At 60.1% G+C, this 57,671-nt stretch carries 42 protein-coding genes and 2 pseudogenes (2 of these 44 only partly in view); 25 read left to right on the top strand and 19 right to left on the bottom strand.

Features of this window, described 5'->3' with window-relative positions; all coding sequences use genetic code 11:
* The 3 genes from rfaC to glnE all read right to left on the bottom strand — a co-directional run.
* Positions 1-208 carry the 5' end (the start) of a lipopolysaccharide heptosyltransferase RfaC gene (gene rfaC, locus PSH69_RS02240; RefSeq protein ID WP_305410916.1) on the bottom strand. 854 nt of this gene lie to the left of the window's left edge, so only the first 208 of its 1,062 coding nucleotides appear in the window; its start codon is at positions 206-208; its stop codon lies off the left edge, out of view.
* Position 209: 1 nt separating this feature from the next.
* On the bottom strand, positions 210-1,244 hold the full coding sequence (waaF, locus tag PSH69_RS02235; protein ID WP_305410915.1) for a lipopolysaccharide heptosyltransferase II: 1,035 nt from the start codon (positions 1,242-1,244) through the stop codon (positions 210-212).
* A 307-nt stretch (positions 1,245-1,551) separates the two neighbouring features.
* A complete protein-coding gene (gene glnE, locus PSH69_RS02230; protein ID WP_305410914.1) occupies positions 1,552-4,491 on the bottom strand; it encodes a bifunctional [glutamate--ammonia ligase]-adenylyl-L-tyrosine phosphorylase/[glutamate--ammonia-ligase] adenylyltransferase in 2,940 nt (979 codons plus the stop codon).
* A 383-nt stretch (positions 4,492-4,874) separates the two neighbouring features.
* Here glnE and aceE point away from each other — a divergent pair, with 383 nt between their 5' ends.
* The 5 genes from aceE to msrA all read left to right on the top strand — a co-directional run bounded on the left by aceE (position 4,875) and on the right by msrA (position 14,997).
* Positions 4,875-7,520 (top strand): pyruvate dehydrogenase (acetyl-transferring), homodimeric type, encoded by a 2,646-nt coding sequence (gene aceE, locus PSH69_RS02225; RefSeq protein ID WP_305410913.1) that lies wholly within the window; start codon positions 4,875-4,877, stop codon positions 7,518-7,520.
* An 11-nt stretch (positions 7,521-7,531) separates the two neighbouring features.
* A complete protein-coding gene (aceF, locus tag PSH69_RS02220; RefSeq protein ID WP_305410912.1) occupies positions 7,532-9,496 on the top strand; it encodes a dihydrolipoyllysine-residue acetyltransferase in 1,965 nt (654 codons plus the stop codon).
* Between the two features lie 460 nt (positions 9,497-9,956).
* Positions 9,957-11,351 (top strand): alkaline phosphatase D family protein, encoded by a 1,395-nt coding sequence (locus tag PSH69_RS02215; RefSeq protein WP_305410911.1) that lies wholly within the window; start codon positions 9,957-9,959, stop codon positions 11,349-11,351.
* 236 nt (positions 11,352-11,587) lie between these two features.
* Positions 11,588-14,281, top strand: coding sequence for a bifunctional diguanylate cyclase/phosphodiesterase (locus tag PSH69_RS02210; protein ID WP_305410910.1), 2,694 nt, complete (start codon positions 11,588-11,590; stop codon positions 14,279-14,281).
* A 68-nt stretch (positions 14,282-14,349) separates the two neighbouring features.
* Entirely contained in the window at positions 14,350-14,997 is a 648-nt protein-coding gene (msrA, locus tag PSH69_RS02205) for a peptide-methionine (S)-S-oxide reductase MsrA (RefSeq protein ID WP_018928566.1), read from the top strand.
* Between the two features lie 132 nt (positions 14,998-15,129).
* On the opposite strand, the gene PSH69_RS02200 is transcribed toward msrA, so the two are convergent.
* From PSH69_RS02200 to putP, 9 genes are all read right to left on the bottom strand, one after another.
* Positions 15,130-15,969 (bottom strand): 23S rRNA (adenine(2030)-N(6))-methyltransferase RlmJ, encoded by an 840-nt coding sequence (locus PSH69_RS02200; protein WP_018928567.1) that lies wholly within the window; start codon positions 15,967-15,969, stop codon positions 15,130-15,132.
* Between the two features lie 255 nt (positions 15,970-16,224).
* Positions 16,225-16,548 carry a hypothetical protein gene (locus PSH69_RS02195; protein WP_305410909.1) on the bottom strand — a complete coding sequence of 108 codons (324 nt, stop codon included), beginning with the start codon at positions 16,546-16,548 and terminating at the stop codon, positions 16,225-16,227.
* A 366-nt stretch (positions 16,549-16,914) separates the two neighbouring features.
* Positions 16,915-17,553 carry a hypothetical protein gene (locus PSH69_RS02190; protein ID WP_305410908.1) on the bottom strand — a complete coding sequence of 213 codons (639 nt, stop codon included), beginning with the start codon at positions 17,551-17,553 and terminating at the stop codon, positions 16,915-16,917.
* Positions 17,554-17,588: 35 nt separating this feature from the next.
* Positions 17,589-17,942 carry a hypothetical protein gene (locus tag PSH69_RS02185; RefSeq protein ID WP_305410907.1) on the bottom strand — a complete coding sequence of 118 codons (354 nt, stop codon included), beginning with the start codon at positions 17,940-17,942 and terminating at the stop codon, positions 17,589-17,591.
* A gap of 145 nt (positions 17,943-18,087) precedes the next feature.
* Positions 18,088-18,507: a hypothetical protein gene (locus PSH69_RS02180; protein WP_305410906.1), complete on the bottom strand. Its 420-nt coding sequence runs from the start codon at positions 18,505-18,507 to the stop codon at positions 18,088-18,090.
* Positions 18,504-23,303 carry an RHS repeat-associated core domain-containing protein gene (locus PSH69_RS02175; protein WP_305410904.1) on the bottom strand — a complete coding sequence of 1,600 codons (4,800 nt, stop codon included), beginning with the start codon at positions 23,301-23,303 and terminating at the stop codon, positions 18,504-18,506. The genes PSH69_RS02180 and PSH69_RS02175 overlap by 4 nt, the downstream gene beginning before the upstream one ends.
* Entirely contained in the window at positions 23,303-24,040 is a 738-nt protein-coding gene (locus PSH69_RS02170) for a DUF4123 domain-containing protein (RefSeq protein WP_305410903.1), read from the bottom strand. The genes PSH69_RS02175 and PSH69_RS02170 overlap by 1 nt, the downstream gene beginning before the upstream one ends.
* On the bottom strand, positions 24,030-26,048 hold the full coding sequence (locus PSH69_RS02165) for a type VI secretion system tip protein VgrG (protein WP_305410902.1): 2,019 nt from the start codon (positions 26,046-26,048) through the stop codon (positions 24,030-24,032). The genes PSH69_RS02170 and PSH69_RS02165 overlap by 11 nt, the downstream gene beginning before the upstream one ends.
* A 254-nt stretch (positions 26,049-26,302) precedes the next feature.
* Positions 26,303-27,787, bottom strand: coding sequence for a sodium/proline symporter PutP (gene putP, locus PSH69_RS02160; RefSeq protein ID WP_305410901.1), 1,485 nt, complete (start codon positions 27,785-27,787; stop codon positions 26,303-26,305).
* A 461-nt stretch (positions 27,788-28,248) separates the two neighbouring features.
* Between putP and putA the strand changes: the two genes are divergently transcribed.
* Both putA and PSH69_RS02150 read left to right on the top strand, forming a co-directional pair.
* Positions 28,249-32,202, top strand: a complete 3,954-nt coding sequence (putA, locus tag PSH69_RS02155) for a trifunctional transcriptional regulator/proline dehydrogenase/L-glutamate gamma-semialdehyde dehydrogenase (RefSeq protein WP_305410900.1) — start codon at positions 28,249-28,251, stop codon at positions 32,200-32,202.
* 146 nt (positions 32,203-32,348) lie between these two features.
* Positions 32,349-34,151, top strand: a complete 1,803-nt coding sequence (locus PSH69_RS02150; protein WP_305410899.1) for an acyl-CoA dehydrogenase — start codon at positions 32,349-32,351, stop codon at positions 34,149-34,151.
* A 119-nt stretch (positions 34,152-34,270) separates the two neighbouring features.
* Here the strand turns inward: PSH69_RS02150 and PSH69_RS30175 are convergent, their stop codons facing one another.
* From PSH69_RS30175 to PSH69_RS02135, 4 genes and pseudogenes are all read right to left on the bottom strand, one after another.
* On the bottom strand, positions 34,271-34,978 hold the full coding sequence (locus PSH69_RS30175; protein ID WP_370695249.1) for a methyl-accepting chemotaxis protein: 708 nt from the start codon (positions 34,976-34,978) through the stop codon (positions 34,271-34,273).
* A 204-nt stretch (positions 34,979-35,182) separates the two neighbouring features.
* Positions 35,183-36,046, bottom strand: a pseudogene (locus PSH69_RS30170) (cache domain-containing protein); the annotation flags it as partial.
* Positions 36,047-36,308: 262 nt separating this feature from the next.
* Positions 36,309-36,611, bottom strand: a complete 303-nt coding sequence (locus tag PSH69_RS02140) for a cell division protein ZapA (protein ID WP_007936757.1) — start codon at positions 36,609-36,611, stop codon at positions 36,309-36,311.
* Entirely contained in the window at positions 36,608-36,838 is a 231-nt protein-coding gene (locus tag PSH69_RS02135; protein ID WP_018928577.1) for a hypothetical protein, read from the bottom strand. The genes PSH69_RS02140 and PSH69_RS02135 overlap by 4 nt, the downstream gene beginning before the upstream one ends.
* Before the next feature lie 208 nt (positions 36,839-37,046).
* Here PSH69_RS02135 and PSH69_RS30165 point away from each other — a divergent pair.
* The 5 genes and pseudogenes from PSH69_RS30165 to selO all read left to right on the top strand — a co-directional run.
* Positions 37,047-37,835, top strand: a pseudogene (locus PSH69_RS30165) (MCP four helix bundle domain-containing protein); the annotation flags it as partial.
* Positions 37,836-37,865: 30 nt separating this feature from the next.
* Entirely contained in the window at positions 37,866-38,738 is an 873-nt protein-coding gene (locus PSH69_RS30160; protein WP_370695248.1) for a methyl-accepting chemotaxis protein, read from the top strand.
* A 242-nt stretch (positions 38,739-38,980) separates the two neighbouring features.
* Positions 38,981-40,723: a potassium/proton antiporter gene (locus PSH69_RS02125; protein WP_018928579.1), complete on the top strand. Its 1,743-nt coding sequence runs from the start codon at positions 38,981-38,983 to the stop codon at positions 40,721-40,723.
* 34 nt (positions 40,724-40,757) lie between these two features.
* On the top strand, positions 40,758-44,108 hold the full coding sequence (mscK, locus tag PSH69_RS02120; RefSeq protein ID WP_305410896.1) for a mechanosensitive channel MscK: 3,351 nt from the start codon (positions 40,758-40,760) through the stop codon (positions 44,106-44,108).
* 48 nt (positions 44,109-44,156) lie between these two features.
* On the top strand, positions 44,157-45,620 hold the full coding sequence (gene selO / locus PSH69_RS02115) for a protein adenylyltransferase SelO (protein ID WP_305410895.1): 1,464 nt from the start codon (positions 44,157-44,159) through the stop codon (positions 45,618-45,620).
* 6 nt (positions 45,621-45,626) lie between these two features.
* Here the strand turns inward: selO and PSH69_RS02110 are convergent, their stop codons facing one another.
* Together PSH69_RS02110 and PSH69_RS02105 are read right to left on the bottom strand one after the other, a co-directional pair.
* Positions 45,627-46,028, bottom strand: coding sequence for a type II toxin-antitoxin system HigA family antitoxin (locus PSH69_RS02110; protein ID WP_018928582.1), 402 nt, complete (start codon positions 46,026-46,028; stop codon positions 45,627-45,629).
* Positions 46,025-46,321: a type II toxin-antitoxin system HigB family toxin gene (locus PSH69_RS02105; protein ID WP_305410894.1), complete on the bottom strand. Its 297-nt coding sequence runs from the start codon at positions 46,319-46,321 to the stop codon at positions 46,025-46,027. Before PSH69_RS02105 ends, PSH69_RS02110 begins: the two co-directional genes overlap by 4 nt.
* 195 nt (positions 46,322-46,516) lie before the next feature.
* Here PSH69_RS02105 and trxC point away from each other — a divergent pair, with 195 nt between their 5' ends.
* Positions 46,517-46,951 (top strand): thioredoxin TrxC, encoded by a 435-nt coding sequence (gene trxC, locus PSH69_RS02100; RefSeq protein WP_305410893.1) that lies wholly within the window; start codon positions 46,517-46,519, stop codon positions 46,949-46,951.
* Between the two features lie 21 nt (positions 46,952-46,972).
* Here trxC and PSH69_RS02095 read toward each other — a convergent pair whose 3' ends face one another.
* Positions 46,973-47,743, bottom strand: coding sequence for a ParA family protein (locus tag PSH69_RS02095; RefSeq protein WP_305410892.1), 771 nt, complete (start codon positions 47,741-47,743; stop codon positions 46,973-46,975).
* A gap of 356 nt (positions 47,744-48,099) precedes the next feature.
* Between PSH69_RS02095 and PSH69_RS02090 the strand changes: the two genes are divergently transcribed.
* The 12 genes from PSH69_RS02090 to PSH69_RS02035 all read left to right on the top strand — a co-directional run.
* The gene (locus tag PSH69_RS02090; protein ID WP_305410891.1) at positions 48,100-48,825 is read left to right on the top strand and encodes a beta-ketoacyl synthase chain length factor; all 726 of its coding nucleotides are present in this window, start codon (positions 48,100-48,102) and stop codon (positions 48,823-48,825) included.
* Positions 48,801-49,613 carry a 1-acyl-sn-glycerol-3-phosphate acyltransferase gene (locus PSH69_RS02085; RefSeq protein WP_305410890.1) on the top strand — a complete coding sequence of 271 codons (813 nt, stop codon included), beginning with the start codon at positions 48,801-48,803 and terminating at the stop codon, positions 49,611-49,613. Before PSH69_RS02090 ends, PSH69_RS02085 begins: the two co-directional genes overlap by 25 nt.
* On the top strand, positions 49,591-49,866 hold the full coding sequence (locus tag PSH69_RS02080) for a phosphopantetheine-binding protein (protein ID WP_018928588.1): 276 nt from the start codon (positions 49,591-49,593) through the stop codon (positions 49,864-49,866). The genes PSH69_RS02085 and PSH69_RS02080 overlap by 23 nt, the downstream gene beginning before the upstream one ends.
* A 9-nt stretch (positions 49,867-49,875) precedes the next feature.
* On the top strand, positions 49,876-50,130 hold the full coding sequence (locus tag PSH69_RS02075; RefSeq protein ID WP_007936741.1) for an acyl carrier protein: 255 nt from the start codon (positions 49,876-49,878) through the stop codon (positions 50,128-50,130).
* Positions 50,127-50,672: a hypothetical protein gene (locus tag PSH69_RS02070; protein ID WP_258672115.1), complete on the top strand. Its 546-nt coding sequence runs from the start codon at positions 50,127-50,129 to the stop codon at positions 50,670-50,672. The genes PSH69_RS02075 and PSH69_RS02070 overlap by 4 nt, the downstream gene beginning before the upstream one ends.
* The gene (locus PSH69_RS02065) at positions 50,669-52,351 is read left to right on the top strand and encodes an acyl-CoA synthetase family protein (protein ID WP_305410889.1); all 1,683 of its coding nucleotides are present in this window, start codon (positions 50,669-50,671) and stop codon (positions 52,349-52,351) included. Before PSH69_RS02070 ends, PSH69_RS02065 begins: the two co-directional genes overlap by 4 nt.
* 152 nt (positions 52,352-52,503) lie before the next feature.
* Entirely contained in the window at positions 52,504-53,238 is a 735-nt protein-coding gene (locus PSH69_RS02060; RefSeq protein WP_305410888.1) for a glycosyltransferase family 2 protein, read from the top strand.
* On the top strand, positions 53,235-54,182 hold the full coding sequence (locus tag PSH69_RS02055) for a glycosyl transferase (protein WP_305410887.1): 948 nt from the start codon (positions 53,235-53,237) through the stop codon (positions 54,180-54,182). Before PSH69_RS02060 ends, PSH69_RS02055 begins: the two co-directional genes overlap by 4 nt.
* Complete coding sequence (gene hutH, locus PSH69_RS02050; RefSeq protein ID WP_018928593.1) at positions 54,163-55,707, top strand: histidine ammonia-lyase; 1,545 nt, start codon at positions 54,163-54,165, stop codon at positions 55,705-55,707. The genes PSH69_RS02055 and hutH overlap by 20 nt, the downstream gene beginning before the upstream one ends.
* Positions 55,700-56,125, top strand: coding sequence for a thioesterase family protein (locus PSH69_RS02045; RefSeq protein ID WP_018928594.1), 426 nt, complete (start codon positions 55,700-55,702; stop codon positions 56,123-56,125). The genes hutH and PSH69_RS02045 overlap by 8 nt, the downstream gene beginning before the upstream one ends.
* Positions 56,126-56,292: 167 nt before the next feature.
* Positions 56,293-56,859, top strand: coding sequence for an outer membrane lipoprotein carrier protein LolA (locus PSH69_RS02040; RefSeq protein ID WP_064615943.1), 567 nt, complete (start codon positions 56,293-56,295; stop codon positions 56,857-56,859).
* A protein-coding gene (locus PSH69_RS02035; protein ID WP_305410886.1) for an MMPL family transporter crosses the window boundary here: on the top strand, positions 56,843-57,671 show its beginning. Its footprint extends 1,511 nt past the window's final position; the window shows 829 of its 2,340 coding nt (coding positions 1-829); the start codon lies at positions 56,843-56,845; its stop codon lies off the right edge, out of view. Before PSH69_RS02040 ends, PSH69_RS02035 begins: the two co-directional genes overlap by 17 nt.

The following is a 57,671-nucleotide window of genomic DNA, read 5'->3' as shown; positions in this document are numbered from 1 at the left end:
TGGTCTGCCAGATGTTCTTGCGCCAGCGACGGATCGCCACCGGAATCACCTTGCCCACGGCCGGGTGCCAGGTTGGAATCTCGGCGAAACCTTCTTCCACCACCCAGTCGAACTTGATGCCGGGGATCGCCCTCGCCGCATCGGTCAACGCTGGCAACGCGTGAATCACGTCGCCCAGCGAAGAAGTCTTGATCAACAGTACCCGCAAACTATTTGACCTCGACCACAGTGCCCAGCAACCGCTGCAAGGCTTCGTTCACCGCTGTGGGCATGAGCTGGCGCAAGCAGTTGTAATGACCGAAACGGCAGGTGCGATCGAAGCACGGACTGCATTCAATGCCCAGGCGCACGATCTCGACATGCTCGGCCAGCGGTGGCGTGAAGCCCGGCGACGTCGAGCCGTACACCGCCACCAACGGGCGGTTCAGCGCGGCAGCCACGTGCATCAGGCCGGAGTCGTTGGAGACCACCGCGTCGGCGCAGGACAGCAGATCGATGGCCTCGGCCAGGGAAGTGCCGCCACTGAGGTTCACCGACTCTTCACGCAGCCCCGGAATCAACCGCCCACGAATGTCTTCGCCCACCGCGTGATCGTTTTTCGAGCCGAACAGCCAGACTTGCCAGCCTTCACGAATCTTCGCCTCGGCGACCTTGGCATAGTGCTCGGACGGCCAGCGCTTGGACTCGCCGAACTCGGCGCCGGGGCACAGCGCCAACACCGGACGGTCAAGGGCCAGGCCGAACTTGGCCAGCGCGCCGTCGCGAGTCACCGGGTCGATCCGCAGGCTCGGCCGTGGATACGGCTTCGGCAAATCAGCGCCGGGTTCATGGGCCAGGGCCATGAAGCGCTCGATCATCAACGGATAACGCTCTTTGTCGAGCGTGCGCACATCATTGAGCAGGCCGTAGCGGAATTCGCCACGCCAGCCGGTGCGTTTCGGGATGCCGGCAAAAAAGGGCACCAGGGCCGATTTCAGCGAATTGGGCAGCAGGATGGCCTGGTCGTACTGACCGGCCAGGGATTTACCGATGCGCCGACGCGTCGCCAGCTCCAGCACGCCGTGGCCGAGCGGGAAACTCAAGGCCTGGCGTACTTCGGGCATGCGCTCGAGGATCGGCCGGCTCCACTCGGGGGCCAGCACGTCGATTTCGCACTGCGGGTGGCGTTGTTTGAGACACTGAAAAAGTGTCTGCGCCATCACCATGTCACCGACCCAACTGGGCCCAACGATCAGAATTTTCATGTGGTTTCCAAAAACGAACCGGGGAGGCATACGCCTCCCCGCCTCGAGAATCCAGCACCTGCGGGGTGAGCCGCCAGGTCATTTGGACGAGCCGGTTGGGGCTCGTCGAATAAATTTAATACACATCCATGTTAGTTAGCATAACCCTCTGTGGCGAGGGCGCTTGCTCCCGCAGGGCTGCGAAGCAGCACCAAAACTGCCACTGCGTTTTCATCTGGCAGACCGCACAATCTGATATGGGGAGCGCTTCGCACTCCAGCGGGAGCAAGCTCCCTCGCCACAAAAGCCCGCCACACTCTTGTCAGCTTCAGCTTAACCCCAGCTCACGCCAGATCCGCATGACCTGCCGTCGCTCATCCACGAACTGATCGCCCGGTATTACCCCGGAGTCCTTCTGCAAGGCCTCCCGGTGAGCGGCGGAGCGGTAGGCTTTATAGGCCTCACGCAACAGGCTGGCGTCTTCGGCGGGTATCAACCCTTCCTCCTCCAGCCCTTCCAGAATGCGGATATTGTCGGTATAGCGCAGCAATGACGGATGTGTTTCAGACCACGCCAGAGCCGCGTATTGCACCATAAATTCAATATCGACGATACCTCCAGCGTCCTGCTTGAGATCGAACGGCGCCGTGGCTTCGAAGGCATTTGCCGCCGTGCCTGCCGCCGTGCTCTTGCTGCCGAGATTATCGCGCATCTTGGCGCGCATCTCGCTGACCTCCTGGCGCAAGGTCGACAGGTCCCGCGATTTGGCCAATACCGTCGCGCGAACCTTCTCGAACGCCTGGCCGACATCCTGACTGCCCACCAGCACCCGCGCCCGCACCAGTGCCTGGTGCTCCCAGGTCCAGGCCTCGTTTTCCTGATACCGGGCAAACGCGCCCAATGAACTCACCAGCAAACCGGAAGCACCGGATGGCCGCAGGCGCATGTCCACTTCATATAGCTGACCGGAGTTGGTCTGAGCCGTCAGCAAGTGAATGATCCGCTGCCCGAGCCGGGTAAAGAACTGTGCGCCGTCGATGGGTTTCGGGCCGTCGGTTTCCGCTTGCGGATCCGCGTCATGGATGAACACCAGATCCAGGTCCGAACTGTGCCCCAATTCCAGGCCGCCGACTTTCCCGTAACCGACAATGATGAATCCAGGGTCGCACACGCTGCCATCGGTGCGCAGCGGTGTCCCGTACTTGGCCACCGTCTGGCGCCAGGCCAGGGCCAGCACTTGTTCGAGGATCGCTTCGGCAAGCCAGGTCAGGTAATCGCTGACTTTCATCAACGGCAGGCTACCGGCAATTTCCGAAGCTGCGACACGCAAGCGGTGCGCCAGTTTGAAATGCCGCAGGGCTTCCATTTGTTGTTCGAGGTCGTCTTCGGGAATCCGGGTCAGACGCTCACGCAACTCGGCCGCCAGTTCCGGCGCCAGTGGTGGCTTGAATAGCCGGCCTTCGTTGAGCAATTCGTCGAGCAGCAACGGGAAACGCGTAATCTGTTCAGCAATCCACGGGCTCGCCGCGCACAGTGTCAGCAGACGGCGCAGCGCACCGGGGTTTTCGGTCAGCAGCACCAGATAGGCGGAACGCCGCGCCACCGCTTCAACCAGTGGCAGCACGCGCTCCAGCACCAGATCGGGATTGGCGTGTTCCACGGCCTGGGCCAGCAAGCGCGGTATAAAAGCATCGAGGCGTTCCCGCCCCAGGCGCTGCATGGCACGCAATTGCGGACTGCTGCGCAGACTGGCCAATGCTTTCAGCGCCTTGGCGGCATCGGCGAAACCGCCCTCTTCGAGCTGGCGGCACGCGGCTTCTTCGTCCTGGGCTTCTTCCCACAGCGGCAGCCATTCCCCGCCGACCACCACTTCGCTCTCGGTGCCCTGCTCTTCATCGGGATCGGCAATCACCTGACCAAAGTGCCAGGCCACCCGACCACGCCAGTACATCAGTTGTTCGTGGAATGCCGTCCAGTTGGCAAACCCGAGCATGAAGGCAATGCGCGCCTGATCCTGCGGGCCGTCCGGCAACATCTGGGTCTGGCGGTCGGCAATCGCCTGGATCGCGTGTTCGGTGTAACGCAGGAATTCATAACCTTGGCGCAGTTCGCTGACCACCGCTGGCGGCAGATAGCCCTGCCCTTCCAGGGTGCTCAGTACTTTTAATAGAGGACGCTGCTGCAGGCTCAGGTCGCGACCGCCATGAATCAGCTGGAAGGCCTGGGCGATAAACTCGACTTCACGGATGCCGCCGGAGCCAAGCTTGATGTTGTCGGCCATGCCCTTGCGCCGGACTTCCTGCTGAATCAACTGCTTCATGGTGCGCAGCGCTTCGATGGCCGAGAAGTCCAGGTAACGCCGGTAAACGAACGGCCGCAGCATCTCGAGCAACTGGGCGCCAGCCACTTGATCGCCAGCCACCACCCGCGCCTTGATCATCGCGTAGCGTTCCCAGTCGCGGCCCTGATCCTGGTAATACTGTTCCAGCGCATTGAAGCTCAGCACCAGAGCGCCGGACGAACCATAAGGCCGCAGGCGCATGTCGACGCGGAACACGAAACCGTCGACAGTCATCGGGTCCAGCGCCTTGATCAGACGCTGGCCGAGGCGAATGAAAAACTCCTGGTTATCCAGCGAACGTTTCACGCCGACGGTTTCGCCGCCCTCGGGGTAGGCAAAGATCAGATCGATGTCCGACGACAGGTTCAGCTCCACCGCGCCGAGCTTGCCCATGCCGAGGATGACCATCTGCTGCGGCTCGCCGCTGCGCCGCCCGGTGGGCACACCGAACTGCTGGCAATGCCGCGAGTACAACCACTGATAGGCCTGATCGATGCTGGCATCTGCCATGTCCGAGAGGTCGCGACAGGTCTGCACCAGATCGGCCTGGCGAGTCAGGTCGCGCCAGATGATCCGCACCTGGTGACGATTACGCTGGCGGCGCAGGGCACGGCCTAGCTGGTCGTCGGTTTCGGCGGCGCTCACCGCCGTGGCGATCTGTGCGCACAACTCGCCCGGCGCCAAGGCGCGGTCCAATTCGCCGGACTGCACCAGTTCCAGCAACATCAAAGGGTCACGCAGACTCTGTTCAATCACAAAGTCGCTGGCAGCGGCGACGCGGGCAAATTGCGCCCAGCGCTCAGGCGTCCAGGCAGACAAGCCATGGTCATCGGGAAGAACCCCGACCGTCGTACGAAACGACTGCTCGGCGCGGGTGACTAACGGCAGGAGCCCATCGGGCAGTTCGGCAAGCGAAGGGAGGCTCATGGTCTATCCTTGATCGGCGTGTGAAGGGCTGCATGTAGTGATTCGTGAAAACACGCTACGTGACTGACTGTCGAACAAAGGTTAGAAATAGCTGAAATTTCTTTATTTTTGGCAGCGGTCATCAAGCTTCCACCTTTTTCGATTGGCAAAAGACCAACCTTAACGATTATTCTCACAACGCAGCCGGAGGCCACAAGCCAATCATCTGTAGTTTTACTACTCGTCTATACATTCGAAAGGCTGAAATGCCCGAAGATTTGTAGTAAAACTACACGCCGCCGGAACAACCTATCGGCAATCCAAGAATTTATATCGTCTGCCCACAAGGCCAGTCGCAAACTCAGGCAACCGATTCTGGAAGCCTTTCCGCCCTGGAGCAAGCCATGCAAGACCTCGATCCCGTCGAAACCCAGGAATGGCTGGACGCCCTGGAATCGGTTCTCGACAAAGAAGGCGAAGACCGTGCTCACTATCTGATGACCCGTATGGGCGAACTCGCAACCCGTAGCGGTTCGCAATTGCCTTACGCCATCACCACGCCATACCGCAACACCATTCCCGTTACCCACGAAGCACGCATGCCTGGCGACCTGTTCATGGAACGCCGCATTCGCTCGCTGGTACGCTGGAACGCGATGGCCATGGTGATGCGCACGAACCTGAAAGATTCTGACCTGGGCGGTCACATCTCCAGCTTCGCCTCCAGCGCAACCCTGTACGACATCGGCTTCAACTATTTCTTCCAGGCCCCGACCGACGAACATGGCGGCGACCTGATCTACTTCCAGGGCCACACCTCGCCAGGCGTTTACGCCCGTGCGTTCATGGAAGGCCGCATCACCGAAGAACAAATGAACAACTTCCGCCAGGAAGTCGACGGTCAGGGCTTGTCGTCCTACCCGCACCCTTGGCTGATGCCTGACTTCTGGCAGTTCCCGACCGTATCCATGGGTCTGGGTCCGATCCAGGCGATCTACCAGGCACGCTTCATGAAGTACCTGGAACACCGTGGCTTCATCCAGCCAGGCAAACAGAAAGTCTGGTGCTTCCTGGGCGACGGCGAGTGCGACGAGCCGGAATCCCTGGGCGCGATCTCCCTGGCCGGCCGCGAAAAGCTGGACAACCTGATCTTCGTCATCAACTGCAACCTGCAGCGCCTCGACGGCCCGGTTCGCGGCAACGGCAAGATCATCCAGGAACTCGAAGGCGTGTTCCGCGGTGCTCAGTGGAACGTGACCAAAGTCATCTGGGGCCGCTTCTGGGACCCACTGCTGGCCAAGGACGTCGACGGCATCCTGCAACGCCGCATGGACGAAGTCATCGACGGCGAGTACCAGAACTACAAAGCCAAAGACGGCGCGTTCGTGCGTGAACACTTCTTCAACTCGCCAGAACTCAAGGCGATGGTTGCCGATCTGTCCGACGACGAGATCTGGAAGCTCAACCGTGGCGGTCACGACCCGTACAAGGTCTACGCGGCATACCACGAAGCGGTCAACCACAAGGAACAACCGACTGTCATCCTGGCCAAGACCATCAAAGGTTATGGCACCGGTGCTGGCGAAGCGAAAAACACTGCGCACAACACCAAGAAAGTCGATGTCGACAGCCTGAAGTTGTTCCGCGATCGTTTCGACATTCCGGTCAGGGACGAAGAGTTGGAGAACCTGCCATTCTTCAAACCGGAAGAAGGCAGCGCCGAAGCCCGTTACCTGGCCGAGCGCCGCACCGCACTGGGCGGTTTCGTGCCTCAGCGTCGCGCCAAGAGCTTCAACATCCCGACCCCTCCACTGGACACCCTCAAGGCGATCCTGGACGGCTCGGGCGACCGTGAAATTTCCACCACCATGGCCTTCGTGCGGATCCTCGCGCAACTGGTCAAGGACAAGGAAATCGGCCCGCGTATCGTACCGATCATCCCGGACGAAGCCCGTACCTTTGGTATGGAAGGCATGTTCCGTCAGTTGGGCATCTACTCCTCCGTCGGCCAGCTCTACGAGCCAGTCGATAAAGACCAGGTGATGTTCTACAAGGAAGACCAGAAGGGCCAGATCCTCGAGGAAGGCATCAACGAAGCGGGCGCCATGAGCTCCTTCATCGCTGCCGGTACTTCGTACTCCAGCCACAACCAGCCGATGCTGCCGTTCTACATCTTCTACTCGATGTTCGGCTTCCAGCGTATTGGCGACCTGGCCTGGGCCGCTGGCGACAGCCGTACCCGTGGCTTCCTGATCGGCGGCACCGCCGGCCGTACCACCCTGAACGGTGAAGGCCTGCAACACGAAGACGGTCACAGCCACCTGCTGGCTGCCACCATCCCGAACTGCCGCACCTACGATCCAACCTACGGCTACGAGCTGGCGGTGATCATTCAGGACGGCATGAAGAAGATGACCGAAGAGCAACAGGACGTCTTCTACTACATCACCGTAATGAACGAGTCCTACCAGCAGCCAGCCATGCCGGCCGGTGCCGAAGAAGGCATCAAGAAAGGCATGTACCTGCTCGAGGAAGACACCCGCGAAGCGGCGCACCACGTTCAGCTGATGGGCTCCGGCACCATCCTGCGTGAAGTCCGTGAAGCGGCGAAGATCCTGCGTGAAGAGTTCAACGTCGGCGCCGACGTATGGAGCGTTACCAGCTTCAACGAACTGCGTCGCGATGGCCTGGCCGTTGAACGCACTAACCGTCTGCACCCTGGCCAGAAGCCTAAGCTGAGCTACGTCGAAGAGTGCCTGAACGGTCGTAAAGGTCCGGTCATTGCCTCTACCGACTACATGAAGCTGTTCGCTGAACAAATTCGTCAGTGGGTCCCGTCCAAGGAATTCAAAGTCCTGGGCACCGATGGTTTCGGCCGCAGTGACAGCCGCAAGAAGCTGCGTCACTTCTTCGAAGTAGACCGTCATTTCGTGGTGTTGGCAGCCCTGGAAGCCTTGGCTGACCGTGGTGACATCGAACCTAAAGTGGTGGCTGAAGCCATCGCCAAGTTCGGCATCAACCCGGAAAAACGCAACCCACTGGACTGCTGAGGAGACACTCTGTGAGCGAACTCATTCGCGTACCTGACATCGGCAGCGGTGAAGGTGAAGTAATTGAACTGTTTGTGAAGGTCGGCGACCGTATCGAAGCCGATCAGAGCATCCTGACGCTGGAATCGGACAAGGCGAGCATGGAAGTGCCTGCGCCTAAGGCCGGCATTATCAAGAGCCTGAAAGTGAAGCTGGGCGATCGCCTGAAAGAAGGCGACGAACTGCTGGAACTGGAAGTCGAAGGTGCCGCTGCGCCAGCCCCTGCGGCTGCTGCGCCAGCTGCCAAAGCTGAAGCCAAACCGGCTGCCGCACCTGCGCCGGCGGCGCCTGCTGCCGCGCCGGCTGCTGCCAGCATCCAGCAAGTGCACGTGCCGGACATCGGTTCGTCGGGCAAGGCCCAGATCATCGAGATCCAGGTCAAGGTCGGCGACACCGTCGAGGCTGATCAGTCGCTGATCACCCTGGAATCCGACAAGGCCAGCATGGAAATCCCTTCGCCCGCCGCTGGCGTGGTCAAGGCCATCAGCGTCAAGCTCAACGACGAAGTCGGCACGGGCGATCTGATTCTGGATCTGGAAGTGGCGGGTGCTGCGGCCCCTGCTGCTGCCGCTCCTGCCCAGGCTGCTGCGCCTGCTGCCGCGGCTCCGGCGCCAGCCGCCGCGGCTCCGGCTGCACCGGTTGCCGACAGCGTTCAGGACATTCACGTCCCGGACATCGGTTCGGCGGGCAAGGCCAAGATCATCGAAGTACTGGTCAAGGCTGGCGACACTGTTGCCGCCGATCAGTCGCTGATCACCCTGGAATCCGACAAGGCCAGCATGGAAATCCCATCGCCTGCCGCTGGCGTGGTGGAAAGCATTTCCATCAAGCTGGATGACGAAGTCGGTACCGGCGACCTGATCCTGAAGCTGAAAGTCAAAGGCGCGGCACCTGCTGCAGCCCCGGCTCCGGCTCCGGCTGCCGCTGCCGCGCCGAGTGCTCCAGCGCCTGCCGCTGCCGCTCCGGCAGCCGCCGCTCCTGCTGCTGCCCCGGCTGCTGCTCCTGCCAAGCCTGGCGCGAAAGTTCACGCCGGCCCTGCCGTGCGTCAACTGGCTCGCGAGTTCGGCGTCGAGCTGAGCGCTGTCGGCGCCAGCGGTCCACACGGTCGCATCCTGAAGGAAGACGTTCAGGTTTACGTCAAGGCCATGATGCAGAAGGCCAAGGAAGCTCCGGCCGCTGCGGCTGGTGCAACCGGCGGCGCGGGCATCCCGCCGATTCCGGTTGTGGACTTCAGCCGCTTCGGCGAAATCGAAGAAGTGCCGATGACACGCCTGATGCAGGTCGGCGCTGCCAACCTGCACCGCAGCTGGCTGAACGTGCCGCACGTGACGCAATTCGACTCGGCGGATATCACCGAGCTGGAAGCGTTCCGTAACGCCCAGAAAGCCGTTGCAGAGAAGGCCGGCGTCAAGCTGACCATCCTGCCACTGCTGCTCAAGTCCTGCGCACACCTGCTCAAGGAACTGCCGGACTTCAACAGCTCGCTGGCTCCAAGCGGCAAAGCGATCATCCGCAAGAAATACGTGAACATCGGCTTCGCCGTCGACACCCCAGATGGCCTGCTGGTACCGGTCATCAAGAACGTCGACCAGAAGAGCCTTCTGCAACTGGCCGCCGAAGCTGCTTCCCTGGCTGAAAAAGCCCGGACCAAGAAGCTTTCGTCGGACGAAATGCAAGGCGCCTGCTTCACCATTTCCAGCCTCGGCCACATTGGCGGCACCGGCTTCACGCCGATCGTCAACGCGCCGGAAGTGGCGATCCTCGGTGTTTCCAAGGCAACCATCCAGCCAGTCTGGGATGGCAAAGCCTTCCAGCCGAAACTGATGCTGCCACTGTCGCTGTCCTACGATCACCGCGTGATCAACGGCGCCGCTGCTGCACGCTTCACCAAGCGTTTGAGCGACCTGCTGGCGGACATCCGCACCATCCTGCTGTAACACCGACTGGCCCTCCCCTGGCGGAGGGCCAATCGCGTTCCACGTTTTCCGAGCGCCACGCTCGTACCTCAACCCCGTCGATTTGGCGGGGCTTTTTTTGCCTGAAAAAAGCCCTCCGCGTTTCAGCATCCTATGTAGCAGCTGTCGAGCCCCAGCGAGGCTGCGTTCGGCTGCGTAGCAGTCGTGAATCCGGCTGACGCGGTGAGCCTGATGCACTGCAAGTTCTGGTTTGACGACTGCTACGCAGCCGAACGCAGCCTCGCTGGGGCTCGACAGCTGCTACGGGATTGCCCCTCTTCGTGCCTTATTCCTACATCTAAGGCTTACGCCACCTACAACCCCAGTCCACTTCTGCCCGATATTTTTCTCCAGCCAATAACTAGGCTTAGTTCGGAGACTTCTAATAGAAACCTCGATAACTTAATCTGCTTAGTTAGCATTACCTCGAATGGATTCGAACATGTTCAAACCAACTGTCGGCCCAATTATCGGCCACACCACAACTAACCATGCGCGTATTTTCTTGCGCGGTGAATTACAGAACGACGCCTTGGTATTTGCGGGCATCCGTTATCGACGCACAGGCGAGAAACTCTGGTCCAAAGGCGTATTCGCAAAACTGTCCGTCTTGCGCGACATGTCCGATGTCATTGCACTCAATGATCTGGCCACCGACACCGACTATGAATACCAGGCAGGCTGGTTCAGCCCCATGAACCCGGTGCATACCGTAGAGACGGTTCAGGAACTGCCGCTGCAATGGCCACGGGAGATTTACCGCTTTCGCACGCAGTCCAGCAAAACCAGCCAGCCACGGGCCTATATCGTCGGCTCGTGTCGTTACCTGCGAATGACCGCCGGCATTGCGTCGGCCCCACAGTTGGGCGACCGGATTTTTGCCTCGATCAACAGCCTGGCGGACAGCGCCGAACCGCCCATCAGCGCCATGCTGATGACTGGCGATCAGATTTACGTCGACGACTTGAACCTCGTGGCCCCCGACCGGGAATACAGGGACATTCTCAAAAAATACCGCACAGCCTTTTCCCAGCCTCATATTTCCAAGTTAATGTCGGGCATGCCGACTTACATGATCCTCGACGACCATGAAATAGAAGACAACTGGCCCGCCAACAAAAGTAACACCGATGATTACTTATACAAAAACGCCATTGCAGCATATGAGCTATATCAAGCCAGTCACAGCCCCACGTATGAACTGCTGACCAATGGGCAAGTAAGCAAAAGACTGGAACAGTATTGGTATCAGTTCTCCGAAGGCGATATCGAGTGGTTTATCACCGACAGTCGAACCCGACGCAATCTGTCGGCCAACGACCGGCGTATCCTTGACGAAGAACAGGAACAGGCGCTGCTCAAATGGCTGATCAATAGCCCGGCCCGGGTCAAATTCGTGGTCACCAGTGTCATGTTCTATCCCGACCGCAAACTTCACGGCGATGACACCTGGAAAGCCTTCCCGGAGCAACGCCTACGGCTGCTGGAGACGATTCGTACACGCGATATCAAGAACGTCTTGTTCATTTCCGGCGATGTCCACGGCTCCCTCACCAGTCGCCTGACCCACAGCGAGGACCCGGATTTTGAAATTCACACCATCGTGTCCTCACCGCTGTGCAACAGCAAACTGCTGCCGTACGCCAAGGCGTCGACCTTCATTCTCGATCAAGCCCTGGCCCGAACGCCCGAGGGAGATTATCGGCATGAACTGACCAGCGAGGTGATCAGCCAGGACAATTTTGCCCATCTGGTCGTCGAGGCCGAACAGGTTCGCGTCAATTATCACGATCGGGATGGCAAGCCATTGCAATCGATCAGCATCAAATTGCGTTGACCCTTGGAAAAGATCGCAGCCTTGCAGGAGCTGCCGAAGGCTGCGATCTCTTGATTCACAACATTACTTTTCGGCGCCTCGTTGAAGAATTCTCCACGTCTGCCGACATATTCTTATAGCACTTGGCCTTCATGTCTCTTGTCAGTCGGTGTCGCAATGATGCAACCTTGCCGCAGGCAACAGTAAAGAGGGCGAGAGCCCGGCGCGATCAGCATATTCGAAGCGAGTTTCCTTCAATGAAAAGCCAACCCGATGCCGCCAGCCGTATGGTGGCCGAGGTAGTGACGCAGTTGCCTGTGCCCTCGCGGCTCGGCATGCTGCGTTTCGAACGGCTGAATGAACCAAGCTGGGCGCTGCTGTTTCTCGATCCCAATTGCGAACGACAGTTCGGCCTGCCGGCGGTGGAGCTTTGTGCTCTGGTCGGCTCGCCCTACGCCAGCCTGATGGAGCCCGAAGCGCGCTATCAACTGCATGACACGATCCAGCAGCAACTCACCGAAAGCCCGCATTACCTGATCCGCTACACCTTGCACACTGCCGCCGGCGTTCTGAGCCTGCTGGAACTGGGCGAAGCCTACAAACAACACAATCGGCACCTGCTGCGCGGCTACTTGATGGTGGTGGACGGTCTGTTCGACGGCGAACCATTACTGCCGGCGCTGGATCTGGAAACCCAGAACTCACGCCTGCAAATCGCCCTGGAACTCAATCAACGTGCCCAGCAGGAACAACTGCAGCACCTGGACCGAGTGCGCGCCCAGCAAGACCTGATCCTGCTGCTGACCCGCCAGCGCTATAGCACCAACAATTCCCTGCAAGAAGCCGCCGAACTGATCACCCGCAGCGCCTGCGACATCTATGAAATCGACTGCGCCAGCCTGTGGAACCTCGATGGCTCGCTACTGACGCCGATCTCGGCCTATCACCGCACCACCCGGGGTCGCCAACTGCCGGAGCCGATCGACGCCAGTGGTTTTCCCGATTACCTCGAGGCCTTGCACACCGGCCGCGCCATCGACGCCCACAACGCCATGCGTGACCCTCGCACCCGGGAAATCGCTGAGCACCTGCGCCCGCGCGACGTCAACGCCATGCTCGACGCCAGCATCCGCGTCGATGGCCAGGTGGTCGGCGTGCTCTGCCTGGAACAGATCGGGGCGACCCGCGCCTGGCAGTCGGACGAAATCGCCTTTGCCGGCGAACTGGCGGATCAATTCGCCCAAGTCATCAATAACCACAACCGCCGCACCGCCACCAGCGCCCTGCACCTGTTCCAGCGTGCAGTGGAGCAAAGCGCCAACGCCTTTCTGCTGGTCAATTGCGACGGCGTGGTGGAGTACGTCAACCCAAGCTTCACCGCGATTACCCAGTACACCACCGAGGAAGTCCACGGCCAGCGGCTGTCGGAACTGCCGGCGCTGGAAAACCTCAGCGAACTGCTGTTCGACGCTCCGTCGGCGCTGGCCAAGAGCAACAGCTGGCAGGGCGAGTTCAAGAGCCGGCGTAAAAACCTCGAACCCTACTGGGGCCAGTTGTCGATTTCCAAGGTCTACGGCGACAACCGTGAGCTGACGCACTACATCGGCATCTACGAAGACATCACCCAGACCAAACTCGCCCAGCAACGCATCGAGCGCCTGGCCTATACCGACAACCTGACCAACCTCGGCAACCGTCCTGCGTTCATCCGCAACCTCGATGAACGCTTCGCCCGAGACAGCGATACACCCATCAGCCTGCTGCTGGTGGACATCGACAACTTCAAGCGGATCAACGACAGCCTCGGCCACCAGACCGGCGACAAACTGCTGATCAGCCTGGCCCGGCGCCTGCGCAACAGCCTGAGTTCGAGCGGCAGTCTGGCGCGCTTTGCCAGTAACGAATTCGCGGTGCTGCTGGACGACACTGACCTCTCGGCGGGCCAGCAGGTTGCCAACCAATTGCTGGCAACCCTCGACAAACCGATGTTCGTCGACAACCAGTTGATCAGCGTCACCGGCTCCGTGGGCCTGGCCTGCGCGCCGCTGCACGGTCGCGACCCGCAAACGCTGATGCGCAACGCCGGCCTGGCGCTGCACAAGGCCAAGGCCAACGGCAAACACCAGGTGCAAGTGTTCACCGAAGCGCTGAATGCCGAGGCCAGCTACAAACTGTTCGTCGAAAACAACCTGCGCCGCGCCCTGACCCAGAACGAACTGGACGTGTTCTACCAGCCCAAGCTGTGCCTGCGCAGCGGTCGCTTGCTGGGCATGGAAGCGCTGCTGCGCTGGAACCATCCGGAAAAGGGCATGATCCGCCCGGACCAATTCATCAGCGTGGCCGAAGAAACCGGGCTGATCATCCCGATCGGCAAATGGATCGCCCGGCAGGCCTGCCGCATGAGCAAAGACCTGACCGCCACTGGCCTGGGCAACCTGCAAGTGGCGATCAACCTGTCGCCCAAGCAGTTCTCCGACCCGGACCTGGTGGCGTCCATCGCCAACATCCTCAAGGAAGAAGCGCTGCCGGCGAACCTGCTGGAGTTGGAACTGACCGAAGGCCTGCTGCTGGAAGCCACCGAAGACACCCACTTGCAGCTCGATCAGCTCAAGCGTCTGGGCCTGACCCTCGCGATGGACGACTTCGGCACCGGTTACTCGTCGCTCAGTTACTTGAAAAAATTCCCGATCGACATCATCAAGATCGATCGAAGCTTCATCCACGAAATCCCGGACAACCAGGACGACATGGAAATCACTTCCGCCGTGATTGCCATGGCCCACAACCTGAAACTCAAGGTCGTGGCTGAAGGCATCGAGACTGCCGAGCAACTGGCCTTCCTGCGCCGCCACCGCTGCGACGTCGGCCAGGGCTACCTGTTCGACCGACCGATCCCGGGCTCCGAGCTGATCGAAAAGCTCAAACGCTACCCGCGCGGCCCAATCGCCTGACAGCGACGTAACACTCGGGCAAACTGGCAGTCTGTATTTACATCTCAACCTGACTGAGAGGACTGATCATGGTTCTGCGCTCGGAAATTCTGGTGAACAAAAACGTGCTCCCGACTAAAGAACAAGCTCTGCCTGGCCGCGAAACCCCGATCAAGGTTCCGGAGAAACACTTCGTCAACGGCAACCCGCTGCTAGGTCCGTTTCCGGGCAACGTAGAATTCGCAATCTTCGGCCTGGGTTGCTTCTGGGGCGCGGAACGCAAATTCTGGCAGCGCGAAGGCGTGTTCAGCACCTCGGTCGGTTATGCCGGCGGCTTCACGCCGAACCCGACCTACGAAGAAGTCTGCTCGGGCCTGACCGGGCACACCGAAGTGGTGCTCGTGGTGTATGAGCCGGAAAAAGTCAGCTATGAACAGCTGCTGAAAATGTTCTGGGAACTGCACAACCCGACCCAGGGCATGCGCCAGGGCAACGACATCGGCACCCAGTACCGCTCGGTGATCTACTGCACCAAACCGGAACAACTGGAAGCAGCGAAGAACAGCGCGAAAGTGTTCCAGGCGGAACTGACCAAGGCTGGCAAAGGCATCATTACCACTGAAATCGACGAAGCCCCGACGTTCTACTACGCCGAGGCGTATCACCAGCAGTACCTGGCCAAGAATCCTGAGGGGTATTGCGGGATTGGCGGTACTGGCGTGACCTGCCCGATCTAACACCCCACTGATCGTTCCCACGCTCTGCGTGGGAATGCCTAAATGGACGCTCTGCGTCCGCTTCGGCAGGGACGCGGAGCGTCCCGGGCTGCGTTCCCACGCGGAGCGTGGGAACGATCAACATGCAACTGATCAGCTCTCGGCGATCAACCAATCCATCTGCCAGCCACCCTGGGTCTGCCCCAACTTCTTGGACAGCCACGGCAGCAACTCACGCAATTCCTCTTCCAGTCCCCACGGCGGATTGGCAATCGCCAACCCCGAACCGTTCAGGCTGTTCGGCGTATCCAGCGGATGCACCAGCAACTCCACCCGCAACAACTTCGGCGCGCCCGTGCCGGCCAAGTCCTGATAGAAGCGCCGCAACGCCCGCTGATCCTTCACCGGATACCAGATCGCCGCCACCGTCTGGCGCATCCGGCCAATCGCCTCTTTCAGCGACGCCGCACAACGCTGCATCTCATCGAGTTGCTCAAATGGCGGATCGATCAACATCACCGCCCGCTTCTCCGGCACCGGCAGCAACGCACGCGGCACGTGCCAACCTTCGCCAAGGTGAACCTTCACCCGCCGATCACCCTTCATGTTGTCCTTGAGCAACACACCGTCTTCCGGGTGCTTCTCATTGAGCAACACGCGATCCTGCGGCCGGGTCAGGCGCCGCGCCAACTCCGGCGACCCCGGGTAATAGCGCAACTGGCCATCCGGGTTCATCTCGTGCAACACCTTCATGTAATCGGCGGTCAGCGCTGGCAAATCCGGCTGATCCCACAACCGCGCGATGCCTTCCAGGTACTCACCGGTACGACTGGCCTGATCGCCCTGCAGGTCATACAGACCGATGCCGGCGTGAGTGTCGAGATAGGCAAACGGCTGCTCCTTGCGCGACATCAAGGCGATGAGGCGGGTCAAAGTCAGGTGTTTGAACACATCGGCGTGATTGCCGGCATGGAAGGCGTGACGATAATTCATGATTGCTCCTGCGAAGGCCGGGAAGTTTACCCTGTACCGCGCAGAACGTCAGGGGTTCGCGGCTGAGCGGGCAAGTACAACCCCAATACCGCGCCAATGCATAAACCCTGTGGCGAGGGGGCTTGCCCCCGTTGGGCTGCAAAGCAGCCCCCAAAACCTACGCCACGGTTCAGCCAGACACACCGCAGAATTCGGTTTACGACTGCTGCGCAGCCGAACGGGAGCAAGCTCCCTCGCCACAAAAGCCACTCGACGTTATTCCGAAGGCCGAGCCCGCAACCGCCGCCCAACCACATCCAGCACATCACACCCGTCACGCAATGAAATGGCACAGAGCAAGGCAAAATCACTAAGAATGAAAGATTCGCACTCAACCGAGCCGCGCATGGACATGTTTTCCAGCACCTGAGTAACGGCGCGAATTCGATAGTTGGCAGCGTCGTATAAAACATCGAGCGGAGCGTGGGTATCGACGAACAGGGTGGGCATGTCGTTGCAATTGCCGGTGAGGGCCATGAAGCGGTTTTCGGGATGAGGGATTATTTTTTCGTAGGGTGGATCAGGGTGAAGACTTTTCATTTTTTATACTCGTGAGCAGTAAATATGAACTGCCAGCAGTCTTCCTACAGACTGGGGTGGCAGCCGTACGCGGGAGTAGGAAACCGAGTGCTCACGAACCTCAGCCACGCCGAAGCGTGTCCCGCGCACAGCCGCCGCGAACGATCTTACGGACACATATTAAGTGCCGCAATCAAACGACAGCGCTGATGCGCGGTGAGCAATCAGGGTTCCTACACCCTGCCACTGAACTTTTCAGTGACCACCAGAGACTATCGATGGAACACATTTCACACCAGTTCATGGAAACCGCTACGACTTGAAGGAAACTTCCGAAGACCTTGCCCAGAAATTTCGCGATCGTTACGAGACTTCTAAACAGCCGAATTAGTCTGTGGTGCTAGCAATCAACGCGCTAATAGTTCGACGCTTGGGATTCCAGATCGTTAGACACCACACCCCCCACCACTCCAAGCCTGCATCAAAATAATTGCTCCATGACTCGACACTTGCAATGGTGTCGTCATAACCATGCAGACCTGTGTTGAGCCGCTCGACCCAATTCACCACAGAGACATCATCTATTTCATTTAACCCAAGGAGTTCGCACCATTTGAGAAAAACCGACTGCGCCTCCGTCTTCCCATTTTTAAACCGAGCACGATACGGAGGATTTACAAAGCAGGCGTATAGCGCTAACCGCTCAAAAATATCGGTTCTATCAGTGGAAGTCAGACGCCTCACCTCATCCCGACTGAGTGGAGTAGCTATGGCATTTTCTAAATCCCAACTAATCAGCGGCTCCGGATAATCCTCATATTTTGGATCTTTGATGAGATTTTTGTGCCACTCCATCGCCTCTGCCATCAGCAACTCATGAAGCGCTATCAGCGCATGTCTATGCATGTTTTCATCAGCTTCAATCCCAGATTCCAGTGAAAGAACCACAAATTTGAATACGCATCCGGCGCTATCCATTTGCTTACGCAATGATGCAGTGTTTTCTTTTTCAACAACCTTCAGCAAAAGAACCAACCTCTAAAAAGGGAAAAACAACAAATTTATTTGACTACTTCAGCCTGATACCTCAACAAACAATCCAAAAGGACCTGCATAAACTTCCGCCGATCTTCAACCTCATCATCAAAATAGGTTGTTATTTTATCAAAGACAGAATCAAAGCTTTCACCGATGTCCAAATAGTAAATCAATGTATCGATATACCACTCGCGATCGCTGTTGCTATAGCTGATGAATTCCGGACGCATAAGCATGTCGAACAGCTCAGCGAGCTCAGCCTCATCATTAACATTTTTAGAAACTATGATCTCTTCTCTTTCATCGCTATCAATATTATCAATATCAAACAAAAAAAGCAGACCGCGCAAAATAGAAAGCTTAGGAAGGCGTTTCATCTTCAAAAATCCGCATAAGTTGTTATTGGAGCACCTGCATCATTCAATATGGCGACCGCAGAAAACATAAAGGGGACGGATCTATTTATTACTCTTGAGAATCCCAACACTTGGGACTCCAGACTGACAGGCACCACCTTTTCCATCACCAGCTGGCCCGATCTTCAAGACTCGCTAAAAGAAGATCTTCCTTCCAGGTCTCCTGAGCCAAAAAGTAGACATCTTGAAGAAATCCACGGGGATCTTCCAATGCATACCACTCGCCACGCGGCCAACTGCCTGCATCTTCTTCATCTATATCAAACAAACTCTGAAAATCATAAGACGCATCGCTTAGCTTTTCCGCTAGAAAATCCAGCAGCACGAGCTTATGTCGATAGGACAGATAACCTAGATTCAAGCTGTATCTTTTGATCAGCTCCGCTCTGTCAAAGCGATCATTAGGATTAAATACTTCCAGTTCCGCACCCCGAGTTTCCTCGCGATCATAAACATCAAAGACGCCAATAAACCACATCAAATCGGGTTGAAATTCTTCATTTAAAAATGGATCTCGCAACATCATTTTCTCTCCGAAGGAAAAGCAGTAAAAGGCCGCAGCACATTATCCTTATCGAACTTAACTTCAAACCAATTCAGATCTTCATTTAGTGTTGGGTTACGAGCGTCTTTCTTGTTCGGTTTATAACCACGCCCGGTCCCAGGAAGCTCCATCCTTACGATCGGATATTTATTGTGGTCCTTCCCTGTATGCGGGCTCAAACCTAACGCTTCCCTTGTCATAGCTTTATTCAATGCCCCCAAATGCATACGCCAGTTTCTGAATTGAGAGCTCAAGTTCCCTCTGGCGCCTTTCGGAACCTCACCGGTATGAGGATCGGCCCCATTAACTGCTCGTTGATTGAGCGCTTGGTCAGATATTTCTGAGCTGTGTTTTTTGACTGTGTGCATGTCATATTTTGCTTCCATTTCTTCAACACGCCGCTTCGCATTTGCCTCAGCCAACTCATCAATCCGCGCCCTCCGCTGATCACCCGTCAGCTTTGGCAGCGCCGGCTCACCCTCATCAACCCTAGCGCCAGTCGTATCATCCGGCGCCCCACACCCAGACTTATTCGGTGGCGGACAATTCCCGCTCAACCCCAACGGATCAACCCACCCCGTCGGGTTCGGCGTGTATTGATACTGGTTCAGCCCACCCGCCAACTTGATCGGATCCGGTGTCAGATACCGACCAACCTCCGGATCATAGTACCGATGCCGGTTGTAGTGCAGACCGCTCTCGACGTCGAAGTACTGCCCCTGGAAACGCAGTGGCTGGTCAAGCTGCTCGCCTCCACCGAGTGCGAGGTCCGTGACTTTGCCGTAGGCGTTGTACTTCGCCGACCAGACGATCTCACCACCAAAATCGGTCAGTTCCAGCGGTGTACCCAGGTGGTCGAGCTGGTAGTAGAAGGGACAAGCCTTACGCGGGCCTTTGCCGTCGAGCATGGCCAGCGGGCGGAAGCTGCCGGGTTCGTAGATGTAGCTGCGGTAGTGCTCTTGGCTGCTTTCAGCGACGAGGTGGTCGCCCTGCCAGAAGAACTCGGTGGTTTTGCCGTCGATGGTTTTGGCGATGCGGCGGCCGAAGGCGTCGTAGCGATAACTCGCACAGCTTCCATCCGGCAATGTGACACCGACCAACCGATGCTGGCAGTCGTAACGGTATTCGGTGACCAGTTTCTGCCCGGTGCCACGGCGTTCGCGGATCAGGTTGCCGAAGGCGTCGTAGTCGTAATGACGGTCGCCTTGCATCAGCAGGCGATTGCCTTTGACGGTCGCCGGACCAGGACGATCCTGCATCAGCAAGTTGCCGGCCGGATCGTGGGCGAAGCTTTCCGGTGGGTCGTCGCGGGTGTGGCGGACGCGGGTCAGGCGATTGAGCGGGTCGTACTGGTAACTGCGCTGGCCGTGGCGGGTGTCGGCGATGCTGTCGAGATTGCCGTTGAGGCTGTAGGCATAGTCGCGGCGGTACAGGCTTTTTTGCTGTTGGCTGACGGCGTGGGCCTTTAGCCGGCCCTGGTCGTCGTAGGCATATTCGCTGAGCAGCAGGCCTTGCTGGCGCTGTACTTCTCGACCCGACTTGTACGTGTGATCTGTAAGCCGTGCGCCGTTGAGGTCGATGGCCGTCAGCGCGCCACCCTTGGCGTGGTGGTAGTCGAGCTTGCTGCCATCCGGCAGGCGCAGGCGGTTAAGTTGGCCGCAGGCGTCGTAGGCATAACGCAGCGTGCCCCAGCCCTGATGCTCGGTGATCAGCCGGTCCTGCTGGTCGTATTCGAATTCCAGCGGATGGTCGTGGCCGTCGTCGACGCTGACCAATCGGCCGAGGCTGTCGTAGCGGTATTGGACCTGGATGCCGTCGGGCAAGGTTTTGACTAACAGCCGCCCTTCCGCATCCCGCTCGTACCCGGTGATCAGCTGCGAGCCGCCATCGCCGAATTCGGTTTTCTCCAGCAAATGGCCGTTGAGGTCGTAAACGTACGCCGTGCGCCGTCCATCGAATCCGGTTTCCTGTCGGATCAATCCGCCGGGCGTGTAGTCCAGCCGATACTTTTCGCCGGATTCATTCTCGATTTCCGTGAGCAACAGCTGCGCGTTGTCGTAGCGATACTTCAGCTGGGTGCCGTCGGCATTGATCCGGCGGCTGACCAGGTGCAGATCGTCGACGTATTCGTAGCGGGTGACGCGGCCCAGTTCGTCGCGTTCGGCGGTGATCTTGCCGTAGGCGTTGTAGCTGAAGGCGCGAGTGGCACCGGTCGGCAACGTCGTCTGGGTCAGTCGGCCAACGGCGTCCCATTGGTACTGAGTGAGCGCACCGTGTTCGTCCTGACGAGTCGTCTGCCGTCCCAGCGCATCGTAGGAAAACGTTCGCTGCCCACCGTCCGGCAGTGTTTCCTCAAGCAACTGGCCCAAGGCATTCCAGACAAAGACATGGCGACTGGTGTCCGGGTAGCGGACCGATAGCAGCCGGCCTTGTTCGTCGTAGTGGTAATGGGTGACCTGGCCATCGGGATCGGTGGCTTCGGTGACGTCGCCCTGAGCATTGCGCCGGTATTTCCACACCGCCTTACCGCGATAGCGCGCATGCAGGAAACCGTTGCGATACTCGTAGGACGTCGGTTCGTCTTGCGGTGGAATCAGCGCCACCAACCGTCCGACGTCGTCATAACGGTATTCGGTGACGGCCCCCAACGGATCCTGCTCGGCGACCAACCTGCCCTGCTCGTCGTAGGCCTTGAGGTGTTCGCCACCATCCAGCTCGACCTTACGCACCAGCCGCGCTCGATCATCGTGGACGTAAACCTCTTCACTGCCGTCGATGTTCCGGACCGTGACGCTGCCCTGGTCATCCCAGACATAGCGCGTGTCCATCTGCGCAAACGACGCCCAGTGCCGCACGCAGCGCGCCGCCTTGCCGGACCTTTCCCACTCCCAGAAGAAACTTGCGCCACCGGCCAGTTGCCGCTGCAAAATTACGTGCTGGTCGTCGTAGTCGTAACGCTCGCTTTCGCCGGCGGCGTTACTCGCTTCGATCAGTTGATCGCGTTCGTCGTAGTGGTAACTGACCAGCGTCTGCTCGGTGTGCCACGCCTCGGCGAGGGTCTGGGCCGGGCGGAAACACTGATAATCGACGGCGATCAGGTGGGCTCGGTCGTAACGCAACAGCAAGGCACGACCGGCACCGTTGTCGAGGCGCTGGATGCGTTCCTGACGGTCGCGGGTGATGCGCAGGCGGTTGTCGTAGGCGTCGCTGATCGCCGTCAGTCGACCGTGGTGAAAGTGGTAGAAACGGGCGTGGTCGCCGGCCTGGGCGAGGATCAGTTCCTCGGGGTCATCACCGAGATAAATCGCCGCCCGCGACAGGCTGTTGTGGATCGCCGGGCGTTCGCTGCTCGGCAGCGGGAACGTGGTGCGGCGGTTTTCATGGTCGATCCAGATGACCTGGTCGCCGTCGATTTCCAGTCGATGGGCGAGCGAATGGCTCCAGCCAAAGCCGAGGCCGCAGTCGATCTCGGCGGCGCTGGTGCGATAGAGTCGGGTGAAGTCGAACGGCAGGATGCCGTCCAGCGAACCGTCGGTGAGGGTCAGCAGTTCTTCGCCAGTGACCATCGACACCGGGCAGCCGTTTTTGCAGGTAGACGGCACGCACGTGGCGCTGTCGCCGTTGGGGTTTTTCGCCTGATCCGGGGAGTCGTCGTGGTGTTCGTCTTTTTTCAGCGTGGTGTTGCGTTTGGCATCCCAGCGCAGTTGCATCCGGCCTTTTTTCAGACCCACTGCAATGCCACGGGCGGCGACTTTTTTGTAGCGGTCGACGTAGTTGATGAAGTTATTGATGATCGTGAAAATCGCCTTCACGAGACGCACAACGGCACTGAGCAACTGCGCGGCTCGATCAGCCAAACGCATCGTCAGATAGGCGATGCCGGCGCCCGCCCCGGCGAATGTCAGGACGAGGCCAATCAGGATGTCGATCAGCAACTGCACCACCACCATCGACACCGCTTCGGCGGTTTTGCCGGCGATTTCGCTCGGTGGCAGCATGTCCAGCCACAGGCTGGCGCAACGCACCAGCAGGCACAGCGCTGCTTCGTCACTGACTAGCAACTGCGCTTTTTCCATGACATCCGGCGCGGTTTTGGCGAGCTTTTCCAGCTCTGCGGCGCTTTCGCCCAACCGCTCTCCAAACTTCGCCGGATCCTTGAGAATGTCCGACAGCAGGCCGATGCTGTCCCACACGCCCTCGATCGCTGCCCAACTGCCCGCTAGCATTCCATTGCCTACAGCCACCGAAGACGATTGCGACCACTTCGGCTTGAACGTCTGCCATTCCTCACGCAGCCAGCTGTCGAGCTCCTTCGTCAGGCCATCGTAGGAAGAGAAAAGATCTTCAACGTGCTGCGGTGTGACTTCGTTGTGAATGTGAATACGGTAGAACTTGCCGGGTGTACCGGTGAACTGTCCCTTACCGTGTTCATCGAGCGTGACCGGCGTCGATTCCCCGCCCTCAACCGCAATCACATCGACCTGAATGTTCCCCACGGGAATGTCATAAACCGATTCGAACTTGCTCTCGATTTCGAGCTTTCCGCCTTTCGGGCACTGCACGACGGTGGAGAGAAAGTCGTCGTCGCCACTGCTCACTACGGTGCTGGTATTGCCGAATCTGATGATCCGTTCCATGCCCATCAGCGACGGCAGATCCACCACATGGCTGGCCTTGTCGGCGGCCTGGTTGAACCAGTGCTTTAGTTGTTCACGGTAGAGGGACAGGGTGTCTGGAAAACTGTCGAGCTCCTGCTCGATGCGCACAATCTGATCCATCAGTTCAGCTCCGCCATCAGGTAATCCACCAACGCTTGTTTCGGTGCATGGGGCAGGTCCGGCGCCTCAAGAAAACTCGCGACCTTGTGCCGCAAAACACTTTCGGAAAACGCTGCGAACAGGTCTGGACGGTCCTCGCTCAACCACTTCAGCAGGTTGTTGATATGCGTTGTCGCGGACTCGGTGGCGAGGTGGTTGAGCAGCGATTCAGATACTTCCCACCAGGGGAAAACCCTGGCGCTCTTCAGCGCGCTGCCACCGATATCCAGCGGTTGGCCATTGATCAGGCAACGCCCGATCACCGGCATCAGTTGCGCAGCGTTAACCTCGGCAGATTGCAGAATCGGCAGCACATAGCGCCCATCCCAATAGCGGAAAAACACCGCGTTGCCGTTGGGCATCAGAACGTGTGTGAGGCTGCGCAAATGCTCGACCAACGCCTCTTGAGTGGCGCAAGACACCGCCAGCCAACCCCAATCGCGGGACTCAGTGACGGCGACCCAATCCAGAAACTCACTGTCAGCGGCGACGATTCCGACATAGGGCATCACCGCTTCCCACTCGGCGTAGGCAGTGCTGGCCCAGATCGGGCTTGGCGCTTGTGCGGTGATCGAGCGTTGCCAGGTTTTGAACGGTTCAGCGGCACTGGCGCTGCTGAAAATCGCGAACAGTTGCTCCGACGGTTGCAGTGGCTGGCGCTCCAGCCAGGCGCGAGGCGACAAAACATCAGGCAGCACAGACACCGCCCTTGCAGCGCTCACACTCTTCGCAGAACGGCGCGTCGCTTTGCAGGCTGAGAATCTGCGCGGCACTGAGCAGCGCCGCCGGGGCTGCTGCGAGTGTCAACGGCACATCTGGAAAGCTCGGCGCAGAGGCCATGGCCGCCATCGGACCACCACCGACCTGAATCGGTACGCTGCTGAAAATCCCGCCGGGGCCGATGTTGATCCACTGCCCGCCCGCCTGAATGGTCGCGCTGGCGCCGCCGTCGATGACCACTTGCTGGCCGGCGCTGACGTGGAATTGCTGACTGGCATTGAGGGCCTGATTGCTCACGCGAATGTGCCGGTCGCCGACCACCACCAGGTGATCGTCCAACCGTACTTCGGTCTGGCGCTGGCCGTGGGTGATGCGTTTTTCGTCAGCCTTCAGCTCATGGCGGGCAGTGCCGGTGACGACGATGCTGCGCTGGTTATCAACCTGCACCTGTTGATCGTTGAGGACGTGCTGAGTCCAGTTGCGCTGGGCGCGCAGGTAGATTTCCTCGGCGCCTTTGCGATCCTCGATGCGCAATTCGTTGTAACCGCCGCCACCGGGACTGCTTTGGCTGCGGAAAATGCTGCGGGTCTTGTCCGCCGGCAGATCGAGGGGCACAGGCGTCGCGGCGTTGGGCAGGCAGCCCATCACCAGCGGTTTGTCGGCATCGGCATCGATAAACCCCACCAACACTTCCATGCCGACGCGGGGAATCAGCACGCTGCCATAACGGTCATGGGCCCAGCCGGAAGCGACGCGCAGCCAGCAACTGGAGTGCTCGTTGAGCTGCCCGTCACGGTCCCAGGCAAGCTGAACCTTGACCCGGCCGTACTCGTCGCAATGGATTTCGCTGTCCGTCGGGCCGGTGATCACACCCGGTTGATAACCGAGCATCCGTGGCTTTTCCGGCCCCAGCGGCGGGCGAAAGGAAACGTCCCACGGCGTCGCCAGAAAGGTATTGCGATAGCCCTGGAAATCATCCGGGCTGTCGCTGGTGGCTGACTCCTCCAGTACCTGAGGTTGACGGCCACGGTGTTCAATTTCGGTGATCAACCACAGGTCATTCCACGCCTGACGCGGGTGTTCGGTCAGGTGTAGGAAATGCCCGCTGACCAAAGCGGTTTCATCGCCGCGACCTTCGGCCTGACGGTAATCCGCGCCGTGCCGCTCCAGCACTCGCTGAGTCAGATGCTTGCCATGTTCACGATCAGTGAACTGGCCGGGGAAGTGGTAGTCCTCCAGCACCGGTCGCTGCTCGCTGTCGAGGCGGCTCTCGAGTTGCAATCGCGGTTTCTGGAAGTCGTAGTCGCGACGGGTGACTGCGGTGGTGCGGGTTTCCAGCCGTACATTGAAACGCTTGATCGCCGGTGCATCCGCAGCCATCCCGCTGCCCGGCAGGTACAGCGTCGGCTCGGGCAGACGGGGAAAAACCGTCTGATCATCGCCAAACACCAACAGGTGCCCGTCGGGGTTGTGCTGGAAGTGGTAGTGAATACCGACCTCGGCACACAGGCGCTGGATGAACGCCAGATCGCTTTCAGCGTATTGCACGCAGTACTCGCGCTGGGGGTAATCGCTACCGAGCCGGAACTCGAAGGCGTCGCGCTGGATGCCGTGGTCCTTGAGGATTTGCGTGACGATCGTCGGCACACTTTTGCGCTGGAAGATCCGCTGATTGATACGCCGGTCAAGATACGCCAGACGCGGTACGAGACTGATCTGGTACCCCGTCAGACGATGCCCGGAATCGCTTTGGCCGACGCGAAAAACCTGACCATGAATACCGGAACCTTGCGCATCGAAACTCAGAAACGCCTGACGATGCAGCAGGCTTTCGAGCTCTATGTCGGGTCGCTCGCTGACCAGTTCCAGGTCAAAACGGTAGGGTTGGCTGATGGCTTCCTTGCCCGTGAACTCAAGCACCTTGAGCTCATTCTGGACGCCGTCGAGGGTCAACGTGAAACGCGGTTGATTGGCAGGCGCGAACATCCGATGTGTCTCTGCAGAATGAAGGCGGGCGATTCTGCATGAGCGACAAGGGGTGTTGATGGAGGGACAAGGAAATCAGATTTACCCTGCTTTTTTAGGGATTTTTCCTTCAAAAAACTGGATAAAGCACTACAGACATTCCTGTCAGAAGCACCACCGAACAAATGTGGGAGCGCAAAAAAAACGGCCCGCCTCCAAAAGGAAGCGGGCCGCTTTCATGTTCGGCAAAAGGTCAGAGCATTAGCTCATCCCCCTCACTGGTTCAGGCGGAAATCCTTTTCGGCCGCGGCGAAGCGCGAAAGCATGCCGCTGGTCGGTGCGCCCATTTTGCTGACGATGTAGATCGCCAGGCTGGCGAAGATGAAACCAGGGATGATTTCGTACAGGCCCAGCAGCTCGAAGTGTTTCCAGACGATCACAGTGATCGCGCCGACCAGGATGCCGGCCAGTGCGCCGTTACGGGTCATGTTTTTCCAGATCACGGAGATCAGGACAACTGGACCGAACGCAGCACCGAAACCTGCCCAGGCGTAGCTGACCAGACCCAGTACGCGGTTATTCGGGTTAGCCGCCAGAGCGATAGCGATCAGGGCTACCAGCAGCACCATGGCGCGGCCGACCCAGACCAATTCAACCTGGGAAGCGGTTTTACGCAGGAAGGTTTTGTAGAAGTCTTCGGTCAGGGCGCTCGAGCACACCAGCAGTTGGCAGCTCAGGGTACTCATCACCGCCGCCAGAATGGCCGACAGCAACACACCGGCAACCCACGGGTTGAACAGGATTTTCGCCAGTTCGATGAACACACGCTCGTGGTTTTCGCTCACCGGCATGGCCACGGCGGGGTTTGCCGAGAAGTAAGCAATGCCGAAGAAACCTACAGCGACGGTGCCGCCCAGGCACAGGATCATCCAGGTCATGGAGATGCGACGGGCGTTGGCGATCGACTTGACCGAATCCGCCGCCATGAAACGCGCCAGGATGTGCGGCTGGCCGAAGTAGCCCAGGCCCCAGCCCATCAGCGAAATCACGCCGATGAAGGTGGTGTTTTTCAGCATGTCGAAGTTGCTTGGGTCTTGCGCTTCGATGGCCAGGAACGTGGTGTCGATGCCGCCAGTGGCCAATAGCACGATGATCGGCGTCAGCAACAGGGCGAAGATCATCAACGTGGCTTGTACGGTGTCGGTCCAGCTCACTGCCAGGAAACCACCGACGAAGGTGTAGGCAATGGTCGCTGCGGCACCGGCCCACAGCGCTGTCTCGTAGGACATGCCGAAGGTGCTTTCGAACAGACGGGCGCCGGCCACGATGCCGGAAGCGCAGTAGATGGTGAAGAACACCAGGATCACGACCGCGGAGATGATCCGCAGCAGGCCGCTTTTATCTTCGAAACGGCTGGAGAAGTAGTCCGGCAGGGTCAGCGCATCGCCGTTGTGCTCGGTCTGCACGCGCAGACGACCGGCGACGAACAGCCAGTTCAGGTAAGCACCGATGATCAGACCGATGGCGATCCAGCTTTCGGAAAGACCGGACATGTAGATAGCGCCCGGCAGGCCCATCAACAACCAGCCGCTCATGTCGGAAGCGCCGGCAGAGAGTGCGGTCACGACGCTGCCCAGGCTACGGCCGCCCAGAATGTAGTCAGAAAGGTTGTTGGTGGAGCGATAGGCCATGAAGCCGATCAGCACCATTGCTGCGATGTAGATCACGAACGTGATCAGGGTTGGATTGCTTACGCTCATTGAGTTACGCCCTGGCATTGTTTTTATGTAGCGGCGGCTGGTGAACCGCTTGCAAACGACGACGTTTGACAGACGATTCGGGGGCCCGCGCATTTATGACTGATGTTTCCCCAGGAAAGCCATCAGCCGGTGCACCGATCTTTTTGACCCGGTTGCACCTTGGCCGCGAATGCTATTCAACAAAGCAAATAAGGTGCAACCAGTTTCGTGCGAATAAGTTGCACCTAGTCGGATATTCTCGAAATGAGTCGGTTTTTGCTCCTTTTTAGGGCGTTTTTCTGGTTGCGCTAGAAGCAAAAGCACCAAGCAGGCGCGGGATGGATGTACCAGAATTTATTTCCTGACGAGCTGCTTATTATTCCGACAAAAAAGGGTTGCACCCGGTTGCACCTCGACCAGAGCACGGCTAATCTTGCCGCCAGCTGATGCCACGCAGTCGTGGCAAACATGAGGATAAAAATATGGCTACCACCACCCTTGGGGTCAAACTTGACGACCCGACCCGCGAACGCCTCAAGGCCGCCGCGACCTCGATTGATCGCACGCCGCACTGGCTGATCAAGCAGGCAATTTTCAATTACCTGGAAAAACTCGAGGGTGGTGCAACCCTGTCCGAGCTGAATGGTTTGAACGGCAAGGAAGTTGACGAGGCCGGCGAGGTCCACGTCGATCACGCACACCAGTGCTTCCTGGAATTCGCCGAAAGCATCCTGCCGCAATCGGTACTGCGCGCTTCGATCACCGCCGCCTACCGTCGCCCGGAACCCGAAGTGGTGCCGATGCTGATCGAGCAGGCGCGCCTGCCGGCACCGATGGCCGAGGCCACCAACAAGCTCGCCGCCTCGATTGCCGAGAAACTGCGCAATCAGAAGAGCGCCGGCGGCCGTGCCGGGATTGTTCAGGGCCTGTTGCAGGAATTTTCCCTGTCGTCCCAGGAAGGCGTGGCGCTGATGTGCCTGGCCGAAGCGCTGCTGCGCATCCCGGACAAAGGCACCCGCGACGCACTGATCCGCGACAAGATCAGCACCGGCAACTGGCAGCCGCACCTGGGCAACAGCCCGTCGCTATTCGTCAACGCCGCCACCTGGGGCTTGCTGCTGACCGGCAAACTGGTCGCCACCCACAACGAAGCCGGCCTGACCTCGTCCCTGAGCCGCATCATCGGCAAGAGCGGCGAGCCGATGATCCGCAAGGGCGTCGACATGGCCATGCGCCTGATGGGCGAGCAGTTCGTCACCGGCGAAACCATCGCCGAAGCCCTGGCCAACGCCAGCAAGTTCGAAGCCAAAGGCTTCCGCTATTCCTACGACATGCTGGGTGAAGCCGCCCTCACCGAACATGACGCCCAGAAGTACCTGGCCTCGTACGAACAAGCCATCCATGCGATCGGCAAAGCCTCCCACGGTCGTGGGATTTATGAAGGCCCGGGCATTTCGATCAAGCTGTCCGCCCTGCACCCGCGTTACAGCCGCGCCCAGTACGAGCGCGTGATGGACGAGCTGTACCCGCGCCTGCTGTCGCTGACCCTGCTGGCCAAGCAATACGATATCGGCCTGAACATCGACGCCGAAGAAGCCGACCGCCTCGAGTTGTCGCTGGATCTGCTGGAGCGCCTGTGCTTCGAGCCGCAACTGACCGGCTGGAACGGTATCGGTTTCGTGATCCAGGCTTACCAAAAGCGCTGCCCTTACGTGATCGACTACGTGATCGACCTAGCTCGCCGCAGCCGTCATCGCCTGATGATTCGCCTGGTGAAAGGCGCGTACTGGGACAGCGAAATCAAACGCGCCCAAGTCGAAGGCCTGGAAGGCTATCCGGTCTACACCCGCAAGGTGTACACCGACGTTTCCTACATCGCCTGCGCGCGCAAACTGCTGTCGGTGCCGGAAGTCATCTACCCGCAATTCGCCACGCACAACGCCCACACCCTGTCGGCCATTTACCACATCGCTGGCCAGAACTATTACCCCGGTCAGTACGAGTTCCAGTGCCTGCATGGCATGGGTGAACCGCTGTACGAACAGGTTGTAGGCAAAGTGTCCGAAGGCAAGCTGAACCGTCCGTGCCGCGTGTACGCTCCGGTCGGCACCCACGAAACCCTGCTGGCGTATCTGGTGCGTCGTCTGCTGGAAAACGGCGCGAACACCTCATTCGTTAACCGCATTGCCGACCAGTCGATCTCGATTCAGGAACTGGTGGCCGATCCGGTGGCCAGCATCGAGCAGATGGCGACGCTGGAAGGCGGCTTCGGTCTGCCGCACCCGCGCATCCCGCTGCCACGTGACCTGTACGGTGCCGAGCGCGCCAACTCCAGCGGCATCGACATGGCCAACGAACATCGTTTGGCATCCCTGTCGTGCGCCCTGCTCGCCACCGCTCACAACAACTGGAAAGCCGCGCCGATGCTCGGTTGCGCCTCCAGCACTGAAAGCCCTGCGCCAGTCCTGAACCCGTCCGATCTGCGTGACGTGGTGGGCCATGTGCAGGAAGCCACCGTCGAAGACGTCGACAACGCGATCCAGTGCGCCTTGAATGCTGCGCCGATCTGGCAGGCCACGCCGCCGGCCGAACGCGCCGCGATTCTGGAACGTGCCGCCGATTTGATGGAAGGCGAGATCCAGCCGCTGATGGGCCTGTTGGCTCGCGAAGCCGGCAAGACGTTCGCCAACGCCATCGCCGAAGTGCGTGAAGCGGTGGACTTCCTGCGTTATTACGCGGTGCAGGCGCGCAACGATTTCACCAACGACGCCCACCGCCCGTTGGGCCCAGTGGTGTGCATCAGCCCGTGGAACTTCCCGCTGGCAATCTTCAGCGGCCAAGTGGCTGCTGCTTTGGCCGCCGGTAACCCGGTGCTGGCCAAGCCTGCCGAACAAACCCCGCTGGTCGCCGCTCAAGCCGTGCGCCTGCTGCTCGAAGCCGGGATTCCGGAAGGCGTGCTGCAACTGCTGCCGGGCCGTGGAGAAACCGTCGGTGCCCGCCTGGTCGGCGACGATCGGGTCAAAGGCGTGATGTTCACCGGCTCCACCGAAGTCGCGCGCCTGCTGCAACGCAACATCGCCGGTCGCCTGGATGCCCAGGGCCGTCCGATCCCACTGATCGCCGAAACCGGCGGCCAGAATGCGATGATCGTCGACTCCTCGGCACTGACCGAACAAGTCGTCATCGACGTGGTGTCGTCGGCGTTCGACAGCGCCGGTCAACGCTGCTCGGCGCTACGGGTGCTGTGCTTGCAGGAAGATTCCGCTGATCGTGTCATCGAAATGCTCAAGGGCGCCATGGCGGAATGCCGTCTCGGTAACCCGGAGCGTCTGTCCGTGGACATTGGCCCGGTGATCGACGCCGAAGCCAAGGCCGGCATCGAGAAGCACATCCAGGCCATGCGCGACAAAGGTCGCAACGTGTACCAGGTGGCGATCGCCAACAGTGAAGAAGTCAAACGCGGCACCTTCGTCATGCCGACCCTGATTGAGCTGGAAAGCTTCGACGAACTGCAACGGGAGATCTTCGGCCCGGTGCTGCACGTGGTGCGCTACAAGCGCAAAGACATCGACCAACTGATCGGCCAGATCAACGCATCCGGCTACGGCCTGACCCTCGGCGTGCACACTCGCATCGACGAGACCATCGCCAAGGTGATCGATAACGTCAACGCCGGTAACGTCTACGTCAACCGCAACATCGTCGGTGCCGTGGTCGGCGTGCAACCGTTCGGCGGCGAAGGCCTGTCGGGCACAGGTCCGAAAGCCGGTGGTCCGCTGTACCTGTACCGCTTGCTGTCGACACGTCCTACCAATGCGATCGAACAATCCTTCGCTCGCGGCGACGCCATCGCCGCACCGGACGTACGTTTGCGTGACGCCATGAGCAAACCGCTGACCGCGCTGCAAGCCTGGGCCGACAGCAACAAGCTCACGGACCTGAGCGCCCTGTGCGTGCAGTTCGCGGCGCAATCGCAAAGCGGGATCACCCGCGTGCTGGCCGGCCCGACCGGCGAGCGCAACAGCTACGCCATCCTCCCGCGCGAACACGTACTGTGCCTGGCGGACGTCGAAGGCGATCTGCTGACTCAACTGGCGGCGGTATTGGCCGTCGGCGGCTCGGCGGTGTGGCCGGACGCGGAACCGGGCAAGGCCTTGTTCACACGTCTGCCGAAAGAAGTGCAGGCACGGATCAAGCGGGTGGCCGACTGGACCAAGGACGAAGTGGTGGTTGATGCAGTTCTGCATCATGGCCATTCCGATCAGCTGCGCGCGGTGTGCCAGCAAGTGGCCAAGCGGGCGGGGGCGATTGTCGGGGTTCATGGTTTGTCCCAGGGTGAAACCAACATTGCGCTGGAGCGCCTGGTGATCGAACGGGCGTTGAGCGTAAACACCGCCGCGGCGGGTGGTAATGCCAGCTTGATGACTATCGGTTAAACCGTAATAAAGCCGGGCGCCTGCAACGGGCGCCCGGTTTTTTTTGAAGCAGGATCTTTTGCTTCTCCATCACCAAGATCAATCATCCTGTTCAGCCTCTATTCCCACGCCTAGACTCGGTCCATCCCAATTAAAGGTAGGCCGCCATGTCCGAGACGTTGCTCAGTTCCCGCAATCTGGCTTTCGAGCTGTACGAAGTCCTTGATGCCGAGGGCCTGACCCAACGTGAGCGTTTCGCCGAGCACAATCGCGAGACCTTTGATGCCGCCATCGGCACCGCCCGCAACATCGCCGAGAAGTTCTTCGCCCCGCACAACCGCAAGGGCGATGAGAACGAGCCGCGCTATGAGGACGGTCAGGCGATTCTGATTCCGGAAGTGAAACCGGCGGTGGATGCCTTCCTCGAAGCCGGTTTCCTCAACGCCGCGCGTAGTTTCGATGCCGGCGGCATGCAACTTCCTACGCTGCTGTCCCAGGCTTGCTTCGCGCACTTTCAATCGGCCAACGCGGCGTCGACCTCCTACCCGTTCCTGACCATGGGCGCGGCCAACCTGATTGAAAGCTTCGGCACCGATGAGCAGAAGCAGCGTTTTCTGCAGCCGATGATCGACGGTCGCTTCTTCGGCACCATGGCGCTGACCGAGCCCCACGCCGGCTCGTCACTGTCGGATATTCGTACCCGCGCCGAGCCGGCGTCCGACGGTACCTATCGACTCAAGGGCAACAAGATCTTCATCTCCGGCGGTGACCACCCGCTGTCGGAAAACATCGTGCACATGGTGTTGGCCAAGTTGCCGGACGCGCCGGCCGGGGTGAAGGGGATCTCGCTGTTTATCGTGCCCAAGTTTTTGGTCAACGATGACGGCAGTCTCGGCAAGCGCAACGATGTGCTGCTGGCCGGGCTGTTCCACAAGATGGGCTGGCGCGGCACCACCTCCACTGCGCTGAACTTCGGCGATAACGGCGAGTGTGTCGGTTATCTGGTGGGCAAGCCGCATCATGGCTTGAGCTACATGTTCCAGATGATGAACGAAGCGCGGATCGGCGTCGGCATGGGCGCGGTGATGCTGGGTTACGCCGGGTATCTGTATTCCCTCGAATACGCCCGCGAGCGTCCGCAAGGTCGGGTGCCGGACAGCAAGGATCCGACCACCGCACCGGTGGCAATCATTCAGCACGCCGACGTCAAACGCATGCTGCTGACCCAGAAAGCCTACGTCGAAGGCGCGTTCGACCTGGGGTTGTACGCCGCGCGGCTGTTCGACGACACCACGACGCTTGAAAGCGAAGCCGAGCGCAAGCAGGCCCACGAGCTATTGGATCTGCTGACGCCGATCGTCAAATCCTGGCCGTCGGAGTTTTGCCTGAAGGCCAACGAACTGGCGATCCAGATACTCGGCGGTCACGGCTACACCCGCGAGTATCCGGTGGAGCAGTATTACCGCGACAACCGCCTGAACCCGATCCATGAAGGCACCCACGGCATTCAGTCGCTGGACTTGCTGGGGCGCAAACTGGCGCAGAACGGTGGCGCGGGGCTCAAGCAACTGATCCGCCTGATCGCCGACACCGCTGAGCGGGCGCAGACGCATGAGTCGCTGACTCCATTGCGTGAGCCGCTGGAAAAACTGGTGGCTCGCCTGCAAACCGTGACCATCGGCCTGCTGACCGATCTGGCCCAGGGCAAGGTCAACAGCAGCCTGGCGAACTCGGCGCTGTACCTGAAAGTGTTCGGTCATACGGTGATCGGCTGGCGCTGGCTGGAACAGGCGATTCGTGCCGAGGAAGGGTTGGCCAAGGGTAATGCGGCGGATGTGAGCTTCTATAAAGGCAAGCTACAGGCGGCGCGGTATTTCCTGACGTGGGAAGTGCCGGGTTGCCACCATGAACTGGCGATTCTTGAGGCACGGGATGATGTGTGTCTGAGCATGCAGGATGAGTGGTTCTGACCCCCTCACACTGATCGTTCCCACGCTCCGCGTGGGCATGCCTCAGGGGACGCTCCGCGTTCCAATGGGACGCGGAGCGTCCCGGGCTGCATTCCCACGCGGAGCGTGGGAACGATCGGTTAGGTGAGTTTGAAACTGCCCATCTGCCGCGCCAGATCATCGGCCAACCGCTGCAACGTCTGACAGTCTTCACGACAAGCCCTGACCTCACCCGCCGTCGCCCGCGCCAAATCGGAAATCCCCTGCACGTTGCGGTTGATCTCTTCCGTCACCGCCGATTGCTCTTCCGTCGCCGTCGCCACCTGATGGTTCATGTCGCTGATGTGCTCGACCTGCCCGGTAATCGCCGTCAACGACGCCCCGGTGCGCTGGCTTGACTCAACCCCCGTGCCGGTCGCCGCTTGCCCGGCGTGCATAGAAGACACTGCATGCTCCGCGCCCTGCTTGAGGCTGCCGATCATCTGCTGAATTTCGTCGGTGGACGACTGCGTCCGTCGCGCCAGGGTCCGCACTTCATCGGCCACCACCGCAAAGCCGCGGCCCATGTCCCCGGCCCGCGCCGCTTCGATGGCGGCGTTGAGCGCGAGCAAATTGGTCTGCTCGGAAATCCCGCGAATCACCGCCAGCACTTGATCGATGGACGCCACCTGTTGGGCCAACTCACCCACCGCTCCGGCGGCGACGCCAATTTCGTCAGACATACTTTCTATATGCCGAATCGACCCACCCACCACTTCCCGCGCCTGCAGCGCTTCATCTCGCGCGGTTTGCGAAGCGACCGCCGCATTGCCGGCGTTCTGGGCGATTTCCTGCACGGTCAGCCCCATCTCATGAACGGCAGTGGCAACCATGTCGGTCATTTCCTGCTGACGTCCGGAACGCTCGGCGGTGTTGTCCACCACCCGCGCCACCTGGCCGACCGCCGCGCGTAAACGCTCACTGGTGGCCAGCACTTCGCCGATCATCTCGCGCTGACTTTCCAGGAACCGATTAAAGCCGCGAGCCAGGTCACCCAGCTCATCGGCGCGGCTGGAATCTAACCGGTGGGTCAAATCTCCACCACCGCTACCGATGGCAACCAACGCTGCTGTTACCTGACGAATCGGTCGCACCAATCCACGAGCCAGCAACACCACCAATAAAAGACAAACCAACGCCACCGCCAGACCAATGCCGCCGCTCATCCACATCGCCCGGCGAGCTTCGGCGTAGATCTGCGACTGCGGCACTTCGGCCACCAGGGTCCAGCCCAGATCACGCAGCGGCAGGCTCAAGGCCAGAAACTCTTCGCCATCGCGGGCAAAACTGCTGCTGCCAGACGCGGTGGAGGTCATCACCGCTTGCGCCGCCGAGGCGCCGATCTGTTCGACCAGCGTACGTTTGCCGCTGAACTGCGCCTCGGGATGAACCTGGATCAAACCGTCGGAGCGCACAAGATAGACCTTGCCGCGCTCCCCAAAGTTGAAGTTGTGGATCAGCTCCGACAGTTCTTTCATGCTCAGGCCCAGCCCGGCCACGCCCACGACTTTGCCGGCCTGCTCGACTTTGAGGTCGATGAACAGCGCCAACTCGCCGGTGGCAGTGTCATGGTCGATATTGAGGGTGCGCGATTGATTACTGTCGAGGAACGAATAGAACCAGGCGTCATTGGGATTGGAGCGGCCGAGTGTGCGGTCCAGGCCTTTTTCGGTGAAGTAATGGTTTGAAGCGACACCGATGATCAGCGCGGTAAAGGCTTTGTGCTCAGCGCGGATGCCTTCCAGGTAACTGACGAAAGCAGCGGTCTGGGCAGTGTTTTCGCCTCCGGCCAACCAGTCGCGCACCATGCTGTTACTGGCGATGTCCTTGGCGGCGGTGAGGGGTTGAACGAGGATGCGCTCGATGTCGTTGCGCATCGCTTCGATGCTCGACGGTAACGCCTGCTCGACCAGATAGCGCTGGGCGAGGCGGTTGACCACGAGGGTATAAATGCCAACCACGATCAGAATACTGACCAGCAGGGCGGTGCCCATGCTCAGGATCAACTGCCATTGAATACTGCGTCGCCAGAACTGCATGGAGCACCCCCAAAGAATAAGAGGCTGAAACACTGCAACAGCCATGCCGATTGTATACAACTAAATCGACAATTTATTCTTTGGTTGTGCGCAAAGCCGCTCAGGCCTGGTTGATCGTCTTGGCGATCACTTCAACCGTGGCGCTGACTTGCTCTTGGTAACGGTCGAGTTCCTGCTGGTGACGCTTTTGCATTTCGATCTGCTGCGAACACAGATTCATCGCCGCCAGCACCAGCAAGCGGTCACCGATCAGCGCCGGGTATTTCTTTTTGGTCTCGGCCAAAGCGGCCTTCAACATTAGAGCGGCGTCCAGCAGGGTCTGCTCTTCCCCGGCCGGCGCCTTGATTGAATAGTCTTCACCCAGAATCGAGACGACTTTTACCCCTGCGGCGCCGTAACTCATGCGCTGACAGGGCCGGCGCTGACGCGCTCAACCAAGGCCTGAATGCGTGCAACGGTGGCGCCTTGTTTCTCTTCCTGTTCCATCAGGCTCAATTGCAGGCTTTCGTTTTCATCCTTGACCTGGGCCAGCTCCGCACTCAGGGATTGATTGGTGCCCAGCAGCGCCTGGTTCTGTTGCACCAGGTCGCTGACCAGTTGTTCCAATTGGCTTAGGGTTGCTTCTAACATTTTGATTTCCGGGCATTTTCAAAGGGCGCGTACGATAAAGAAAAGTCACTGTGGAAGCCAGGGGTATGCAGGCGCAAGGCCTTGATTTTCCTGGCGGTCGACCTTCCTCGCGAACTTTAAAGACTGCGATTGACGGCTCTGGTTCCTGCACTTCGTCGTCGCGGCCCTTCTGCGACAAATACGCGCAGCGACTCAAGACTTTAGTCGCATGACCGATAAGTCATCCATACAACAGTCTCAGCCTCGCACGGAGGCGCTTTTTTCGGTGAACACCATGTCCCTAAGAAATATGAATATCGCACCGCGGGCGTTCCTCGGTTTCACCCTGATTGGCGCCATGATGCTGATCCTGGGTGTGTTCGCCCTGAACCAGATGAGCAAGATTCGCGGCGCCGTCGAGGAGATCACCTCAAACAGCGTACCGAGCATTAAAAGCCTCGACGAATTCACTCAGTTGACCCTGCGCCTGCGTGTGCTGGCCTATCGTCTGCTCGTGAATCGTGAGCCGGACGTCCAACAGAAAACCATCGAGCTGCTGGAAACCCGAAACCAGCAGATCCGAGCGGCTCAGGCCGGCTACGAAAAACTGATCGCCAGCCCGCAGGAGCGTGCAGCCTATGATCAATATGTGCAGTTGCTGGGGCAGTACCGCCAGATCGAAGACCGGATGAAAAGTCTGTCGCGCAGCAATCAGATCGACGAACAGCGCACACTGGTCAATACCGATTTGCTGAACAACTCTGAAGCCATGAACACCGTGCTCAACCGCTTGCTGGAGATCAACACCCAGCAGACCATCGACACCAACCAGCAAGCCGCCGACCAGTACTCCTCGGCGTTCAACCTGGTGGTGACCCTGCTGGTCATCGCCACTGGCCTGACCCTGCTGTTCGCCTGGCTGCTGACCAACAGCATCACCAAGCCGATCGCCAACGCCCTGAGCGCCGCCGAAGAAATCGCCGAAGGCAACCTGACGCGCCCGATCACGGTCGACGGTGCAGACGAAGCCGGTCGCCTATTGGCCGCCATGGAGAAGATGCAGGACAAACTGCGCGACACCCTGCAACGGATTTCCGGTTCGGCCACGCAACTGGCATCCGCCGCGGAAGAACTGAACAGTGTCACCGACGAAAGCGCCCGCGGCCTGACCCAGCAGAACAACGAAATCGAACAGGCCGCCACCGCCGTCAACGAAATGACCAGCGCCGTGGAAGAAGTCGCGCGCAATGCCGTGAGCACTTCCGAAGCCTCGAAAAACGCCACCACTTCGGCGGGCGACGGTCGTGACCTGGTACAGGAGACCGTCAGCGCCATCGAACGCATGAGCGCCGATGTGCAGAGCACCGCCACCCTGATCGGCGATCTGGCCAACGAGTCGCGAGACATCGGCAAAGTGCTGGACGTGATTCGCGGCCTGGCCGACCAGACCAACCTGCTGGCGCTGAACGCAGCCATCGAAGCGGCCCGTGCCGGTGAAGCCGGTCGTGGTTTTGCGGTGGTTGCCGATGAAGTGCGGGCCCTGGCCCATCGCACCCAGCAGTCGACCAGCGAAATCGAACGCATGATCGGCAGCATCCAGAGCGGCACCGAACACGCCGTGGATTCGATGCGCAACAGCACCGAGCGCGCCGAGTCGACCTTGAACATTGCGCGCGGTGCCGGCCTGTCGCTGGACACCATCAACAGCGCCATCGTCGAAATCAACGAGCGCAACCTGGTGATCGCCAGCGCGGCCGAAGAGCAGGCGCAAGTGGCCCGTGAAGTGGACCGCAATCTGGTGAACATTCGTGATCTGTCGGTGCAATCGGCCACCGGCGCTAACCAGACGAGTGCGGCCAGCAACGAACTGTCGCGCCTGGCGCTGGACCTGAACAACATGGTTGGGCGGTTTAGCCTGTAACCTGCAACCGATCGTTCCCACGCTCGCGTGGGAATGCCTCAATGGACGCTCCGCGTCCGCAGTTGGGACGCAGAGCGTCCCGGGTTGCATTCCCACGCAGAGCGTGGGAACGATCATCGACGTGACTGACTTTTGATCTGCAAAAGCTTTTTGACAGCATCACATTTCAACAGGTTAGAATCGCTGGCACGCGGACTGCATGGTCAGTTTGCGCCCGCCTTTACGCTTCCGGAGTACTGCCTTTGAATGCGACGACCATCAACAGCCTGTTCTTGATCGGCGCGTTGCTGGTAGGTGCGAGCATTCTGGTGAGCTCACTTTCATCGCGCCTCGGGATCCCGATTCTGGTGATCATCCTCGCGGTGGGCATGTCGGCCGGTGTCGACGGCGCCGGCATTATTTTCGATAACTACCCCACGGCTTATCTGGTCGGCAACCTCGCTCTGGCAGTGATCCTGCTCGACGGCGGCTTGCGCACCCGGGTGGCGAGTTTTCGCGTGGCGTTATGGCCGGCGCTGTCGCTGGCCACGGTCGGGGTGTTGATCACCACCGGGCTGACCGGGATGGCGGCGGCGTGGTTGTTCGACCTGAACCTGATTCAAGGCCTGCTGATCGGCGCCATCGTCGGTTCCACCGATGCCGCGGCCGTGTTCTCGCTGCTCGGTGGTAAAGGCTTGAACGAGCGGGTGACCGCGAGCCTGGAGATCGAATCCGGCAGCAACGACCCGATGGCAGTGTTTCTCACCGTCACCCTGATCGACATGCTCGCCAGCGGCCAGACCGGCCTGCACTGGAGCCTGCTCGGGCACTTGCTGCGTGAGTTCGGTATTGGCGGCGTCATCGGCCTCGGCGGCGGTTGGCTGATGCTGCAACTGGTCAACCGCATCCACCTGGCCACCGGCCTTTATCCAATTCTGGTGATTGCCGGCGGCCTGGTGGTGTTCGCCCTGACCAACGCCCTGCACGGCAGCGGCTTTTTGGCGGTGTACCTGTGCGGCCTGGTGATCGGCAACCGCCCGGTACGCAGCCGTCACGGCATTTTGCATATGCTCGACGGCATGGCCTGGCTGGCCCAGATCGGCATGTTCCTGGTGCTGGGGCTGCTGGTCACGCCCCATGACCTGCTGCCGATCGCTTTGCCGGCGCTGGGCCTGGCGCTGTGGATGATTCTGTTTGCCCGCCCGCTGTCGGTGCTGGCTGGCCTGCTGCCTTTCAAGGCGTTCCATGGACGCGAGAAGGCATTCATTTCCTGGGTTGGCCTGCGCGGTGCCGTACCGATCATTCTGGCGGTGTTCCCGCTGATGGCGGGCCTGCCCAACGCTCAGCTGTATTTCAATCTGGCGTTCTTTATCGTGCTGGTGTCGCTGTTGGTGCAGGGCACAAGCCTGCCGTGGGTCGCCAAGCTTTTGAAAGTGACCGTCCCGCCGGAGCCCCTGCCGATCTCCCGATCGGCGCTGGAAGTGCATGTCACCAGCGAGTGGGAACTGTTCGTGTATCGCCTCGGTGCCGAGAAATGGTGTATCGGTTCACCCCTTCGCGAGCTGAAAATGCCCGAAGGCACACGTATCGCAGCCCTGTTTCGTGGCCAGCAACTGCTCCATCCGTCGGGTAGTACGGTGCTCGAAGTCGATGATTTGCTCTGCGTGATCGGCCATGAACACAACCTTCCGGCCCTCGGAAAACTCTTCAGTCAGGCACCGCAACGGGGGCTGGATTTGCGCTTCTTCGGCGACTTCGTACTCGAAGGAGACGCCCAGCTGGGCGCGGTTGCTGCCCTGTACGGATTGAAAGTCGAGGGCATCGATCCGAACATGTCCCTGGGCCACTTCATTGCCCAGAAAGTGGGCGGCGCTCCAGTCGTCGGTGACCAGGTGGAGTGGAACAACACCCTCTGGACCGTCGCGGTCATGGAAGGGAACAAGATTGGGAAAGTGGGCGTCAGATTCCCCGAAGGAAGTCGCCCCGGCCCCGGCCTGTTCCTCTAAACTCCACACTTCGTCTCGTTTTCGATCGGTCTCTATGTCAACTCTGCGTACCTTTTTCATCATGGCCCTGCTGGGCTTGAGTCTTTCCATCAACACGCTGCAAGCCGCCGAGCCGCCGTCCAGCGAAGCCGTGCAAGCGAGCCTGGACAAGATCGCCGACCGCAAACTGCCGGAGGCCGATCAAAAAGCCCTGCAAGCGGTCCTGCAGAGCACGCTCACCCAGCTCAACAACCGGCGTGATTACGACCAGAAACTGATCGATCTCAAGCAGCAGTTGACCAACGCTCCAAGGCAGAACATCGAGAACCAGCGCGAGCTGGCCCGCCTCAAGGCCACCAAAGTGGTGCCGGTAGGGCAGCGCTATACCAAAGAGACAATTCAGCAGCTTGAGCAACTGCTGACCGAACGTTCCACTCAACAAAGCGACCTGCAGAAAGCCCTGGCCGAAGCGAACAGCCTGATCATTACCGCCCAGACCCGCCCCGAGCGCGCCCAGGCCGAGATTTCTGCCAGCCAGACGCGCATCCAGCAGATCAACAACATCCTCAAACTTGGCAAGGACAGCGGCAAGACCCTGACCGCCGAGCAACGCGATCAGCTCAACGCCGAGCTCGCGGCACTGAACGCCTTGATCCCGTTGCGTCGCCAGGAACTGGCCGGCAACAGCCTGTTGCAGGACTTGGGCAACAGCCAGCACGACTTGCTGTCGGAAAAATCCGATCGCCTGGATCAGGAGATCCAGGACCTGCAAACCCTGATCAACCAGAAACGCCTGGCCCAGTCGCAAGAGACCGTGACCCAACAGTCGATCGAAGCGCAGAAGGCCGGTGGCAGCAGCCTGCTGGCCACCGAAAGCGCGGCCAACCTGAAGCTCTCCGACTACCTGCTCAAAAGCACCGACCGCCTCAACGAAGTCACTCAACAGAACCTTCAGACCAAGCAGCAACTGGACAGCGTGACCCAGAGCGACTCGGCGCTGGACGAACAGATCAACGTGCTCAAGGGCAGCCTGCTGCTCTCCAAGATTCTCTACAAACAGAAACAGGCCCTGCCGCGTCTAAGGCTCGACCGCGATCTGGCCGACCAGATTGCCGACATTCGCCTGTATCAGTTCGAAGTCAGTCAGCAACGGGAACTGCTCAGCAACCCGATCACCTACGTCGATAACCTGCTGGCGACTCAACCACCCGAGCAAGTCACCCCGCAACTGCGCAAGAGCCTGCTGGACCTGGCCAACACCCGCGCGGACCTGCTGGAGCGCTTGAATCGCGAACTGAGCGCGGTGCTCAACGAATCCATCACGCTGCAACTCAATCAGAAACAACTGCTCAGCACCGCGCAAAGTCTGCGGGCTACGCTGGACGAGCAGATGTTCTGGATTCCCAGCAACAAACCGCTGGATCTTGAGTGGATGCACAGCGTGCCGGAACGTCTGCAACGTCAGGTCACTACCCTGCCGTGGGCTTCGAGCCTGAGCGAATTGACTGATGGCCTGACGCAACGGCCGCTGCTGTTCCTGCCACTGGCCCTGCTGATCGGCGCGCTGCTGTGGCGCCGCAAAAATCTCTATGCCCGCCTGAACAAAGTTCACCAGGACATCGGCCATTTCAAACGCGACAGTCAGTGGCACACCCCGCAAGCGATTCTGATCAACATCCTGCTGGCGATGCCGGTTTCCCTGGGCCTGGCCTTGTGCGGCCTGGCGTTGCAAATCGACGCCCGCGGGCAGAACGCCAATATGGGCGCGGCGCTGTTGCAGATGGCCCAGGCCTGGCTGGTGTTCTACACCGCCTACCGCATCCTCGCGCCCGGTGGCGTGGCCGAACTGCATTTCCGTTGGGAAAAGCCCCAGGTCGAATTCCTTCAAGGCTGGATTCGTCGGCTCGGGCTGGTGGTGATGGCCCTGGTGACTGTAGTGGCGGTCGCCGAGCTGCAACCGGCGGCGCTGGCCGATGACGTGCTTGGCATGCCGGTGGTGCTGACCTGCTACGCCTTGATGGCCTGGCTGCTCAGCCGCCTGCTGGTCAGCAGCCCAACCCATGAAAACGCTTCGCTGTTCCGCAAGGCCGTGGGAGTCATGTTCACCGTTCTGCCGATCGCGCTGTTCGTCGCCGTGTGCTTCGGCTACTACTACACCGCGCTGAAACTCAGCGACCGCTTGATCAACACCCTGTACCTGCTGATGTTCTGGCTGGTGATCGAAGCCACCTTCGTGCGCGGCCTCAGCGTTGCGGCACGGCGCCTGGCCTATCAGCGCGCCCTGGCCAAACGCCAGGCCGCGAAAGAGGCCGGCGACGGTGAAGCGGTGATCGAAGAACCGACCCTGGACATCGAAAAGGTCAACGAACAGTCCCTGCGACTGATCCGCCTGGCCCTGCTCGGCGGTTTCATCGCGGCGCTGTACTGGGTCTGGTCGGACCTGATCTCGGTGTTCTCGTACCTGGACAACATCACCCTCTACGAATACACCAGCGGCACCGGCGCCAACATGAGCATGGTGCCGATCAGCATCGGCGACATGCTTGGCGCGCTGATCATCATCGGCATCACCTTCGCGCTGGCGCGCAACTTGCCGGGTCTGCTGGAAGTGTTTGTGCTGTCCAAGCTCAACCTGGCCCAGGGCAGTTCCTACGCCACGACCACGTTGCTGTCCTATGTGATCGCCGGTGTCGGTTTCGTCTCGACCCTGTCCACGCTCGGCGTGAGCTGGGACAAGTTGCAATGGCTGGTGGCAGCGCTGTCGGTGGGTCTCGGTTTCGGGATGCAGGAAATCTTCGCCAACTTCATCTCCGGCATCATGATCCTGTTCGAACGCCCGGTGCGGATCGGCGATACCATCACCATCGGCAACCTGTCGGGCACGGTGAGCAAGATCCGCATCCGTGCCACGACCATCACCGACTTCGACCGCAAGGACATCATCGTCCCGAACAAGACGTTCATCACCGGGCAACTGATCAACTGGTCGCTGACCGACACCATCACCCGGGTGACCCTCAAGCTCGGCGTCGACTACGGCTCGGATCTGGACCTGGTGAAAGAACTGTTGCTCAAGGCCGCCCGCGATAACCCGCGTGTGCTGAAGGACCCGGAACCCCACGTGTACTTCCTGAACTTCGGCGAAAGCACCCTCGACCACGAGCTGCGCATGCACGTGCGCGACCTCGGCGACCGTAACCCGGTGCTCGATGAGGTCAACCGCTTCATCAATCGCGAGTTCAAGAAGCAGCACATCAACATCTCGTTCCGGCAGATGGAGGTCTATCTCAAGAACCTTCAGGGCCAGGAATACAAAATGGTCCCGGTTGAGCCGGAAACCAAAACCATTGTTCCGGCCCCCACCAGCAAACCGCGGCAAGAACCACCACCTGTCGAACTCGACTAAGCGCGCTATCCCTAGCAGAATGCTCGGACATTCTGCTGGAGATGGCCGTTGAAAGCCCTCGACGAACTGACCTTCGACAATCGCTTCGCCCGCCTGGGCGATGCGTTCTCAACCCACGTACTCCCTGAGCCCATTGCGGCTCCGCGACTGGTGGTCGCCAGCCTCGCCGCCATGGCGTTGCTGGATCTGGACCCGGCCGAGGCCGAGACACCAGTGTTCGCCGAGCTGTTCGGCGGCCACAAGCTGTGGGCCGAAGCCGAGCCGCGGGCGATGGTCTACTCCGGGCATCAATTCGGTTCCTATAACCCGCAGTTGGGCGACGGTCGCGGCCTGTTGCTGGGCGAGGTCTATAACGAAGCCGGCGAGCATTGGGACCTGCACCTCAAGGGTGCCGGTCAGACGCCTTACTCACGCATGGGCGATGGACGGGCAGTGCTGCGCTCCTCGATCCGCGAGTTCCTTGCCTCCGAAGCCCTGCATGCCCTGAACATTCCCACCACGCGCGCACTGTGCGTGATCGGCTCCGACACGCCAGTCTGGCGCGAGAAACAGGAACGTGCGGCCATGGTCCTGCGCCTGTCGCCAAGCCATGTGCGTTTCGGGCACTTCGAATTTTTCTACTACACCAAGCGCTCCGAGCAGCAGAAAGAACTCGGCGAGCACGTGCTGTCCATGCACTTCCCGCACTGCCTGGAGCAGCCGGAGCCGTACCTGGCGATGTTCCGCGAAATCGTCGAGCGTAATGCCGAACTGATCGCCAAATGGCAGGCCTATGGGTTCTGCCACGGCGTGATGAACACCGACAACATGTCGATCCTGGGCATCACTTTCGACTTCGGCCCGTTCGCCTTCCTCGACGACTTCGACGCCCACTTCATCTGCAATCACTCCGATGACCAAGGCCGCTACTCCTTCAGCAACCAGGTACCGATTGGCCAATGGAACCTCAGCGCCCTCGCCCAGGCCCTGACACCGTTCATCAGCGTCGAGGCCCTGCGCGAAACCCTCGGCCTGTACCTGCCACTGTTCCAGGCCCACTACCTGGACCTGATGCGCCGCCGCCTCGGCCTCACTACCGCCGAAGACGACGACCAGAAACTGCTGGAGCACCTGCTGCAACTGATGCAGAACAGCGGCGTCGATTACAGCTTGTTCTTCCGCCGCCTGGGCGATGACTCACCGGAACTGGCTGTCGCCCGGTTGCGCGATGACTTTGTCGACATCAAGGGCTTCGATGCGTGGGGCGAGCTTTACGCCGCCCGGGTTGCCCGTGAAGGCGTGATTGATCAGGAGCAGCGCCGCAAACGAATGCATGCGGTCAATCCGCTGTACATCCTGCGCAATTATCTGGCGCAAAAAGCCATCGATGCGGCGGAAAGCGGCGACTATTCAGAAGTTCGTCGTTTGCACGCGGTATTGAGCAATCCGTTCGAGGAGCAGCCTGGAATGGAGAGCTACGCCGAGCGGCCACCGGAATGGGGCAAGCATCTGGAGATCAGCTGTTCGTCGTGAGGCTTGTCAGATAAAGGTCTCTACGGACACACCAAAGCGCTCGGCCAACCAGCGAACCTGCCGCAGGTTGAGCTGGCGCTTGCCGCTTAAGATCTCCGAGACTACCGATTGCGTGCCCACACCGGGCAGCTCGCTCTGGCTCAGGCCGTGTTCGCGCATCATATAGCCAAGAACCTCTGCACCAGAGGCTTCGCGCATGGGGTGATGGTTGCGATCCCACTCCGCAATCCAGTCACCGATGATGTCCACCAAGCTCATCAACGGGTGCGACTCATCATCGCCGGTCATCTCAAGCAATTCATCGAGTGCCCGCGCCAACATGTCATAGTCGTCTTCGTTTTTCGGTTTTCGAAGCAATGGCGAGACGAACTCCCAATGCTCGGCAGCTTTTTTGATTAGAACACTCATACCCTTCCCTCCTTCCATTTACCTCGCTCATATTCGCTGTGATCCAGCACATGCTTGATATACAGCTTTTGAGACCGATACCTGACAAAAGCGATTAGCCGCAATTTGTTGCCACCGATATCGAACACATGAAACTCGCCGACTTTGTCGGTTGCGGGAAAAATAGACTTCATTGCAGCGAAGTCTCCCGGGTTACTCCCTTTGGCGAGTCGATACCACTGCTCCAATGCATTGGCTGCCCGCGGCCACTTTTCCTTGGCCTCACGAATTGGTTTTTCGGTGAACACATGCATGCAACATCCTTATCGCATTCTGCTATGGGGAGTTAATCACAGATCCAAAATATCGCAAGTTGCGATAATCTTCAGCAGACCAACGGTCTCGCTCAGTACGATTCAGCCTAGTTTCATCGCTATACGCTGCACGATTGAAAATATGAGCAAACGTCTCCACATAGGAGTGATCGGCTTCTTAACAGGACCTCCCTCATGACCGCCCCACTCCTCATCCCCTGCCCCCACTGCAACGGCCTGAACCGCATCCCCGCCGAGCGCCTCAACGATCATCCAAAGTGCGGCCGCTGCAAGGCCGAGATCTTGCTGAACAAGCCGTTCGAATTAAAGCAAGGCGATTACGCCAGTCAGATCAAGGGTGACCTGCCGTTGCTGGTGGATGTGTGGGCGGATTGGTGCGGGCCGTGCAAATCGTTTGCGCCGGTGTTCGAGCAGGCGGCGGGGCAATTGGCGGGCAAGTGTCGGCTGGCCAAGCTGGACAGCGAGGCGAATCAACAGTTGTCGGCGCAGCTGGGGATTCGCTCGATCCCGAGCCTGATTCTGTTCAAGAACGGCCGGGAAGTGGCTCGCCAAAGCGGGGCCTTTCCGTTACCGCAGTTGATGAGCTGGTTGCGCAGTCAGGGGATCTGAAGCCCCTTCAACAAGAGCGATTCAGGTATTTTCCAGCAGAGCGTGCAGGTCGACGAATTGCTGGGTCAGCTTGTGCCGCGGGTCGAGGTGGATCAGCGGCGTGTTGGCCTGATGGGATTCGCGCATGCGCACCGAACTCGCCAGGTACACCGGCAGTACCGGCAGCCCTTCGGCGATCAGTTCGTCGAGAATTTGCTGAGGCAGACTGGCGCGGGCCTGGAACTGGTTGACGACAATGCCTTCGACTTCCAGCCCTTCATTGTGGTCGTCCTTCAACTCTTCGATTTCCGCCAACAGACCATACAACGCCTGGCGCGAGAAGCTGTCGCAGTCGAAGGGGATCAGCACACGATCAGCGGCGATCAAGGCCGAGACGGCATAGAAATTCAGCGCTGGCGGGGTGTCGAGGTAGATCCGGTCGTAATCACCGTCCAGCTCCTCGAGCAATTTACGCAGCTTGTTGATCTTGTGTTTGGCCTCAAGCTTGGGCTGCAAGTCTGCCAGCTCGGCGGTGGCAGTGATGACGTGAAGGTTGTCGAACGGAGTTTCGTAGATGTCGACCTGACCTTTCTTCGAGAACGGCCCGGAGGACAGGGTCTGCTTGAAGAAGTCGGCGATACCCATCGGGATATCCTCACCGGTGAGCCCCGTCAGGTATTGAGTGGAGTTGGCCTGGGCATCGAGATCCACCAATAACGTGCGATAGCCTTCGCTGGCGCTGACCGCCGCCAGATTGCAGGCAATGCTTGATTTGCCCACGCCACCTTTCTGATTGAACACCACGCGCCGCATGTCTAAACCTCCGTGTATCAAAGAATGACCGAGTGTAGTAGTCCACATCGCTGCTTAGCTACCTCGCCAGCATCTAGACTACACAGTCATAGGCAAATCTCTGGCCGGAAAAGCTGCCAACTCGTCCATTGATAGCCGACAGTGCCGACAGACATGTCCGCCGCATTGTGGATAATGGCCAAACGACAGCTTTTCGCGAACCAGACGGTACATTTCGTTGCGCAAAATGTAACCAGCATTTGCTACACGCCCGCAGCACCGGGATAATGCGCGCCACTCGGCGTTAAGCGCCACGTCAGGTCAGCCGCGGTTCTTGCGACTCACCGCGTTAAAGGAAGCCCGCAGGGGCGGGATGAATGTCTGTGATCAACTTCAACATCGCCCAATGGCGCGCTTGGGCCCCTGGTCTTGAAAGCGTGGATGATTGGCAGGCCTGGAGCCGACAACCGGTCGTGCTCGAGCCCAGCGATGCCGCCCCGGATGTGTCGTTTCTGCCGGCCATGCAGCGCCGGCGACTCAGCCGTCTGGCGCGGATGGCGTTCAGTGTCGGCTGGCCCTTGGCTGATGGTCGTCCCAACCTGCCGTTGGTCTTTATTTCTCGCCACGGCGAAACCCCGCGCACCTTCGAGATTCTCAGCGATCTGGCGACCGACCAGCCATTGTCGCCCACCCAGTTCAGCCTGTCGGTGCACAACGCGGTCATCGGTCTGTGGTCGATCATGCGCGGCGAAACCAGCGAAATGACCGCCCTCGCCGCCGCCGGCGATGGCCTTGAACACGGCATGCTGGAGGCCGCGGCGCTGCTTGAGGAAGGCGCGCCCGCGGTACTGCTGATCGTCACCGAAGAACAACCGCCCGCCGCCTACTCGGCCTGGATCGATGATGTGCCTTTCCCTTATGCGGTCGGCCTGTTGATCACCCCCGGTAATCAGTGGCAACTGTCGCTGAACAGCGCCCCGCACACGTTGTCCAAAGCCCGCTGGCCCCATGCCCTGAATCTGTTGCGTACGCTGCTCGGCCAGCAAACAACCTGCCAACATGCCTGGAAAAATCGTGTATGGACCTGGCAACGCAACCCGTAACCGATAAAAACCGCGACGCCTACTACTGGCGCCTGCTGGCCACTGCCGCAAGCTTCACCCTGTTCGGGTTGAGCAGCCTGTGCCTGCGACTGGTGGTGTTCCCGCTGTTGAATTGCCTGCCGGGAGGCGCCCAGGTCCATCGTCAGCGCGCGCGACATACGGTCAGCCGGTGTTTCTGGTTTTTCATTCGGTTCATGGCGCGCAGCGGTGTGCTGACCTATGACATACAGGGGGCGGAAAAACTCGGGCGCCCAGGCCAAATGATCGTCGCCAACCACCCCTCGTTGATCGATGTGGTGTTTTTGATCGGCCTGGTGCGCCACGCCAACTGCGTGGTCAAGAAAAGCCTCTGGGAAAACCCGTTCACTCGCGGTCCGCTACGCTGTACCGAATACATCAGCAACGATGGCAGCATGGACATGCTCGACGCCGCTGCTGACGCGCTGAAAAGCGGTCAGACCCTGATCATCTTTCCCGAGGGCACCCGGACCCGACCCGGCCAACCGCCGGCCTTTCATCGGGGGGCGGCGGCAATCGCCCTGCGCGGTGCGAGAATCCTCACCCCGGTGATCATCAAGGTCAACCCGACCACATTGACCAAGGCCGAACCCTGGTATCGGATCCCCAAACGCCGCGTGCACTTCAGTTTCCGCGTCGGGGCCGATATAGATCCACAGGCCTTCGCTACGCAGGGGCCTGCGCCCCAGGCCTCGCGCAAGCTCAACGACTATTTGCACTCTTACTTTATCAAGGAGCTCGCCGAAGATGAGCGATCAGAACACCGTTAGCCTGATGCAGGAAATCAAAGAGCTGATCATCGAAGCCCTGGGCCTCGAAGACATCAGCGTCGACGACATCGGCGACAACCAGACGCTGTTCGGCGAAGGCCTGGGCCTGGACTCGGTAGACGCGCTGGAACTCGGCCTGGCGATCCAGAAAAAGTACGGCATCAAAATCGATGCCGACGCCAAGGACACCCGTAATCACTTCAGCAACGTGGCGAGCCTTGCGGCGTTCGTCACTGCAAAACAGGCAGCTTGAGACCGGACCATGCAAACTCGTGACGATATTTTCAACACCCTGCGCGATGCTCTGGTCGAACTCTTCGAGCTGGACCCCGAGCGCATCAGCCTGGAATCCAACCTGTACCAGGATCTGGAAATCGACAGCATCGATGCGGTCGACCTGATCGATCACATCAAACGCCAGACCGGCAAGAAAATCGCCGCCGAAGAATTCAAATCGGTGCGTACCGTCAGCGACGTGGTCGAGGCGGTCTACCGTCTGGTTCAGCCCGCCGCATGAGCCGACTGATCGGCCTTGGCCTGCTGCTCGCAGGCCTGCTGTACCCCTTTGCGGTGTATTTCGGCATGGAGCATTTTGCCCCGTGGCAGTTCGGTCTGCTGCTGGGCAGCCTGTGGCTGGCGCGAGCGCTGACCGGCGAACGGCGCCCCGGCAGCCTGTGGATGTCCACGGTCGCCATCGCGTTCTGCCTGCTGCTGGCAGCGTTCGACAGCCCGGTGCTGCTGCGCTGGTACCCAGTGCTGATCAGCGCGTTCATGCTGGTGCTGTTCGGTCTTAGCCTGAAATACGGCCCGCCGATGGTCGAACGCCTGGCCCGCCTGCGAGAACCGGAATTACCGCCCAGGGCCATTCGCTACACCCGCCAGGTGACCATTGCCTGGAGCGTGTTTTTTCTTTGCAACGGTTTGTGCGCCGCCGCCCTGACCCTTTGGGCGCCGCTGAGCTGGTGGATGTTGTACACCGGCCTGATCTCCTATGGATTGATCGGCCTGATGTTCGCCATTGAATGGCTGATACGACAACGGGTACGAGGCCACCCATGAATTGGATAAAACTTGAGCAACTGTTGCTCAAGGCTCAGTCGGAGCGTGCCGTGACGGCCGAACCCGCGTTGAATCACGCGCAATTGTGCGACCAGGCCCTGAGCCTGGCTGCCGGCCTGCAAGCTCAGGGTGTGCAGCGCATCGCCGTGCACCTTGAAGACGCCGCCGACCTGGCCATTGCCCTGCTCGGCGCCTGGCGTGCCGGGGTCAGCGTACTGCTGCCCGCCGACCTGCAAGCACAGACGCGCCAGCGCTGGTCGACCGAGGTCGATCTGTGGCTGACCGATCAGGCCGACGATACACACCTGAGCGATTATCGGCATCCGCCGCTGCCTGCCCACCCGCTGGACCTGGATCGTTGTCAGCTGAGCCTGTGCACCTCCGGCTCCAGTGGCGAACCCAAGCGCATCGACAAAACCCTGCGCCAACTGGCCAATGAAGTCGAAGCACTGGAACACTTGTGGGGCGCAGATCTGGGCGAAGCCTGCATCATCGGCAGCGTCGCCACCCAGCACATCTACGGCTTGCTGTTTCGGGTGCTGTGGCCGTTGTGCGCCGGGCGTTCGTTCGTGCGCAAGCAACTGGCTTTCCCGGAAGACTTGCAACGCGCCAGCCGTGAACACCCGGCCTTCGCCTGGGTCGCCAGCCCGGCATTGCTCAAGCGCATGGGCGACAACCTCGACTGGCCAGCGCTGAGCGCAGTGCGCCGAGTGTTCTCCTCCGGTGGCGCGTTACCCGCCGAAGCCTCGCAAAGCCTTTACGAACGCCTGCAACAATGGCCGACCGAGATCCTCGGCAGTTCGGAAACCGGCGGCATCGCCTGGCGTCAGGGTCAGGCTCTCTGGCAGCCCTTCGCCGGCGTGGAGCTGAGCCAGGACAGCGATGGCGCCCTGCTTATCGCATCGCCATACCTGCCGGCAGGTCATATCGAACACACCGCCGATGCCGCGCGCATCGCCGCCGACGGCCGTTTCGAGCTGTTGGGGCGGCTGGACCGGATCGTCAAACTGGAAGAAAAACGTATCTCGCTACCAATGCTCGAACACGCGCTGATGGCGCACGCCTGGGTCGCCGAAGCCCGCCTGGGAGTGGTTCAGGAAAACCGCGCCTCATTGGGGGCGCTGCTGGTGCTCAGCGAGCGAGGTATGCACGCGTTGCGCAATCAGGGACGACGCAGCCTCACGCAAGCGTTGCGTCAGCATCTGAGCCAGCACTGTGAAACGCTGGCCCTGCCACGACGCTGGCGCCTGTTGCGGCAGTTGCCGCTGAACGCGCAGGGCAAACTGCCCCAGGCTGAGGTTGAAGCCTTGCTGCTGGCGCCCCGCCCAAAGGCGCCGCAAGTGCTGGAGCAGGTCGAAGCCGATGGTGAGTGGAGCCTGCAACTGGCCGTCCCGCCGGACCTGGCGTATTTCAGCGGACACTTTCCCCGGGCCCCGGTATTGCCCGGCGTGGTGCAAGTGGAGTGGGCAATGAGCCTGGGCCAGCAATTGATGGACCTGCCGGCAAAGTTCGCCGGCATGGAAGTGCTGAAATTCCAGCAACTGGTGCGCCCTGGCGATGAAATCCAGTTGCACCTGCGCTTCGACCCGGCGCGCGGCAAATTGTATTTCGCCTATCGCAACGAAACCGCCACCTGCTCCAGCGGGCGGATTTTGCTGGAGGCTGCCAGCGATGCATAACCTGTGGCGAGGGAGCTTGCTCCCGCTGGGCTGCGAAGCGGTCCCAAAACCAGCTGGCGCAGACTTAATGGCGAGCGCTTCGCGCTCGAACGGGAGCAAGCTCCCTCGCTACAGTCAGTCTCTGCACAACCAGGGTTCTGTGGAGGTTTCAGATGCATAACCCCTGCGCCGTAATCCCGGTCTACAACCACGAAACCGCCATCACTGCCGTGGTCGATGCGCTGCTTGCCTGTGACCTGCCCTGCATTCTGGTGGACGATGCCAGCAGCGCCGTCTGCGCCAAGGTACTCGACCAACTGGCGCAGCGCGACAGGGTTTATCTGATCCGGCTCACCGTCAATCAAGGCAAGGGTGGCGCGGTGATGACCGGTCTGCGGGAGGCTTCGCGCCTGGGCTTCAGCCATGCCTTGCAGGTGGACGCCGACGGCCAGCACGACCTGCAAGACGTCAAAGTCTTCATCGAATACTCACGCAACCATCCCGAGGCGGTGATCTGTGGCTATCCGCAATACGACGCCAGCGTGCCGAAAGGTCGGTTGTACGCGCGCTACCTGACTCACGTCATGGTCTGGATCAACACCCTGTCGCTGCAGATTCGCGACTCGATGTGCGGCTTCCGTGTCTATCCATTACCGCCAACCCTGGCACTGATCGACTCGGCCAGGATCGGCAAGCGCATGGACTTCGACTCCGACATTCTGGTGCGCCTGGCCTGGCGCAATCTGCCGATGCAATGGCTGAAAACCAGGGTCCATTACCCGCTGGATGGCGTTTCACATTTCCGTCTGTTCTACGACAACGTACTGATTACGAGTATGCATACCCGGCTGTTCTTCGGCATGTTGCTGCGCGCGCCAGTGATCCTCTGGCGACGGTGGCGAACATGACCGACAAGGTAGACAAACAGCACTGGGCCGATCGCCAGGAACGCGGCAGTTTCTGGCTGATGAAGTTCACCGCATTCTGCGCAAAAGTCCTGGGCCGAAGGCTGCTGAGCCCGCTGCTCTACGGCATCGTGCTGTACTTTTTCCTGTTCGGACGCAGCGCCCGCCAAAGCGCCTGGCAATACCAGCAGCGGCTCGCCGACTGGAGCGGGCGCAGCGAATTGCGTCCGACTCATTGGCGGGTGTTCGGCCAGTTCATGGCCTTCGCCGATTCCATGCTCGACAAACTCGACGTGTGGAACGGCAAGCTGAGCATCGAGCAGATCGAAATCATCGACCCGGCGCTGCTGCGCAATAAACTGCGCGGCACACGCGGGCAGATGCTGGTGGGCACGCACCTGGGCAATCTCGAGGTTTGCCGGGCACTGGCCGAGATCGGCGAGAAAGTCACCATGAACGTGCTGGTGCACACCAAGCACGCCGAGCAGTTCAACCGCCTGCTGGGCGAAGCCGGGGCAACCAATCTGCGGCTGATCCAGGTCAGCGAGCTCGACCCGGTGATCATGTTGCAACTGCATGAGCGCCTGGAGCGCGGCGAGTGGCTGGCAATTGCCGGCGACCGTGTGCCGCTGCATGGCGGGCGCAGCGTGACGGTGGATTTCCTCGGTCACCAGGCAGCGTTCCCGCAAGGCCCGTGGCTGCTGGCCGGTTTGCTGAAATGCCCGGTCAATCTGCTGCTGTGCCTGAAGAAACCCACGGGCGACTATCGACTGACCCTCGAACCGTTCACCGAGGCGGTGGTGTGGAAACGCAGCGAGCGCGAACAGGTCATTCATCAGTGGGCTTCGCGCTACGCCGAACGGCTGGGTCACTATTGCCTCGAAGCGCCCCAACAATGGTTCAACTTTTACCCTTTCTGGAAGACCGATGACGACGCCAACGCTTGAGCCGGTAACCTTCGGCGAACTCCCTTTGTGCATCGAAGACGTGCTGGCCCTGGCCAACCGTCAGGTGCCGACGCAGTTGCAGGGCAACCCCGAGTTTCGCCAGCGCATTGCCAAGGGTCCGCAGTTCCTTGACTCCCTGCTGGACAAGGAAGGCGTGATCTATGGCGTGACCACCGGTTATGGCGATTCCTGTGTGGTGGCGGTGCCGCTGCACCACGTCGAAGCCCTGCCTCGTCATCTGTACACATTCCACGGCTGCGGCCTGGGCAAACTGCTCGACGCCCAGGCCACCCGTGCGGTGCTGGCGGCGCGTTTGCAGTCGCTGTGCCAGGGCGTGTCCGGGGTGCGCGTGGAGTTGCTGGAGCGCCTGCAAGCGTTCCTTGAACACGACATCCTGCCGCTGATTCCGGAAGAAGGTTCCGTGGGCGCCAGCGGTGATCTGACGCCGCTGTCCTACGTCGCCGCGACCTTGTCCGGCGAGCGCGAAGTAATGTTCCGCGGCGAACGCCGGCAAGCGGCTGATGTGCACAAGGAACTGGGTTGGCAACCGCTGGTATTGCGCCCCAAGGAAGCCTTGGCGCTGATGAACGGCACCGCCGTGATGACCGGCCTTGCGTGCCTGGCTTACGCCCGTGCCGACTACCTGCTGCAACTGGCCACGCGCATCACTGCGCTGAACGTGGTCGCTTTGCAGGGCAACCCGGAGCACTTCGACGAGCGCCTGTTCGCCGCCAAACCCCATCCCGGGCAGATGCAAGTTGCCGCGTGGTTGCGCAAGGATCTGGCAATCGACGCGCCGACCGCGCCGCTGCATCGCCTGCAAGACCGTTACTCCCTGCGTTGCGCGCCACACGTGCTCGGTGTACTGGCCGACAGTCTGAACTGGCTGCGCTCGTTCATCGAGATCGAACTCAACAGCGCCAACGACAACCCGATCATCGACGCCGAAGCCGAACGCGTACTGCACGGCGGGCACTTCTACGGCGGCCACATTGCGTTCGCCATGGACAGCCTGAAAAACCTGGTGGCCAACGTCGCCGACTTGCTCGACCGTCAACTCGCGCTGCTGGTGGACGAACGCTACAACCATGGCTTGCCAAGCAACCTGTCCGGCGCCACCGCCGACCGTGCGATGCTCAATCACGGCTTCAAGGCCGTGCAGATCGGCACCAGCGCCTGGACCGCCGAAGCCCTGAAAAACACCATGCCGGCCAGCGTCTTCTCGCGCTCCACCGAGTGCCACAACCAGGACAAAGTCAGCATGGGCACCATCGCCGCCCGCGACGCCATCCGCGTGCTGGAGCTGACCGAACAGGTTGCCGCCGCCACGCTGCTGGCCGCCAATCAAGGCGTGTGGCTGCGCGGCCAGGCTGAAGACGCGCGCCCACTGCCACCGGCCCTGGCCGCGATGCACGAAGAATTGGCCAAAGACTTCCCGCCGGTCATCGAAGACCGTGCCCTGGAAGGCGAATTGCGCCTGTGCCTGCAACGCATCGCCGAGCAACACTGGAGGCTGCATGCGTAGCAAGGGAGTGCTTCACACCGATACGGAAATCCTCGTCCCGTTCTTTGACGTCGACACCATGAACGTGGTCTGGCACGGCCATTACGTCAAATACCTGGAAGTCGCCCGCTGTGCGTTGCTGGACAGGATCGGCCACAACTACGACGCCATGGTTGCGTCGGGTTACGCCTGGCCTGTGATCGACTTGCAGTTGCGCTATGTACGCGGCGCCGTGTTCGGCCAGAAGCTGAATGTGCGCGCCAGCCTGGTGGAATGGGAGAACCGACTGAAGATCAATTACCTGATCAGTGATCTCGCAACCGGCGAACGTCTGACCCGCGCTGTTTCAGTGCAGGTTGCCGTCGACATGAGCAGCCGCGAAATGCAGTTGGCTTCGCCCAAGGTGTTTACCGACGCGGTTGAAAGGGTGCTGCCATGAATTTGCGATTCCTTTGTAGCAGCTGGCGAAGCCTGCGTTCGACTGCGCAGCAGTCGCCACCGGATATGTCTGAAGCACCGCGAGTTGAGGCTCTACGACGGCTTCGCCGCCGGACGCAGCCTCGCAGGCTCGGCAGCTGCTACGGGATTGGTGTGAGCTTGATATTGATGCTGGGCTTTTCTTCGTTGGCCCAGGCCTTCGATCTGCAGCAACTGAGCGATCAACTGGCCAAACCCGATGTGATCCACGGCAACTTCATCCAGGAAAAACACCTGCGCGCCCTGCCCCAGCCGCTGACCAGCAAGGGCACCTTCGTTCTGGCGAAGAATCACGGCTTGCTCTGGCTGCTGAAAACACCGCTGCAACAGGACTACCGCATCAGCGACAAGGGCATTGCCCGGCGGGATGCCAGCGGCTGGCAAATGCTGCCGAACAAGAGTGCCGGTGCCGAACAGAACCGTTTGTTCCTCGCCGTGCTGCAAGGCGACAGCAGTGGCCTGCAACGGGATTTCGAGCTGTCGTTGAGCGGCGATGCGCAGAACTGGAAACTGACCCTGACCCCGCGTTCGATGCTGCTCAAGCAGGTGTTCAATCAGATCAACATTGACGGCGGCGAACTGGTGCACAACATCGAGCTGCTCGAAACCCAGGGTGACCGAACCCTGTTGCGCATGCAGGACAGCACCAGCGCCCAACCTTTGAGCGATGCGGAGCAACATGACTTTGCCGAGTGAACGGATGCTGCCGCGGCTGTTCCTGGTCCTGCTGCTGGCGGTGCTCGCACTTGCCGGTTGGCAGTGGCGCGACGGCACTCCGCTATCGGCCAACCTGATGGAACTGGTGCCAGGCACCGCGCCGGACGCGCTGGAGCTGCGCGCCGAACAACGCATGCAAGAACCGCTGAACCGGGAAATGCTGGTGCTGGTCGGCCATAAAGACCGTCAGCAAGCCATCGCCATGGCGCAAAAACTCGGTGAGCAGTGGCAGGCCAGCGGCGTGTTCGAAAAGGTCCAGTGGAACCTGCAAGCCGACTTGCCAGCGCTGCGCACACAATTGCTGCAAGGCCGGCTGGCGATGCTGTCCGCGGCCGACCGCCAGCAACTCATCGAGCATCCCGACGCCTTTATCCAGCAACGGGTGCAAGCCCTGTTCGACCCCTTCACCGGGTTCAGCCTGGTGCCGAGCCAGGATGACTGGCTCGGCCTGACCGGGCGCATCCAGAACAGCCAGCCACAGCGCGGCTCGGTGCAGTTGGACATCGGCAGCGGCGTGCTGGTCGCCGATGCCGACGGCAAGAGCTGGGTGATGCTGCGGGCGCGAACCGTCGGCAACGCATTCGACATGAACCTGCCGCTGCAAGTGGCCGACCTGCTCCAGCACAGTCGCGAAGAAGCCGCCCAGGCGGATGTGCAACTGCTCGCCGCCAGCGGCCTGCTGTATGCCGCCAGCGGTCAACGGCAAGCCGCGCGCGAGATCACCTGGGTCGGCGGCGGCGCCACGATGGGGATTCTGTTGCTGCTGTTGCTGGCCTTCCGGCGTTGGCGGG

Origin of the sequence: Pseudomonas sp. FP1740 (genome assembly GCF_030687165.1) — a bacterium.
Taxonomy (GTDB): domain Bacteria; phylum Pseudomonadota; class Gammaproteobacteria; order Pseudomonadales; family Pseudomonadaceae; genus Aquipseudomonas.
Note: the sequence above shows the minus strand (reverse complement) of the source record. Positions and strands in the feature narration are given on the sequence as shown.

Coding starts and splice junctions, on each gene's coding strand:
- msrA (WP_018928566.1), top strand. CDS start 14,350: ATGGTTCTGCGCTCGGAAATTCTGGTGAACAAAAACGTGCTCCCGACT.
- PSH69_RS02175 (WP_305410904.1), bottom strand. CDS start 23,303: ATGGATCAGATTGTGCGCATCGAGCAGGAGCTCGACAGTTTTCCAGAC.
- PSH69_RS02090 (WP_305410891.1), top strand. CDS start 48,100: ATGTCTGTGATCAACTTCAACATCGCCCAATGGCGCGCTTGGGCCCCT.
- PSH69_RS02215 (WP_305410911.1), top strand. CDS start 9,957: ATGTTCAAACCAACTGTCGGCCCAATTATCGGCCACACCACAACTAAC.
- PSH69_RS02195 (WP_305410909.1), bottom strand. CDS start 16,548: ATGAAAAGTCTTCACCCTGATCCACCCTACGAAAAAATAATCCCTCAT.
- PSH69_RS02075 (WP_007936741.1), top strand. CDS start 49,876: ATGCAAACTCGTGACGATATTTTCAACACCCTGCGCGATGCTCTGGTC.
- putA (WP_305410900.1), top strand. CDS start 28,249: ATGGCTACCACCACCCTTGGGGTCAAACTTGACGACCCGACCCGCGAA.
- trxC (WP_305410893.1), top strand. CDS start 46,517: ATGACCGCCCCACTCCTCATCCCCTGCCCCCACTGCAACGGCCTGAAC.
- PSH69_RS02060 (WP_305410888.1), top strand. CDS start 52,504: ATGCATAACCCCTGCGCCGTAATCCCGGTCTACAACCACGAAACCGCC.
- PSH69_RS02185 (WP_305410907.1), bottom strand. CDS start 17,942: ATGAAACGCCTTCCTAAGCTTTCTATTTTGCGCGGTCTGCTTTTTTTG.
- PSH69_RS30175 (WP_370695249.1), bottom strand. CDS start 34,978: ATGGGGCTGACCGTGCAGGAAATCGCCCAGAACGCCGGCAATGCGGCG.
- hutH (WP_018928593.1), top strand. CDS start 54,163: ATGACGACGCCAACGCTTGAGCCGGTAACCTTCGGCGAACTCCCTTTG.
- mscK (WP_305410896.1), top strand. CDS start 40,758: ATGTCAACTCTGCGTACCTTTTTCATCATGGCCCTGCTGGGCTTGAGT.
- PSH69_RS02150 (WP_305410899.1), top strand. CDS start 32,349: ATGTCCGAGACGTTGCTCAGTTCCCGCAATCTGGCTTTCGAGCTGTAC.
- aceE (WP_305410913.1), top strand. CDS start 4,875: ATGCAAGACCTCGATCCCGTCGAAACCCAGGAATGGCTGGACGCCCTG.
- PSH69_RS02085 (WP_305410890.1), top strand. CDS start 48,801: ATGGACCTGGCAACGCAACCCGTAACCGATAAAAACCGCGACGCCTAC.
- putP (WP_305410901.1), bottom strand. CDS start 27,787: ATGAGCGTAAGCAATCCAACCCTGATCACGTTCGTGATCTACATCGCA.
- glnE (WP_305410914.1), bottom strand. CDS start 4,491: ATGAGCCTCCCTTCGCTTGCCGAACTGCCCGATGGGCTCCTGCCGTTA.
- PSH69_RS02180 (WP_305410906.1), bottom strand. CDS start 18,507: ATGATGTTGCGAGATCCATTTTTAAATGAAGAATTTCAACCCGATTTG.
- PSH69_RS02140 (WP_007936757.1), bottom strand. CDS start 36,611: ATGAGTTACGGCGCCGCAGGGGTAAAAGTCGTCTCGATTCTGGGTGAA.
- PSH69_RS02055 (WP_305410887.1), top strand. CDS start 53,235: ATGACCGACAAGGTAGACAAACAGCACTGGGCCGATCGCCAGGAACGC.
- PSH69_RS02135 (WP_018928577.1), bottom strand. CDS start 36,838: ATGTTAGAAGCAACCCTAAGCCAATTGGAACAACTGGTCAGCGACCTG.
- PSH69_RS02105 (WP_305410894.1), bottom strand. CDS start 46,321: ATGCATGTGTTCACCGAAAAACCAATTCGTGAGGCCAAGGAAAAGTGG.
- PSH69_RS02110 (WP_018928582.1), bottom strand. CDS start 46,028: ATGAGTGTTCTAATCAAAAAAGCTGCCGAGCATTGGGAGTTCGTCTCG.
- PSH69_RS02080 (WP_018928588.1), top strand. CDS start 49,591: ATGAGCGATCAGAACACCGTTAGCCTGATGCAGGAAATCAAAGAGCTG.
- PSH69_RS02065 (WP_305410889.1), top strand. CDS start 50,669: ATGAATTGGATAAAACTTGAGCAACTGTTGCTCAAGGCTCAGTCGGAG.
- PSH69_RS02040 (WP_064615943.1), top strand. CDS start 56,293: ATGCTGGGCTTTTCTTCGTTGGCCCAGGCCTTCGATCTGCAGCAACTG.
- PSH69_RS02095 (WP_305410892.1), bottom strand. CDS start 47,743: ATGCGGCGCGTGGTGTTCAATCAGAAAGGTGGCGTGGGCAAATCAAGC.
- PSH69_RS02070 (WP_258672115.1), top strand. CDS start 50,127: ATGAGCCGACTGATCGGCCTTGGCCTGCTGCTCGCAGGCCTGCTGTAC.
- PSH69_RS02165 (WP_305410902.1), bottom strand. CDS start 26,048: ATGTTCGCGCCTGCCAATCAACCGCGTTTCACGTTGACCCTCGACGGC.
- PSH69_RS02045 (WP_018928594.1), top strand. CDS start 55,700: ATGCGTAGCAAGGGAGTGCTTCACACCGATACGGAAATCCTCGTCCCG.
- waaF (WP_305410915.1), bottom strand. CDS start 1,244: ATGAAAATTCTGATCGTTGGGCCCAGTTGGGTCGGTGACATGGTGATG.
- PSH69_RS02210 (WP_305410910.1), top strand. CDS start 11,588: ATGAAAAGCCAACCCGATGCCGCCAGCCGTATGGTGGCCGAGGTAGTG.
- PSH69_RS02200 (WP_018928567.1), bottom strand. CDS start 15,969: ATGAATTATCGTCACGCCTTCCATGCCGGCAATCACGCCGATGTGTTC.
- PSH69_RS30160 (WP_370695248.1), top strand. CDS start 37,866: ATGGAGAAGATGCAGGACAAACTGCGCGACACCCTGCAACGGATTTCC.